Raw genomic sequence first — 57,671 nt, 5'->3', positions numbered from 1 at the left:
TTCGGGCGACCCCGGAAGCGATCGCCGTTGTCGCAGGTAGCGAGCGCGTGTCGTACCGCGAACTCGATCGACGATCGAATCAGTTGGCGCGCAAGCTCGTCGAGCATGGCGTGCAATCCGAGTCGTTGGTCGGAATCATGCTGCCGAAATCCGTGGACATGATCGTTGCCGCTGTCGCGGTAGTGAAGGCCGGCGGCGGATACCTCCCACTCGATCGTGCGCACCCCGCCGAGCGTTTGGCATACGTGGTCGAGGATGCGCAACCGGTGTGCGTCATCTCCGATTCCACTTTCCCGAACTCCGCCTTCCCGAATTCTGACGTGGTGGTCGTCGGGGTCGACTCCGACGAGTACTCCGGTGAGGGTCTGGAAACCGATGAGTGCCCGCGCGGGCACGGAGTCGACAATCTGGCATACGTGATCTACACCTCGGGGTCGACGGGCCGACCCAAGGGCGTCTCGGTTACTCACGCCACCGTGGTGCGATTGTTCGAGAACACGCAGGTCGAATTCGGATTCGACGGCAACGACGTGTGGACGATGTTCCACTCGTTCGCCTTCGACTTCTCGGTGTGGGAAATGTGGGGCGCGCTGCTCCACGGTGGAACGCTGGTTCTGGTCGATCACGAAGTCTCACGCGACCCCGATGCCTTCCGCGCGCTCGTCGCCGCAGAAGGCGTCACCGTGCTCAATCAGACGCCCTCGGCCTTCTACCAGTACATCGAAGCCGACCTTCGGGCCGATTCGGCGACCCGGCTCCGGTACGTGATCTTCGGTGGCGAAGCCTTGGATCTTCGTCGCCTCGGGCGCTGGTATGACAATCACGCGGGCTACGACGATCACACGGAATCCGGGCCCGCACTCGTCAACATGTACGGCATCACCGAGACGACGGTGCATGTCACCCATCTCGAAATCGACCGGGCGAGCGCGAGTGCGGTTACCGGCAGCCGGATCGGTGACGCGATCGACGGACTTCGTGTGTACCTGCTCGACGAGCATCTCTCCCCGGTCCCGGTGGGGATTGCGGGGGAGATCTATGTCGCCGGCGGTCAACTCGCCCGTGGCTATCTGGGCCGACCAGACCTCACCGCGGGCCGGTTCGTCGCCGATCCATTCAACGCGGGCGGCCGGCGGTTGTACCGGTCCGGTGACCGCGCACGATGGATTGCGCCTGGACAACTCGAGTACCTCGGACGCGGCGACGCGCAGGTCAAGATCCGCGGATTCCGGATCGAACTCGGCGAAATCGACTCCGTCATCCTCGGCGCGCCGGGAATCGACGACGCCGTGACCGTCGTGGCTCCGACGCCGGCCGGCGGCGCTCTCGTGACCTATGTGACCGCTTCGGACGCCGTGGACGCCGAAGCCCTTCGCGCGCACGCCGCCGAAGCCCTCCCCACCTACATGGTTCCCGATGCCTTCATGGTCATCGATTCGATTCCGTTGACCACCAACGGAAAACTCGACCGGCGTGCGCTGCCGTCGCCGATCCTCGCCTCCACCAAGGTCTTCCGGCCCCCGACGACTCCGACCGAGGGCAAGGTAGCCGCGGTTCTGGCTGACATCCTGGGTAGTGGACCGCTCGGGCTCGACGATAATTTCTTTCATTTGGGCGGAAACTCGCTGGTAGCGACGACGGCTGTGGCGCGCTTGACCGAAGCCACCGGAGTTCGTATGCCACTGCGTGCGCTCTTCGACCATCCCACGGTGTCCGGGATCGCGGCGACGATCGAGCGTGCCGCCCAGACCCCGGACGCCGACGGTATCCAGGTCGTGGCCCGGCCGGCGGTACTACCTCTCGCTCCCGCGCAGCAGCGACTGTGGTTCCTGAACCGCGTCGCACCGGAATCAGGTGCATACAACATTCCGTTGGCGGTGTCGTTGCGCGGCGCCGTCGATCCCGACGCACTGAGTGCCGCGATCGTGGACGTCGTGACACGTCACGAGTCACTACGCACCGTGTTTCCTCAAATCGGGGACAACGCAACGCAGAAGGTTCTGGGCCTGGGCGAGGGTATCGCGGGGCTCGAGTCGATCGAAGTGGAACGCGAGAATCTCGAAAGTGTGATCTTCGAATTCTCCTCGGCGGGTTTCGATCTGGTCCGCGAACGCCCGGTCCGCTACCTGCTGATCACTGTCGCCGACGATGAGGAAGGCGATGGCAAGGACGGCGATGACGAGCAAGCAGTCCTCGTCGTAGTTCTGCACCACATGGTGGCCGACGGCTGGTCGCTCGCGCCGTTGGCTGCTGATCTCACCGGCGCTTACGCCGCCCGCGTCGGCGGCAACAGCCCGCAGTGGGCGCCCCTTCCGGTGCAGTACGCCGATTACACGCTCTGGCACCGAGAACACCTCGGCGACGCGGCATCCACCGATTCGCTTGCCCACTCACAGATCGCGTTCTGGAAGCAGCAGCTGGCGGGAGCGCCCGAGCAACTCCACCTGCCGACGGACCGTCCGCGCCCACTCGACCCGACCATGCGCGGGGCCGGAGTCGACATCAGAATTGGCGCTTCCACTCATCAGAAGCTCGTTGTACTTGCCGGCGATCACGACGCCACGCCGTTCATCGCCCTGCATGCGTGCTTCGCCCTGCTTTTGGCCAGGTACAGCGGCACGGACGACATCGTCATCGGAACACCGGTGGCAGGACGAGGGGACAGATCTCTCGATCTGCTCGTCGGCATGTTCGTCAACACTCTGGCCTTGCGGACCGTCGTCGATCGGGACGCGACGTTCGCCGCACACCTGTCGCAGGTCAGGGCCGTCGACGTGGATGCCTTCGACAATGCGGACGTGCCTTTCGACGTCGTCGTGGACGCGCTCGAACTGGACCGCTCGCCTGCGCACCATCCGGTCTTTCAAGCTGCCATCACCTCTCGGATAACCACCGCTCACACAGCCGAACTGGCCGGGGTGTCGATGACGGCGCGGGCAGTCGAGACGGGGTTGACCAAGTTCGACCTCGAGCTCACCGTCACCGAACGTCACGAGTCCGGGGCCGCAGCAGGAATCGATGCCACGTTCACCTATTCCACCGACCTGTTCGACAACGCGACCGTCGAAGCCTTGGCGCGAAACTTCGTGACCCTCGTGGAATCGGCAGTGTCGGAACCGACTGCACCGGTTGGTGATCTTCGTGTACTCGGATCCCGGGAGAGTGCCGCGATATTGCCGCGGCGCGGCGTGGCTTCGGTGGGCGAATCGACGCTGGCGCAGATCCTCGGGGATACCGCGAGGACGTATCCCGACGCGATCGCCCTCGAAGACTCCGAGCGCTCACTCTCGTACGGGGAGCTGGAGCGTCGATCGAATCGGATCGCTCGATACCTCATGGACCTGGGCGTCGGCCCCGAGACACCGGTCGCACTGGCCGTCGCCCGATCGGTCGACTCCGTGCTCGCAGTCTGGTCGGTCACCAAAGCCGGTGGCGTTTTCGTCCCGGTCGATCCCCGTTATCCCGCAGATCGAGTTGCGCACATGCTCGAGGATTCGGGTGTGCGGATCGGAATTCGGTCCGCCGAGGTTGCGGCCGGTCCGGCAACCGGCGGGAACGTCGCAGTCTGGATCGACCTCGGCGACGCGGACACGGTTGCAGAATGTGCCGCCTACTCCGACGCTGCCATCGACGACGCTGACAGAACAGCGTCGATCACTGCGGCGTCGGCTGCGTACGTCATCTACACCTCCGGCTCGACCGGAGTGCCGAAGGGCACCGTCGTCACTCACGCAGGTTTGGCCAATCTTGCTCGCGAACAACAGGATCGGTACCGGATCACCGCCGGGTCGCGGACTCTGCATTTTGCGTCACCGAGTTTCGACGGCGCCGTACTCGAGCTACTGCTCGCCGGTTCGACCGGCGCGACGATGGTGATCGCCCCTCCCGACATCTACGGAGGGGAGGCGTTGAGCGAGTTCCTCCGAAGCCGCGAGGTCACTCATGCCTTCATCACTCCGGCTGCTCTGGCGACCGTCGATCCGGCGGGCGTGACGGCGCTGGAATGCGTAGTCGTCGGCGGCGACGTGTGCACCCCGGAATTGGTCTCGAGCTGGGGCAACGGGCGCAGACTGCACGACGGTTACGGTCCGACCGAAACCACTGTCATGGTTGCCATCAGTGACCCACTCTCACCGGGCGATCCGATCACCATCGGCGGTCCCATCCGCGGAATCGACGCCGTGGTGCTCGACGCTCGGCTGCAACCGGTCCCGATCGGCGGCGTCGGCGAGCTGTACATCGGTGGGCCGGGGCTTTCACGTGGTTACCACCTTCGTCCCGCGCTGACGTCGGATCGTTTTGTCGCGCATCCGTACTCGACGCCCGGTGCCCGGATGTACCGAACCGGTGACCTGGTCCGTTGGACCAAGGACCTGACCCTTCGCTACGTGGGCCGCAGCGATCATCAGCTCAAGATCCGCGGGTTCCGCATCGAACTCGGCGAGATCGACGCTGCTCTGATGGATTCCCCTCTCGTTCACTTCGCCACGACGATTCCCGTCGAATCCGCCGCAGGCACCAATCTGGCGTCGTACGTGTTGCTCAGCGGCGACGCTGATATCGAGTCGCTCTTTGCGGCACTCGCCGACACGCTGCCGCGGTACATGATTCCGTCGTCGATCACCCCGATCGACGCGATTCCGTTGACTCCGGTCGGCAAACTCGATCGGAGAGCATTGCCGACGCCGATACCGCGCGAAGTCCTCGGTACGGGTCGTGAACCCGAGACCGGGCTCGAACGCACCGTCGCCGACGTGTTCGCTTCACTGCTCGACGTACCCGAGGTCCGGGCCGGAGACAGTTTCTTCGATCTCGGGGGCAACTCACTCGTCGCGACGCAGGTGTCCGCGCGGTTGAGCGCAGCGACGGGACTCGCCGTGGACGTGCGCTCGATCTTCGAAGCACCGACCGTCGAAGCGCTCGCTGCACGTCTGGCGGCGAGCGCCGAAGAATCAGACGATCGACCTGCCCTGAGCGCCGGTGCTCGCCCGGACCGACTACCGCTCTCCGCTGCGCAACAGCGGCTGTGGTTCGTCAATCGCTTCGACCCGCAGTCCGCGGTCTACAACATTCCGTTCGCGATCCGGATCACCGGAGACATCCACGGCGATGCACTCGAGGAGGCGCTTGCGGACGTCATTGCACGCCATGAGGTGCTTCGAACGATCTACGTCGACAGCGCCGACGGCCCGAGTCAGGTCATCCGAGCAATTTCCGACGTGCAGTTCTCCGTCGAGCGCTACCGCGGATCCGAAGGTATCGAATCCGCGACGACGGAGTTCGCGGCGCGTGGGTTCGATCTCGGTTCGGATCTGCCGATTCGGGCCATGCTGGTGCGCGAGGACACTTTCGCTCACGTACTGGTCGTCGTCATCCATCACATCGCCTTCGACGGCTGGTCCCTGACTCCCTTCGCGACAGATTTCGTCGCGGCGTACTCCGCACGCGTCGTCGGAGACGCCCCGGTTTTCACACCGCTCGACGTGCAGTATGCCGACTACGCGGTGTGGCAGCAAGACTCGCTCGGGCAGATCGACGACCAAGAGTCTCTGGTTGCCCGCGAGCTGACCTTCTGGACCGCTGCCATGGCCGGTGCCCCGGACGAGGTACTGCTACCGGTGGATCGCCCACGCGGATCTGTCACCACGACCGCCGTCGGATCGGTGCCGATCGTCATCGACGCGGCGACCGGGGAGCGGCTCGCCGCCTTGGCAAGGCGCAGTGGCACGACGCAATTCATGGTCGTACACGCGATCTTGACGGTTGTTCTGGCGCGTCTCGGTGCTACCGACGACGTGGTGGTCGGCACTCCGGTGGCAGGCCGCGGCCGACCCGAACTGGATTCCCTGATCGGGATGTTCGTCAATTCGGTACCGCTTCGCACATCGGTCGATCACCGAGCGTCGTTCACCTCCCTGCTCGAGGTCGTCCGTGAACGCGACCTTGCCGCCTTCGCGCACCCCGAGTTGCCATTCGAGGTGCTGGTCGACGCCCTCGATCTCGACCGGTCCACTACGCGACACCCGCTGTTTCAGGTCATGCTGTCGTACCACCAGAATGTGGTCTCGCCGCAGGTAACCGTCCACGACGCGCATCTCGAGGCGCAAGCGCTCGAACCGTCCGTCGCGAAGTTCGACCTCGAGTTCACCCTGCTGGCAGGCGATTCCGAGAAGGCGGAGATCACCGGGTCGCTCAGGTTTGCCGAGGCGCTCTTCGACATTTCCACCGCGGAAACGATCGCCGCACGTGTGCAGTCGGTGGCCCGTGCCGTCGCCGCAGACCCGGACACCGCAATCGACGACATGGAATTTCTCAGCACCCTCGAGCGGGCGTCGCTGATGCCGGTACGAGGTCCGGCGTGGACCAGTTCGCGCACCTTGGCCGAAATATTGACGCGGACCGCCACCCGTTCAGGCGATTCGGTGGCCCTTCGATCTGGTGACACCACCGTGCTCTACCGAGATCTCTTCGCCCGTGCATCGGCGCTTGCCCACCGTTTGACCACGGAAGGTATCGGCGCCGAAGACATTGTGGCGATAGCGATTCCGCGTTCGATCGACTCGATCGTCGCGTTGTGGGGCGTTTCCTTGACCGGCGCCGCGTTCGTTCCGGTCGATCCGCGGTACCCAGCCGATCGCATTCTGCACATGCTCACCGACTCCGGAGCCACTCGCGGAGTGACAACGGAAGCGGTGATCGAATCACTGCCCCGTCCGGTTCCGTGGATGACGATGGACGACATCCACGGCGACGGTGTCTGGCAGCCGGTTCCTGCCGCGCCGATCCGAATCGACAACCTCGCCTACATCATCTACACCTCCGGATCGACGGGAAAGCCCAAGGGTGTCAGCGTCACTCACCGTGGCCTGAGCGCATTGGCCGCCGAGCAGACGGCGCGCTACGGCATCTCGGCGCAGTCGAGGACGCTGCACTTCTCCTCACCGAGCTTCGACGCATCCATCCTCGAACTGCTGCTCGCTGTCGGTGAGGGCGCGACGATGGTGATCGCATCTCCCGATGTGTACGGCGGCGAGGACCTCGCAAAACTGATCACCGATCAGCAGGTGAGCCACGCGTTCATCACGCCGGCAGCGCTGGCCTCGGTCGATCCCACCGGGCTGGACGTCTTGCAGTCGATCGTTGTCGGCGGCGAGGCCTGTTCACCCGAACTGGTCCGCAAGTGGGCACCGGGTCGCCGGTTGTTCAACGGTTACGGGCCGACGGAAACCACGGTCATGGTGTGCATCAGCGATGCCCTGACGGTGGGGGAGACCGTGACCATCGGTGGACCCGTCCGGGGCGTGTCCGCGGTAATTCTCGACGGCTCGGCTCAGCCGGTACCCGTCGGGGTCACCGGTGAGCTCTACATCGCCGGCCTCGGACTTGCCCGCGGCTACCTCGACCAACCCGCGTTGACGGCGACGCGATTCGTGGCAGCGCCGTTCGGCCCGGCCGGCGCCCGCATGTACCGGACCGGTGACCTGGTTCGGTGGACGCCGCTCGAGACGATCGAATACGTCGGACGCTCTGATCACCAGGTGAAAGTACGCGGATTCCGCATCGAACTGGGCGAGATCGACTCCGTGCTCAGCGATTACCCCGGCGTCGAGTTCGCGGTCACCGTGGGCATCGACGCAGCTTCCGGTGAGACGATGTTGGCGTCGTACGTAGTGCTCGGCGCCGATGCGGTCGAGATGGACGAACTGCTGAACCATGCGCGCCGCTCACTGCCCGGCTTCATGGTGCCGTCGGCGATCACCCCGATCGAGCACGTTCCGCTGACCCCCGTCGGGAAACTCGACCGAGCGGCGCTGCCGGCGCCGACACTGCGTTCGTCCGAGCGGAGTGTCGAGCCGCTGACCACCGCGACCGAACTCCAGGTTGCCGGCGTCGTGGCGGAACTGCTGGGTATCGAACAGATCAGTGCGTCGGACAGTTTCTTCGAACTCGGCGGCAACTCACTGCTCGCCACCAGACTGGCCCAGCGACTCGGCGAATCGTTGGGCAGGCAGGTACCTGTCCGAATGCTGTTCGAGCACCCCGAAATTCGGGAACTTGCCACCGTGCTCGACACATCCGCCGGGGCGAAGGCGCTACCACCGATCACCGCCGTCGACCGCCCCGAGCAAGTTCCGCTGTCCTACGCGCAGGCCCGCATCTGGTTCCTCAACCAGATGGATCCTGGCTCACCCGCGTACAACGTCCCTGCTGCGATCTCCCTCGACGGTGCACTCGACGTCCCAGCCCTCGAAGCTGCGGTCCTCGACGTGATCGAAAGGCACGAAATTCTGCGCACGGTGTTCCCCGACTCCGACACCGGCCCACACCAGGTGATCCAGGATGCATTCACCTCGCTGGAGTACGCAAATGCGGACACCCGTGAACCGGCAGAGCTCGCCCGAGAATTAGCGTCGCGCGGATTCGACATCACGACCCAATCTCCCGTTCGCGCGCTCCTGCTCGAGTCGACGCCGCAGCACCACACACTTGTCATCGTGATCCACCACATCGCGGCGGACGGATGGTCGATCGCGCCGTTGATGAAGGACGTGCTCACCGCCTACGTCGCGAGAAGTTCGGGACGCGCTCCCGAGTTCACCCCGCTCGAGGTGCATTTCGCGGACTTCGCCATCTGGCAGCGGGAAGCGCTGGGCTCTGTGAACGAATCCGAGAGCGTGCTCGGGGCACAGGCGTCGTACTGGCGGGAGACGTTGCGGGGAGCACCTGAGCTGATCGACCTTCCGAGCGATCGAGCGCGCCCGCTCACCCAGTCGTTGAGCGGCGGCCACACCGCGGTCTCGCTTCCGGCGCACACCCGGATCGCGGTCGAGGCGGTCGCCGGCTCGAATGCGGCGACGCCGTTCATGGTGTTGCACGCTGCCTATGCCGTGCTGCTGTCCAGGCTGAGTCGAAGCACGGACATCGTGATCGGATCTCCGGTCGCCGGGCGAGGACACCGAGTTCTCGACGACCTCGTGGGAATGTTCGTGGGCACGGTCGGACTGCGCACGACGGTCGATCCCGGGTCGACGTTCGTCGACGTTCTGCGTACTGTCCGCTCCGTCGATCTCGACGCCTTCGCCCACGCGGACATTCCGTTCGAGCAGGTCGTGGACGTTGTGGCGCCGACCCGGACCACCGACCGTCATCCGGTGTTCCAGACGATGATCTCGTTCCACGGCGCCCACCCGACGACGTGGGACCTGCCTGGACTTGCCGTTCGTGCCCACGAGATCACACCGGACATCGCCAAGTACGACCTGCAGTTCACCGTTGTCGAACAGACCGCGGAGGAAGGCGGCGGCTACGAGGCCTCCCTCACCTACGCGAAGGACCTCTTCGACACCGATACGGCGGAGTCGTTTGCGGTGATGCTGGAAACGGTCATCGAGACACTGACTGCCCAGCCCTCCGCCGTCGTCGGTGACGTGGATCTTGCGGGACGTGGCCTGCGTGCGTTGCCCGGACGTCCGGCCGGCGATGCTTTGACCTTGCCGGAGTTGCTGCTTCGCAGCGCGGCCGATCCGCATGCTCCGGCAATCGTCGACGTCGCGGCTTCCGCCACGCTCACGTACGGCGAACTCGACCGACGCTCCGACGCAATGGCGTTTGCGTTGATCGCTCGCGGGATTGCGCCGGAAATGATTGTGGCACTCGCGCTTCCGAGGTCGGCCGACTATGTGATCGCGCTCTGGGCGGTAGCGAAAGCCGGCGGAGTGTTTCTTCCCGTGGACCCGGCGTACCCCGCCGAGCGGATCGAGCACATGCTCACCGACAGTGGGGCGGTACTCGGTATCACCAGGGGTGAGTATGTGGCCGGCCTTCCGGGCGCCACGTCGTGGATCGAGCTCGACGCGGTCGAATTCACCACCGAAATCGAGGCAGTCCATTCCGAGACACTGCCGGACGCGCCACTCGAGTTCGACAACCCGGCCTACCTGATCTACACCTCGGGCTCGACCGGAAAACCCAAGGGCGTATTGGTCACTCACGCGGGATTGGCCGCGTTTGCCGACGAACAGCGGGAACGTTTCGGCGTCACCGCGCACTCTCGCGCTCTGAGCTTCGCCTCGACGAGCTTCGACGCGTCGGTTCTCGAGCTCCTTCTGGCATTCGGCGCCGGCGCAACGATGGTGATTGCGCCTCCGACGGTTCTCGGCGGTGTCGAATTGCACGAACTGCTCGACGAGCAGACGATCACCCATGCATTCGTGACTCCGGCTGCCCTGACGACTGTCGATCCCGCCGGTCTCGACCATCTCGAGGCCGTCGTTGTCGGTGGCGACGCCTGCACCGCCGACCTCGTATCTCGGTGGGCGCCGAGGCGCCGAATGTTCAACGCGTACGGCCCGACCGAGGCCACCGTCGCAGTCACCATCAGCGATTCACTCGTCGCGGGGCAGACCGTGACGATCGGCGGTCCGATCCGAGGCGTGGATGCGATGGTTCTCGATTCCCGACTGCACTCGGTCCCCGGGCAGGTCGTCGGCGAGCTCTACGTCAGCGGCGACGGTCTCGCCCGCGGGTACCTCGGCAACCCCGCGCTCACGGCAGCGCGGTTCGTCGCCGACCCGCACGGACCCGAAGGCTCTCGGATGTACCGCACCGGAGATCTTGTGCGTGAAGATCGCGCACGGTCGCTTGTCTATCTCGGACGCGCGGACCACCAGGTCAAGGTCCGAGGGTTCCGGATCGAACTCGGTGAAATCGACGCGGTGCTGGCGTCGGAGGCGTCCGTGCATTCGGCTGTGAGCGTGGTCGTCGGCAACGGCGTCGACGCTCGGATAGTCGCGTACGTCGTCCCGGCACACGGGGACGTCGACGTCACCGCACTACGGCGCCACGCAGGCACATCCCTACCTGCGCACATGATCCCGTCCGCTTTTGTCACGATCGATGCAGTCCCGACCACACCGGCGGGCAAGCTGGATCGCGCAGCTCTGCCTGCGCCCCTCTGGGAGGCGCCGAGTGGACGCAGTCCGGAAGGCAGCGACGAGATTGCGATCTGCGCTGCTTTCGCGGAGGTCCTCGATCTCGCCGACGCAGACACGTACGCCGATTCGAGCTTCTTCGAACTCGGCGGAAACTCGCTCATGGCAACGCGTTTGGTCGCTGCCATCAAGGAACGAACCAGCATGACCGTCCCCGTCGCGTGGATATTCTCCGACCCGACGCCGGAGGCATTGGCGCGCAGACTCTTCGAACTCGAGGCAACAGTTGTGACAAGTGACGCGGATACCTCCGCACTTGCAGTAGTCCTGCCACTACGCCCGGAAGGCCGCGCCGAGCCACTGTTCTGCATCCATCCGGCCATCGGTTTGGCCTGGTGCTACGGGGCGCTCGATCGGTACGTCGATTCCAGCCGGCCGCTCTACGGCCTGCAGTCGCCGATTCTGACGGACCCCGAATTCCGGGCGGAGCTGATCGAGGATTTCGCGGCGCGGTACGTCGAGGAAATTCGCGGAGTTCAGCCGCACGGTCCGTATCACCTGCTGGGGTGGTCGATCGGGGGATTGATCGCTCACGCGGCGGCGGTGCAGTTGCAAGCAGCGGGTGAGAGCGTCGCGGACCTGATTCTGCTCGACAGCTTCGTTCTCGAAGACCCGACGATGGCGGGCGCGCAGCCTTCTCTCGCCGAACTGATCGGCGGGTTGGGGATCTCGGTCCCGGACGCCGACGAGCGTGATCTGACACCCGAGGACGCCGAAGCGCTCTTGCATGAAGCCATCGGCGATCACCCTTTGGTCTCGAGCGATCGGATCGAGCGACTGTTCGAGGAATACTCCGCAGGCGCGGAGCTTGCCCACCGGTACCGCCCGGGCAAGTTCGTGGGCGATCTGCTGTTCTTCTCGGCACAGAGCGACACCTTCGACCCGCTGCGAACGGCGTCGGCGTGGCGACCGTTCGTGTCCGGGGTGATCATCGACCGTCCGGTGCCCACGTCACACGCCGAAATGTTCACCGAGGCAGGTCTGGAGGCGATCGGGCCCGTGATCAACCTGGCGGTCGGAACGGGTCGTCACGCGGCCCCGGACGTCGACGCCGAGTTGGACGCTCTGATCGAGATCCAAGACGTGCGCGGCTGACCTCAGGCTCGTTTCTTCCTCGGCGTCGTCGACTTCGACGAGCCGGCCTTGGAGGCGTTCGACTTCGCTTCGTCCACACTGCGCTGCAGTGCGGCAACGAGGTCGACCACCTCTGCATCGGTGCCCTCCTGGTCGACCTCGGCGGCGGGGATGACCTTCTTGCCGCCGTTCTCGATCATCTCGTCGAGCAACTGCCGCAGTTGGAGCTGGTAGTCGTCGGTGAACTCGGTCGGATCGAAATCGCCCGCCATGCTCTCGACGAGCGTCTGCGCCATCTTCAGTTCCTTGGCCTTCGGCTTCTCCACGTCGTCGAGTGAAGGGAACTCTGCTGCGCGAACTTCGTCGGGCCACAGCAACGTCTGGATCACGAGGACGCCGTCGCGAGCGCGCATCGCGGCCAGGCGCGTCTTCTGTCGCAGAGTGAAATGCACCAGTGCCGTTCGATCACTCTCGGTGAGCACAGTCGAAAGCAGGACGTACGCCTTCGGCGACGCCGAATCGGGTTCGAGGAAGTAACTCTTCTCGAACAAGATCGGATCGATCTGATCGTTCGGCACGAATTCCAGCACCGGAATCTCGTGCTTCTCCGCGGCCGGGAGTTTGTTGAAGTCCTCGTCGCTCAAGATGACGCGCGATCCGTCTTCCGAGTCGTACGCCTTGTCGATGTCCGCGAACTGAACCGTGTTTCCGCACTCGGAACACACACGGTTGTACTTGATGCGGCCACCGTCTTTTGCATGGACCTGGTGAAATCGGATGTCGTGGTCCTCGGTCGCCGAGTACACCTTGACCGGAACGTTGACCAGACCGAAGGCTATCGAGCCTTTCCAAATCGAGCGCATGCCTCCCATGATGGTCGCCCCCAGCCGATTGCGCGAGGCAAACGCTCACGGTTGATCCCGAACCGTTGCGTCCGGGTGGGCCGGTTCGAGGCGCGGCGAGCGGGTATCCGCTCCGAGAATCCGACTCGCACACCTGGGGGCATACTCCGATGAGTATCCGAACCTACCGTCGACGCGTAGCAGCAGCGCTGGCAATTTCACTGGTTCCACTGCTGTTTGCGCCTTGGCCCGCGAACGCAGATCCGGCACGCACCGTAACCATCAGCGTCCACTCCGATGCGATGGGCCGCGACATTCCACTCGAGGTGATCCTCCCCGCCGACACGAGCGCCCCACGGCCCACGTTGTATCTGCTCAACGGCGCCGGTGGTGGCGAGGACAGTGCAACGTGGGAAGGACGGACCGATGTCCTGGACTTCTTTGCCGACAAGAACGTCAACGTCGTGACGCCGCTGGAAGGAGCGTTCAGCTACTACACCGACTGGCAGAAGGACGATCCCGTACTCGGACGCAACAAGTGGCAGACGTTCCTCACGCGTGAACTGCCGCCAGTCATCGATGCGCAGTTCGGTACCAACGGGGTCAACTCCATCGCGGCGATCTCGATGACCGCGACCTCGGTACTCAATCTCGCGATCTCAGCCCCAGGGCTGTATCGGAGTGTCGGGGCCTACAGCGGGTGCGCGGAGACTTCCACCCAGCCGGGTCAGGACTACGTGCGACTGGTGGTCGGTGCGCGGGGTGGCGCTGATCCGACAAACATGTGGGGACCGTTCGACGGTCCGGGATGGCGCGAGAACGATCCCGTCGTGAACGCGGAGAAGTTGCGGGGGACCGAACTGTACGTCTCCACCGGATCCGGGCTGCCAGGTCCGCACGACAACCTTCAGGCGCCCGATGTGAACGGAAACCCCGGAGCACTCCTGAATCAGATCATCGTCGGCGGCATCATCGAATCCGCGGTCAACGGGTGCACACACGGATTGGCGGACCGACTGAACGCACTGGGCATCCCCGCGACCTTCGACTTCAAGCCGAGCGGAACCCACTCGTGGGGTTACTGGCAGGACGACCTCCACAACTCCTGGCCGATGATCGCCGGCTCGATGGCAGCGCAGTAGTCGGTGCGGATCTAGTCACCGGAAAAACGGCGCGCGCATCAACGTCTTTCTCACGTGCCACGGTGACGATCGGAACAGTGTTGCCATCACCTTCGCCGTCGCGGCCGCGTCCCGCCGATCGGAAAGGTATGACCGCTGAGCCTCGACCGGTAGATCGAAGAACTTGTCGAAGAATGTGGTGACTTCGCCCGAGTCGAGGGTGAGAAGTGCGTTCAGACCAACGCGGCGGAGAGCGGATACCGCCTTGGCCGAGCGAGGCCAGAGTGCCGCGTTCGGATCCTCACCGTCGGCGATTGCTTTCGCGACAGTGTCGGCCTCGGCGAGTGAGGAGGCAACGCTGTATCCGGTTCCCGGATGCATCAGACCGCCTCGCCCGCCGAACCGGAGGACAGCGTCCGGGGACGAGTCCTTCGGGCCTTCGACTGCAAAACGGACTCGCTCGATCGGCGCGTCGTCGGGGACTTCGCAGCCCCGATTGTGAAGTCGGGTGCGCAGACGTGTTTCGAGTTCGCGCAACCCCAACGCCGGCCGGCCGACGAGGCAGGTCTCCTCGAGGAGGACTCGCTCGTTGTCGAGCGGGACCGCGTAGAGAAACGACGGAGTGTCGGCGTCGGAGGTGCCGTTGTCTGTTCGCCAGTCCATGAACCAGGCCTCGCTGCCGCCCAGAATCGGGTCGGCCAGAGCTCGGTCCACGATCATTCCGAAGGCCGTCTGCTGCGCGGTTGTCACTGCCAGATCGGTGCCTCGGGCGTCGACGACGACGGATCCCGTCAGCTGCGATCCGTCCACGCACACGACGGTGGTGGTGGACAGTGTTTGAGCGCGTAAGCCTCTGAACTCTATGGATGTGTCGGAGAGAAATGATTGCAGTAAAGATGTATTCAATACGTAATAATTGCGATCAAGCGTTTTCTGCCCGCTGATCCACACGCTCGGGCGTTCGATTCGGCTCGCGATCACCTCGTCCGGCAGCCACGACGGCAGCTCGTCTGCCCACGCCGAGTACGTCGGCGTCCACACCCGATGAGGATGCGGATCGACAACGACAACGGTGAGTTGCCGGGCGATACAGCGCGTCGCGAGTGCCCGCCCCGCCGGCCCTCCGCCCACGATCACCACGTCGGCGGAGGAGTCGAGTGTGCTCATGATCGGCGCACTACATCGATCCCGTTGCGAGCAGACCGCCGTCGACCCGGACCGTTTCGCCGGTGATCCATGCCGCCGCGTCGGAGACGAGGAAGCCGACCAAGCCGGCAACGTCCTCGGGGGTGCCGAGCCGCTTCATCGGGTAGCCCGCCGACGCCTTGTCCTCGCCGGCAGCGACCAGTGCTGCCGCGAACTGCGTCTTGACGATCCCGGGTGCTACGGCATTCACACGAATCTTCGGTCCCAGTTGCCAGGCCAGTTCTTCCGTCAACCGGATGAGCGCAGCCTTCGACGCGCCGTACGCCGCGATGACGCCCGTCGACCGGATCCCGGCCACACTTGCCAGGTTCACGACGGCTCCACCGTGTTCGCCCATCCACGCCCGATGTGCTTGTTGGACGTAACCGAGGGCGGCAACCACGTTCACGTCGAAGATCTTGCGCACGGCGTCGAGGTCCGCCTCCATGAGCGATCCGAAGACGGGATTGATTCCGGTGTTGTTGACCAGAATGTCGAGCGAACCGAACTCGGCGACGGCGCGGTCGACGGCACCGGAGCGGGCCTCGGCATCGGATGCGTTGCCCGCGAATGCGACGACCTTGCCGCCGTGCCCCAAATCGGACAGTTCGGATGCAGCGGCCTCGAGGGGCTCCGGCTTGCGGGCTGTGATCAAGACGTCGGCGCCGCGAGCGAGGAGCTCGGCGGCGACAGCTTTGCCGATTCCGCGACTTGCGCCGGTGACGATGGCGGCGCGGCCTTCGAGGTCGCGAGGACGAGTGCTGTTTTCGCTAGTCATGTCCCGAACGTTAGCGGACTCACACGCTCCTGGTCGGAACGACCGTCAGGTCACGGTAAAATCGATAGTTCTTGTGTCTGTAGTCAGGCATTGTTTACCCGTATTCGTCGTTTTTCCTGAGGAGTTTGCTTGATTACCGCCACTGACCTCGAAGTTCGTGCCGGTGTCCGCACCCTTCTCACAGCTCCCGGGCCTTCGCTGCGCATCCAGCCGGGCGACCGGATCGGACTCGTCGGACGTAACGGCGCCGGAAAGACGACCACTCTGCGCATCCTCGCCGGTGAAGGTGAGGCATATGCGGGAAGCGTCGTACGCACCGGTGAACTCGGATACCTCCCGCAGGACCCCAAAGAGGGCGACCTGAGCATCCTCGCCAAGGACCGGGTTCTCTCTGCCCGCGGCCTCGACACGATGCTCCGCGAGATGGAGAAGCAGCAGATCCTGATGGGCGAGGTGCTCGATCAGGAATCTCAGGACCGCGCGGTCAAGAAGTACGGCCAGCTCGAGGATCGATTCTCGGCCCTCGGCGGATACGAAGCCGAGAGCGAAGCCGCACGTATCACCAGCAGCCTCGGCCTCGAAGACCGTATTCTCGGGCAGCCGCTCAGCACGCTGTCCGGCGGTCAGCGTCGTCGTGTCGAATTGGCGCGAATCCTCTTTGCCGCCTCCGACGGCAGCGGTGCCCGCTCGGACACCACTCTGCTGCTCGACGAGCCCACCAACCACCTCGACGCCGACTCCATCACCTGGCTGCGTGGATTCCTCCAGAACCACGAGGGCGGACTGGTGGTCATCAGTCACGACGTCGACCTGCTCAACGACGTCGTCAACCGTGTGTGGTTCCTCGATGCCGTCCGCGGTGAGGCCGACGTTTACAACATGAACTGGAAGAAGTACCTCGACGCTCGTGCCACTGACGAGCAGCGTCGTCGCCGCGAGCGCGCGAACGCCGAGAAGAAGGCCGGTGCGCTGCGGATTCAGGCAGCGAAGATGGGTGCAAAGGCAACCAAGGCCGTCGCGGCTCAGAACATGGCCAAGCGAGCCGACAAGTTGATGGCGAACCTCGATGCCGAACGTGTCTCGGACAAGGTTGCGCGGATTCGTTTCCCCGAACCCGCCGCTTGTGGCAAGACTCCGCTGATGGGCAAGAACCTCACCAAGGTGTACGGCTCGCTCGAGATCTTCACCGGTGTCGATCTCGCGATCGATCGTGGGTCTCGTGTGGTTATCCTCGGACTCAACGGTGCAGGTAAGACCACACTGCTCCGCATCCTCGCGGGCGCGGAGAAGGCGGACGCGGGTGAGCTGATCGCCGGTCACGGACTCAAGGTCGGCTACTTCGCTCAGGAGCACGACACCCTCGACGACGACGCGTCCGTGTGGGAGAACATCCGCCACGCTGCGCCGGATACAGGGGAGCAGGAGCTGCGTTCTCTGCTCGGTGCCTTCATGTTCACCGGCCCACAGCTCGAACAGCCGGCCGGAACGCTCTCGGGTGGTGAAAAGACGCGTCTGGCTCTGGCCGGTCTGGTGTCGTCCGCTGCCAACGTTCTGCTTCTCGACGAGCCCACCAACAACCTGGACCCGATCTCACGCGAGCAGGTGCTCGACGCGCTCCGCAGCTACACCGGTGCCGTCGTCCTGGTCACCCACGATCCGGGCGCTGCCGAGGCACTCAACCCCGAGCGGGTCATCCTCCTGCCCGACGGCAACGAGGACCACTGGTCGCAGGAATACCTCGAGCTGATCCAGCTCGCCTAACCCCCTGTGAGTGGTTAGGGAGTCCCCGCACTCCTCAACCACTCACAGGGGCGAAGCCCCTCAATCTCGCCGCCGCACCGATTCCTCGACCAGATCGAGAACAGCTGACAGGTTGTCGACGCCGTGGCCGGAGGCGATTCTCGCGACCAGGCCGTCCATCACCAGATCCAGGTATCCGATCAGAATTTCGGTGGGAACGTCGTCACGGAGCCGACCGGCCGATTTCTGTCTGGCGAGGCGCGCACTGGTCGCTTCCGTCAGTTCTACGGAGCGCTGTGACCACTTCTCGCGGAAGTCGGCGTCGTTGCGCAGTCGACGCGCTATCTCCAGTCGCGTTCCCAGCCAATCGAATTGATCGGGCTGCGCGAGCATGTCCCGCATGACCTGGACGAGTCCCTCTTCGGCGACGACATCTGCCATCCGGCTCGCATCCTCGCTTGCGAGAGCGAGGAACAGGCCGTCCTTGTCCTTGAAGTGATGAAAGATCGCTCCTCGGGACAAACCGGTGACTTCTTCGAGACGGCGAACTGTGGCGCCGTCGTAGCCGTATTCCGCAAAGCAGCGGCGGGCGCCGTCAAGGATCTGACTGCGCCGTGCCGCGAGATGGTCTTCACTGACCTTGGGCACGTTGTTGTCCTCGTCTCGCGCTTTCTTTGTGCTCTGAACGCACGTGGCGGACTCAGCACCTCGCTGAGTCCGCCACGTGGGTTAGAGCAGGGCTCGGTTGACTAGCCCCGGATCATGTTGCGAAGCACGTACTGCAGGATGCCACCGTTGCGGTAGTAATCCGCTTCGCCGGGGGTATCGATGCGTACGACTGCGTCGAATACGACCTTCTCGCCGTTCTCGCGCGTCGCCGTGACCTTCATGGTCTTCGGGGTGACGCCCTCGTTGAGCTTCTCGACGCCTTCGATGTCGAAGGTCTCGGTGCCGTCGAGCTTGAGCGAACCTGCGGACTCGCCGACCGGGAACTGCAGCGGGACAACGCCCATGCCGATGAGGTTGGAGCGGTGGATGCGCTCGAACGACTCGGTGATGACGGCCTTGACGCCGAGCAGGCTGGTGCCCTTGGCTGCCCAGTCACGCGAGGATCCGGAGCCGTACTCCTTGCCGCCCAGGACGACCAGCGGGATGCCGGCTGCCTGGTAGTTCTGCGACGCGTCGTAGATGAATGCCTGCGGTGCGCCTTCCTGCGTGAAGTCGCGGGTGTAACCACCGGAGACGTCGTCGAGGAGCTGGTTGCGCAGACGGATGTTCGCGAACGTTCCGCGAATCATGACCTCGTGGTTACCGCGACGCGAGCCGAGCGAGTTGTAATCCGCACGCTCGACGCCGTGGGAGTCGAGGTACTGCGCAGCGGGGGTACCGACCTTGATCGGACCTGCCGGGCTGATGTGGTCGGTGGTGACCGAGTCGCCGAGCAGTGCGAGGACGCGAGCGCCCTTGATGTCCTTGACCGGAGCCGGATCCATCGTCATGCCGTCGAAGTAAGGTGGCTTCCGCACGTAGGTGGAGTTCACGTCCCACTCGAAGGTGTCACCCTTCGGGGTTTCGAGGTTCTGCCAGCGGCTGTCGCCCGCAAAGATGGTTGCGTACGACTTGCGGAACATGTCCTGGTCGATCGAGGACTTGATCGTCTCTTCGATTTCCTGCGTGGACGGCCAGATGTCCTTGAGGTAGACGGGGTTTCCGTCGGTGTCGTTACCGAGCGAATCGGTCTCGAAGTCGAAGTCCATGGTTCCGGCGAGGCCGTATGCAATCACGAGCGGCGGGGAAGCCAGGTAGTTCATCTTGACGTCGGGGGAGATACGTCCCTCGAAGTTACGGTTACCCGAGAGCACCGCGGTGACCGAGAGGTCGTTGTCGTTGATGGCCTTCGAGACTGCCTCGGGCAGGGGTCCGGTGTTACCGATGCACGTGGTGCAGCCGTAACCGCCGAGGTAGTAACCGAGCTTCTCGAGGTACGGCCACAGGCCGGCCTTCTCGTAGTAATCGGTGACGACCTGCGAACCGGGAGCCATGTTGGTCTTGACCCACGGCTTGGTGGCGAGGCCCTTTTCGACGGCGTTGCGTGCGAGCAGTGCAGCACCGAGCATGACCGACGGGTTGGACGTGTTGGTGCAGGAGGTGATACCTGCAACAACAACGGCGCCGTGGTCGAGAACGAACTCACCGGCGTCGGACTTGACGACGACCGGCTTGCTCGGACGGCCTTCTGCGCCGTTGGCAGCAGAGAGAACGTCGACCGCTCCGTCGTCGGCAAACGACAGAACCGCGGGATCGGAAGCCGGGAAGGACTCTTCGACGGCCTCGTCGAGCTGGGTGTGCTCGGTCGGGTAGTTCTCTTCCACGTAGTTGTGGATGTCCTTGCGGAACGCAGTCTTGGACTCCGACAACAGGATTCGGTCCTGCGGGCGCTTCGGGCCGGCGATCGAGGGAACAACGGTTCCCAGATCCAGCTCGATGTACTCCGAGAAGACGGGTTCCTTGTCAGGGTTGTGCCACAGGCCCTGTTCCTTGGCGTACGCCTCGACGAGAGCGAGCTGCTCGTCGCTGCGGCCGGTGAGGCGCAGGTACTCGATGGTCTCGGCGTCGATCGGGAAGATCGCTGCGGTGGAACCGAATTCGGGGCTCATGTTGCCCAGCGTTGCGCGGTTCGCGAGCGGAACCTCGGCAACACCGTTGCCGTAGAACTCGACGAACTTGCCGACGACGCCGTGCTTACGGAGCATCTCGGTGGCGGTGAGCACGACGTCGGTTGCGGTGACGCCGGGCTTGATCTCACCGGAGAGCTTGAAGCCGACAACGCGGGGGATCAGCATGGAGACGGGCTGGCCGAGCATTGCTGCCTCGGCCTCGATGCCGCCGACGCCCCAGCCGAGCACGCCGAGGCCGTTGACCATCGTGGTGTGCGAGTCGGTGCCGACACAGGTGTCGGGGTATGCCTGTCCGTTACGGGACATGACGGTGGGCGCCAGGTATTCGATGTTGACCTGGTGAACGATGCCCATTCCCGGGGGGACGACCTTGAAGTCGTCGAATGCGCCCTGGCCCCAACGGAGGAACTGGTAACGCTCGCCGTTGCGCTCGTATTCGAGGTCGACGTTGCGCTCGAGTGCGTCGGCCTGGCCGAAGACGTCGAGGATGACCGAGTGGTCGATGACCATGTCGGCGGGGGAGAGCGGGTTGACCTTGTTCGGGTCACCGCCGAGGGTGGTGACGGCCTCACGCATGGTGGCGAGGTCGACGATGCAAGGAACGCCGGTGAAGTCCTGCATGATCACGCGGGCAGGCGTGAACTGGATTTCGATGCTCGGCTCGGCTGAGGGATCCCAGCTCGCGATTGCGCGGATGTGATCCGCGGTGATGTTGGCACCGTCTTCGGTGCGGAGAAGGTTCTCGGCGAGAACCTTCAAGGAATAGGGCAATTTCTCGGTGCCGGGGACGGCCGAGAGGCGGAAGATCTCGTAAGAGTTCTCACCGACCTCGAGGGTTCCCTTGGCTCCGAATGAATCGATACTGGTGCTCACGTCTGCTCCACTCGTCTATGAGGGTCGCTACCGACGGGGCTGTGTCGGCAGCTGAAGCGAGGTACTTCGGCCGGGAAGATCCTCCGTAGCTCACGCCAATCGCACAGTTCGCGTGAGAACTGTCCGAACATCGGAGCTGCAGTAGAACCTGTCCTGACCGGTGGTACCTCTTGGTCCAAGTCTAACAGTACGCTTGTCCTGTGAGAATTCAGGGCAAGTTGACCGAAACAATCTTCATGCAGACTGCGGGCCTGCGCAACGCAGGCTTGGCTGGGTGACCACACCCACAGTTACCGCTCGGGCGGCACGCGCGGCGGTTGCGTGTGACGCCTGGTGGCAGTCGACCTGAAGTAGGCTGCATGCAGGCCCGTCGCGGGTCGGCCGCCGAAAAACGACCTCGGAAGAACTCCCCGCATCTCAGCGGTGGACGGAATCCGAACAGCACCCGGATGAGAGATGTCTGCTCCTACCAATCACGCTTTTGCGCCTGTGCACGTGAAGTCCCCGTTGCACGTCGCTGTTCCGTCGGATGTCGATCTCGACGACGTGCTCGCGGACCTTTCGACGGACGGCGTCTCCGCCCCGGAGTCCGATGTTGTGGGGCTGACTGCGGTGGTGACCGACGCCCGTGAACGTGGTGTCGACTTGAGCGTCGTGGTGGTCGACGCAAATCCGGGCCGGCCGTCCGATCTTCGCGACCTGGCCACGACGGTCGGCAAAACCGAAGGCGGCACGGTTCTCGTTCTGAGCCCAGACTGGATGGGTAGCTACAGCGACTCGATCAGTCGTGTGCAGCTCGAAACCGCGCAGGACCGATCTTTCGGAGAAAGCGCGAGCGTGACCGCGGACCGCTTCTCGCACGAGATCGTGGCGCCGGGTCCGCCGTGGACGCTTTACACGGTCCTTGTGATCGCACTGGTTGCGGTTATTGCCGGAATTACCTTTGCCGTCAAGTGGCGGCGAGAGCCGGAAAACGCGCAAACCAGACATGTCGCCTCGACTTCAGAAACGGCGACATCTTCCGACCACCGGGCCGATTCCGTCTGACCTTGGTCCTTTTGCGAGATTTTCAGTAACTCGTCGAAAACAGGTACTCACCGCTGTTTGCGGTGAGTACCTGCCCTTTTTGGTACCTGCATGCCATTCGACCAGCTCAAATACCGTTTGTGTTATTTGTGGCTAAAGTTTCCAAAGAACGCTTGAGTGTCGTACGGTACAACTGGCACTTTTTGGGGAAGAAGTGTCGCAGACAGGCTGATGTTGTTCGACGCGTACTTGTCGGTTGCCTTGTTCTCGAGGTGTCGACGGTGGCGTTCGTACGGCACGTCCAGGTCGACGAGCAGCTCTCGGGCTGTGGGCGACCGGTGCTTGGTCTGCGCATTCCCTCCCCGCACGGATCGGCGACCCAGCGGGCCGTGGCGTTACACGCGAGGGAGAGTTATTTGTGAGGCAAGTAACACGTGACGGCGAGTCCCGTCGTGGTCCTTCCCGTAAGTCGATGCGCCTGGCGCAACTGGTCATCGGATTCGGCGTTGTCGGGTCCCTGATCGTCGGTACGCCCGCCATGTCCTCGGCCGTACCACCGCCGCCGCCGAATCCGAGTGACTCGGACATCGCTGCGGCCGATTCGCAGGTCTCGTCGAGCGTCGGCACCGTCAGCGCGCTCATCAATCAAGTCGCATCGGCCAACGAACAGTTGTCGGCACTCGACAACGAAGTTGCGATCAAGCGTGAAGACGTCAACAAGACGCTCGTGGATCTGCAGAACGCTCGCGGCGCCGCAGACACCGCAGCGCAGGCCGTCGGAGTCACCAAACAAGCTCTTAAGGACGCGTCGGCGCAGATCGAGGTCGCTCAGACGGACTTCGACAAGTACGCACGCTCGAGCTACGTCAAGGGCACCAACACCGCGTCCATCTCGTCGTTCCTCGACGCCAAGGGCCCGGGCGATGTCCTCGACCGCGCGCAGGTCCTCAAACTGCTCGCCAATACGCAGAGCGCAGTGCTTGACGGTCTCCAACGAGCACGTACCGAGCAGGCGAACAAGGACTCCGCGACCCGCCAGGCAAAGCAGCAGGCCGACGCCGCCGCCGAGGTCGCGGCACAACTGAAGGATCTGGCCGAGCAGGCGATTCAGATCGCGCGCAACGCTCTCGATCAGCAGGTTGCCAAGAAGGCCGCGATCGAAGCCGAGCGGAACTCCGCTCAGGCTCAGCTCGACGCCGCCCGCAATGCAGTCGCAGGTTTGCAGGGCCAACGCCAGGCGTATGCGACGTGGGACGAGCAGCGTCGCGCCGAGGAAGCTCATCAGAAGGCTCTCGAAGCTGCCGCCAAGGAAGCTGCCGCACAGGCTGCTGCCCGCGCAGCTGCCGACCAGGCCGCCAAGGATCGAGCTGCAGCACTGGCAGCGGCTCAGCGTCCGCACACCGCTGTGGAAGACCCGACTCCGACCGTCATCCCGGACGACGACGACACCTGGACTGACGAGGAAACCGGGACCGACGAGGAAACAGGCACGGACGAAGAGACCGGTACCGAAGAGGAAACGGTCACGACGCCCAAGCCCACCACCCCCAAGCCGACGACGCCGAAGCCCAGCACGCCGAAGCCTTCCGTTACCGGAAGCGCTGCAATCGAATCCGTCATCGACCGCGGAATGTCTCAGCTCGGCGTGCAGTACGCCTGGGGCGGCGGCGACGAAAACGGTCCGACGCGAGGCATCCGTGACGGCGGCGTCGCCGACAGTTACGGCGACTTCAACAAAGTCGGGTTCGACTGCTCGGGCTTGATGATCTACGCCTTCGCCGGCATCGGAATCTCGCTGCCGCACTACACCGGCTATCAGTACACCGCGGGCACGCAGGTCCCGTCTTCGGAGATGAAACGCGGCGACATGATCTTCTACGGCCCCAACGCCAGCCAGCACGTGGCGCTCTACCTCGGTAACGGGCAGATGCTCGAGGCACCACAATCCGGTTCGAGTGTCATGGTCTCCCCGGTTCGCTGGGGCGGAATGACGCCGTACGCCGTCCGACTGGTGTCCTGACCGTCAGAGGAAATGCCGCTGACACCCGCATTGTCAGGGAACTATCAAGTTCCCGACGTGGTGTTACGGCATCGAGCGCAACTACCTGGAATAGTTGACGGGGAACACGTTACTGTCGGTACTTTTCTAGGTGAAAGCGATGGATTCTTGGTGACCTCACGTGAAGATTCGGTCGGAACGGTCGACGTAAGCAAGGCGAGCGGAAGTGCGGACGGAGCAGCACCTTCCCTGGCAGCCGACGTTCAGACCTTGGAACGAGCGATCTACGAGGTCAAGCGAGTCATCGTCGGGCAGGACCGGCTTGTCGAGCGCATTCTCGTCGGACTTCTCGCCAAGGGGCACGTCCTCCTCGAAGGCGTACCCGGTGTCGCCAAGACGCTGGCCGTCGAGACTTTCGCGAAGGTCGTCGGCGGTTCGTTCTCCCGCGTCCAGTTCACCCCCGACCTGGTGCCAACCGACCTCATCGGCACGCGCATCTACCGTCAGGGCCGCGAGGAGTTCGACACCGAACTCGGACCCGTCGTCGCCAACTTCGTGTTGGCCGACGAGATCAACCGTGCCCCGGCCAAGGTGCAGTCCGCGCTCCTCGAGGTGATGGCAGAACGCCACGTCTCGATCGGTGGCAAGCGGTACCACATGCCCGATCCGTTCCTGGTGATGGCGACGCAGAACCCCATCGAGAACGAGGGTGTCTATCCGCTCCCCGAGGCGCAGCGCGACCGCTTCCTGTTCAAGATCCTCGTCGACTACCCGACTGTCGAGGAAGAACGCGAAATCGTCTACCGGATGGGTGTGGCAGCCCCGGAGCCGCACCAGATCCTCGGTCCGGAGGAGTTGGTCAGGCTCCAACGCGTCGCCAGCAACGTCTTCGTCCACCACGCGCTCGTCGACTACGTGGTCAGGGTCATCGCCGCTACGCGTACGCCGCGTGAGGTCGGACTCGAGGACGTCGCGGGCTGGATCGCGTACGGCGCCTCACCCCGCGCGACGCTCGGCATCATCGCCGCGTCGCGGGCTCTCGCTCTCGTCCGCGGCCGCGACTACGTCGTGCCGCAAGACGTCATCGAGGTGATCCCGGACGTGTTGCGCCACCGCCTCGTTCTCTCCTACGACGCCATGGCCGACGAGGTGACTCCCGACGCGGTCATCGCCCGGGTGCTGCAGACCGTCGGACTGCCGCAGATCGCCGCGCGGCCGGTTCCCACCGTTCCCGGTCCGCCTCAGCAGGGCGCACCGCAGGCACCTCAGTTCAACGCACAGGGCACCGCGAATCCACAGGGCACAGTCAATCCACAGGGAAACGGCGCGCCGATCGCGACCGCTGAGACGATGAGTCGCCCGCAGTGACCGAAGGCCGCGACGGTGGCCAGGCGACACCCGCCGGATCCACCGGTTCTCCGCCGTCGTTCCGATCCGGCGAGCTCAGCGATCCCAAACTCACCGCTGCGCTGCGCACCCTCGAGCTGACGGTTCGTCGTCGCCTCGACGGTGTGCTGCACGGCGATCACCTCGGCCTGATTCCCGGCCCGGGTTCCGAACCGGGTGACGCCCGCGAGTATCAGCCGGGCGACGACGTGCGGCAGATGGATTGGTCCGTGACCGCGCGGACGACGCACCCACACGTGCGCCAGTCGGTCGCGGATCGTGAGCTCGAGACGTGGCTTGTCATCGACCTGTCTGCAAGTCTCGACTTCGGGACCGCCGGATGCGAGAAGCGTGACCTGGTTGTCGCCGCAGCCGCGGCGATCACTCACCTGACCAGTTCGGGCGGTAACCGCGTCGGCGCCATCATCTCGACGGGCGCCCAGACAACCCGAATTCCGGCCCGCGGTGGGCGCATTCACGCACAGGCGATGCTCCGCAAGATCGCGACGACTCCGCACGCTCCGGACGGGGTACGCGGTGATCTGGTCGGCGCGATCGAAGCGCTCAGACGCCCACAGCGTCGGCGCGGACTCGCGGTCGTCATCAGCGACTTCCTCGGGCCGATCGACTGGGAACGCTCGCTGCGCGCCATTTCGGGACGTCACGACGTGCTCGGCGTCGAGGTGGTAGATCCGCGCGACCTCGAACTTCCGGACGTCGGCGACGTTGTGCTCCACGATCCCGAGTCCGGCCGGACCAGAGAATTCACCACGACGCCGCAACTGCGCGCCGACTTCGCCAGAGTCGCCGCCGAGCACCGCGTCGAGGTCAGGCAAGCTCTACGTCGTTGCGGCGCACCGCTCATGTCCCTGCACACCGATCGGGACTGGATCGCCGACGTCGTGAGATTCATCTCGGCACGCCGACACAGTTATGGTGCCGGCGCCGGAACTGGGGGCGTTCGTTCGTGAGTCTTTCTCAATTCACCGCACCGTGGTGGCTGCTGTTCCTCGCTGTCATCGCCGCGTTGGTGGTCGGTTACGTACTCGTGCAGAAGCAGCGAGCCAAGCACACACTTCGGTTCACGAACTTCGCACTGTTGGAGAAGGTCGCGCCTTCGCGGCCCGGGCGGTGGCGTCATATTCCGGCGATTCTGATGGTCATCGCATTGGTGTTCTTCACCGTCGCCCTTGCCGGTCCGACGGCAGACAAGAAGGTCCCGCGAAACCGTGCCACGGTGATCCTCGTGATCGACGTGTCGCTGTCGATGCAGGCCACCGACGTCGAGCCGACGCGATTGGCAGCAGCGCAGGAAGCTGCCAAGTCGTTCGCCGACGGTCTGACTCCCGGCATCAACCTCGGGTTGGTCGCATTTGCCGGAACCGCTTCGGTTCTGGTGTCGCCCACCACGAATCGTGACGCGACGAAGGTCGCCATCGACAACCTCAAGCTCAGTGAGCGAACGGCGACAGGCGAGGCGATCTTCACCTCGTTGCAGTCGATCGACACGCTGTCGGCTGTTCTCGGCGGCAGCGATCAGGCGCCACCGGCGCGCATCGTGTTGCTGTCCGACGGTAAGCAGACCGTTCCCGAGAACTCGGACGATCCGCGGGGCGGATTCACCGCTGCCCGTCAGGCCAAGGACAAGGGCGTTCCGATCTCGACCATTTCCTTCGGAACGACATACGGGCGAGTCGAGATCGAAGGAGACCGAATCCCCGTCCCGGTCGACGATGCGTCACTGAAGGAGATCGCCAACCTGTCCGGCGGAAGTTTCTTCACGGCATCGAGCCTCGAAGAACTGCGCCAGGTGTACGACACGCTCGAAGAGCAGATCGGTTTCGAGACGACACGAGGCGATGCAAGTCGACCGTGGTTGGTCCTCGGCGTCGTGTTCGCGACCGCTGGTCTGACGATTGCCCTGGTACGCAGGCAGCGTCTGCCCTGATCGAGAGCAGTTCCGAATTGTCCAAATACCGCTGGTACGCGGCCCGCAGAGAATTGATAGGTTGATCGCCATGTCTACCCCTCCCACGACAGTGGTTTCCGAACGGACCGTCACCACACCGCGCTCGGTGCTCGTCACCGGCGGTAACCGCGGAATCGGCTTGGCCGTCGCTCAGCGGCTCGCCGCAGACGGCCACAAGGTAGCCGTCACGCACCGCGGTTCCGGTGTCCCCGAAGGGTTGTTCGGCGTCGTTTGCGACGTCACCGACACCGAGTCGATCGACCGTGCATTCAAAGAGGTCGAAGCACACCAGGGGCCGGTCGAGGTCATCGTCGCCAATGCCGGCGTCACCGACGACACACTGATCATGCGAATGAGCGAAGAGCAGTTCACGAGCGTCGTCGACGCGAACCTCACCGGTACGTTCCGCCTCTCGAAGCGTGCGACCCGGTCGATGCTGCGCGCGCGTTTCGGACGCTTCATCTTCCTCGGTTCGGTGGTGGGTCTGGCGGGACAAGCCGGCCAGGTCAACTACGCCGCGTCCAAGGCAGGCATCGTCGGTATCGCTCGTTCCCTGACAAGGGAACTCGGCTCGCGTTCGATCACCGCCAACGTCGTCGCACCGGGTTTCATCGAGACCGACATGACGGCAGCACTGGGCGACGACGTGAAGGACAAGGCCACCGAGTTCATCCCGTTGCAGCGGACCGGAAAGCCGGAAGATGTTGCAGCAGTTGTCAGTTTCCTCGCCTCCGACGATTCGGCATACGTCTCGGGTGCAGTCATCCCCGTCGACGGCGGACTCGGCATGGGGCACTGACCCGCTTTTCGCACACACACCTTTCTCGTACGTCTGAAATCAGGAGGACATCTCATGGGCGGTTTGCTCGAGGGTAAGACCATTCTTGTCACCGGCATCATCACCGATTCGTCGATCGCGTTCCACGTGGCCAAGGTCGCGCAGGAGCAGGGTGCGAAGGTGCTGATCACCGGATTCGATCGTCTGCGCCTCATCGATCGCATCGCCCAGCGACTGCCGCAGCCCGTGCCGCCGGCAATCTCGCTCAACGTCCAGAGCTCGGAGGATCTCGCATCTCTCGCCGAGCGTGTGCGCGAGCTGGCTCCCGAGGGTATCGACGGCGTGGTCCACTCGATCGGCTTCGCTCCCCGCTCCTGCCTGGGAAGCCCGTTCATGGACGCGCCGTGGGAAGACGTGGCGGTCGCACTCGAGGTGTCCGCATACTCGTACAGCGCACTGGCCAAGGCCTTGCTGCCGGTGCTCAACGACAACGCGTCCATCGTCGGAATGGACTTCGATCCGGCACGCGCAATGCCCTTCTACAACTGGATGGGTGTCTCCAAGGCAACCCTCGAGGCCGTCAACCGTTACGTGGCCAAAGAGGTGGGCGTCCGCGGCATCCGCTCGAACCTGGTGTCCTCCGGCCCGATCAAGACCCTGGCCGCCAAGGCCATTGCCGGCGACAGCACCGGTCCGGGCGCGGAGTTGGACAAGCTGAACACCGCATGGGACGGTGCTGCGCCCATCGGCTGGGACGTCGACGATCGCGAGCCGGTCGCCAAAACGGTCTGCACCGTTCTCTCGGATTGGTTGCCCGGCACGACCGCGTCGATCATCTACGTCGACGGCGGCTTCCACGCGATGGTCGGCTAGTAGCACCCCTTCTACTACACAGGTGAGTACCCGGGTGACCCCCGCCGAACGGCATCACGCAAGATTGAACTCATGACCGCAAGTATGGACATGCAGTTCGATGCTCTTCTCGTTTTGTCGTTCGGCGGTCCCGAAAAACCCGAAGACGTACGGCCGTTCCTCGAAAACGTCACGCGCGGTAGGGGAGTGCCACCGGAGCGGCTCGACGCCGTTGTCGAGCACTACATGCATTTCGGTGGAGTTTCGCCCATCAACGCGCTCAACCGAGACCTGATCGAACGGGTCGAAGGTGAGTTGGCAGCAGCCGGCGTGGACCTGCCCGTGTACTTCGGCAACCGCAACTGGCACCCGATGGTCGAAGACACCGTCGCCAAGATGCGCGAGGACGGTGTCCGCAATGCCGCCGTGTTCGCCACGTCGGCGTGGGGCGGTTACTCGGGGTGTCGGCAGTACCACGAGGACATCGTCCGTGCCCGTGAAGCCGTCGGTGACGGCGCACCGACGCTGACAAAACTTCGCCAGTACTACGACCATCCGCTCGTCGTCGGCGCGTTCGCCGACGGTGTGCGCGCGGCCCGCGCAGAGTTGCCCGAAGCGACTCGCGATACCGCGCGCCTGGTGTTCACGGCGCATTCGGTCCCGAGTGCCGCAGACCGCAATGCAGGGCCGCCGGCAGAGGGCGGAAACCTCTACAGCCGACAGGTTGCCGAGGCTGCGAAGTTGGTTGCCGAGGCCGTCGGCGTCGAAGATTTTGATCTGGTGTGGCAGTCGCGATCAGGCCCGCCGCAGGTTCCGTGGCTCGACCCCGACATCTGTGATCACCTGGATACGCTGTCCGCCAAGGACGTTCGCGCCGTGATCGTGTGTCCTGTCGGTTTCGTCTCCGATCACCTCGAAGTGGTGTGGGACCTGGACACCGAGGCCAAGGACAAGGCGGCCGAACTCGGTATGGATTTCGTGCGCGCAGCGACACCCGGCCGCGATCAGCGTTTTGCGCAGCTGGTGCCCACGCTCGTTCGGGAGCTGGCCGACGCCGAGCAGCCACTGCGATTGGGGGTCGAGCCGCTGCTCGGCTCGACCACCAACGGTCTCTCGTGTGCGGTGAACTGCTGCGCGGCCGTTCAGCGCCCCCGCTGACGAAAGCTTTCCGACGCTCAGGAGTTCGGCTGCTTCAGCTTTCCGCAGGGTCCCGGAACGGTGGACGTGCTGCGTGAGGTGAGGAGCGTCTCGACGATCTGTCGATCCTCGGGGCTCAGTGACGGGTCGATGTAGTTGAGCTTGGGCGCCCCCAGTTCGCGGACTCGCCCGGCGAGCGTCGCTACAAATGACACTCGTTCTTCGTCATCGTCGTTGACGTCGTGGATCTGCAGCACCGACACCGGAAACTTGCGCAGCGTCACAGGCAGGAAGCGGGCGCCGAGCACATGGTCGACGTTGAATCCCGCCCACTGCCCCTGGTTGGCTTCCACGCATTCGGCGTCGGAGTGAATTGCGCTCTCGCCGATGTACTTACGGGCGGGGAGCATCTTCTTCGGTGCTAGTTCGGATGCACCTTGCTGCAGCACGGGAAAGTCGCCGTCCGAGTACAACCAGGGTTGGTTGGCCATCGAGATCAACCGGCCGGCGTCCAGATCCGGGAGATAGCGAGACTTGAGGAGAAACGCGACGCTGTCGACCGAGATGCCCAGCAGTTCGGCGGCCTTCTGTCGGCTCATCGCAAACGTCGGGGCATTCTTCGGGGCGATCTGGATCAAATTGACCATGCGAACTCCTGTAAGTGTTCAATTGTTGCGGGTTTGGTACAGCTGACATGACAATTCGCCGATTATCAACCTCTAGCTGATTTCCGACTTGTAGATGAGTCGGTTGTCACCATCCGAGTTCACGCAACCGGGGATCTCCGATCCCGAAGTGGTGGCCGATTTCGTGGATCACGGTTCGGCGAACTTGCTCGATCACCTCGTCTTCGGTGCTGCAGATCGCACAGATGGCCCCGCGGTAGATCGTGATGCGGTCGGGGAGGACGCCGGCGTACGTGGTGGTTCTCTTGGTCAGTGGGATGCCCTGATACAACCCGAGCAACCCCGGTCGTCCCCCTTCGAGTTGTACGGTCACCGCGACGTTGGCCATCTCCGCTCCCAACTTCGGGGGCAGACTGTCGAGCGCCCGCTTGACCATGTCCTCGAACTGACTGTCGTCCACGTCGATCATCTGCCCATTGTGCGTGCGAGGGCGGGATCCGGGTGTGTCCATGTGGAAACAGTGCAGCTTACGGCTATGTTCATTGCGTGGCCGAAGACCTCTATCACCGTTACGAATTCACATTCATCGTTCAGATGCTGACAGTCTCGCAAGAGCAGGCGATCGAAGAGAGCTTGGGCGGAAAGGTCGAGGACCGGCGTGGACTGCAGTTGCTGACGCTCACCTCGGAAGGTATGCGAGCGGCGACGACGGCTATCACCGTGGTCGACCAGTTGGTGGCTGCAGGCGTGCGTCCCCAGCGGACGCATCCCGATTTGGTGTCACGTCAGGACATTGCCGACCGTGCGGGAGTGACGAGGCAGGCTGTCGGACAGTGGGTGCGAGGGGTCCGGCAGGCGGCCACTCCCTTCCCGATTCCGTACAACTCGGTCGCCGGGGGGATCTGGTTCTGGGGCGATGTCCTGGATTGGTTGCGCCGTCAGGGGTACAGCCAGGACACCGGTTTGCGCTACCCGACGTTGGACGAACATATTCGCATCGACCGCCATATTGCGATCAATCACAAGACTGCGGGTTGACCGATCAAGCGGTTTGCTTGAAAATAGCTATTGAAACAAACCGACGGTAGGTATAAAGTCCCTAAATACCTCAATCAATCTATCGGTGCGTCGGCCCTGCTCTGGGGGGAGTTTGGTCTGCGCTGCAGATACCCGAGCATGCGAGCAGGAATCCATGGTTTCGACCCCCGAAGTTAGACCGATGCCCAAATCGGCCGCACTCACGACTTCTGTGGCTATTTCCAGCGCTGGAGCAACGACGAAGCTACGCGAAGCTGCACCGGGCAGGGGCCGTCTGCGAGCGGCGACGGCGGCGCTGTTCCGGCGCTCACGCCCACGCGCGGCTTCCGCGCCACCGTTGAGCGTGCTTCTTCTCGTCACCTCCGACAATGGTCTCTCGCAGCGGGCTGGTCTTGTTCTTCGCGAGGCGGGGCACCAAGTCCGCACCGCCGTCGTCGCCGACGCGGACGCAGCGCTGGCCGCGACGTCTGCGGGAGATTTTGATCTCATCATCTGCCCGTTTCTGAAAGCCTATGTACCGGAATCTATTTGGCAGCGGTGGACAACGATCATCATCCATCCCGGCCCGCCCGGTGATCGCGGACCGTCGTCGCTGGACTGGGCGATAACGGATGGCGAACCGATCTGGGGAGTGACCGCGTTGCAGGCCGCCGAGGAACTCGATGCCGGAGCGTTGTGGGCGTGGCGGACATTCGAACTCCAGAGCGGTGCAACCAAATCTTCGGTATACAACGAGGCAGTCACCGACGCGGCGATGGAGTGCATTACGGAGGTCGTCGAACATTTCCGTACTCCTGACTTCCAGGCGATCCCATCGGACCGAGTTGCGCGGCCCGTGGCATCGGCCCGATCGAGGCCCAGCATGAAACAGGCCGATCGCGTTTTCAGCTGGGAGGAAGACGCGTCGAGCATCGTCCGCGCCGTCAACGCCGCCGACGGGTTTCCCGGCGTCGCCGTTCAGTTGGGGCTCGACCGGGTCTACGTCTACGACGCTCACCCCGATACCCACGTCGATGCAGCGCCCGGCACCATCGTCGAGTACTTCCACCAGGCGATACGTGTCGCCACCGGTGCGGGCTCCGTATGGATCGGACATGCGCGGCTCGTCGGCGCCGGCAATGTCAAACTTCCGTCGACCGCGGTCGTACGTCCGGACGTGTTCGTTCCACAGGTCTGGGAGAGTCGTTACCCCGAGACCGACTATCACCGCGACGGCGAAATCGGATATCTCTCGTTCCGCTTCTACAACGGTGCGATGAGTACGAAGCAATGCGCCCGACTGGCCGCCAGGCTCCGCTGGGCGATCGCGCAGGACACCAAGATCCTTGTCCTGACGGGTGACTACGACAGATTCAGCAACGGTATCCACCTCAACGTCATCGAGGCCGCGTCGGATCAAGCCGGAGAAGCGTGGGCCAACATCAAAGCCATCAACGAGATCGCGAAAGCGATCGTCACCTGTACGGAACAGGTTGTGGTGGCGGCATTCACAGGCAACGCCGGTGCCGGCGGGGTCATGCTCCCGCTTGGAGCCGACGTAGTCGTGGCCAGGGACGGTGTGGTTCTCAATCCTCATTACGCCACGATGGGCCTGTTCGGCTCGGAACTGCACACGTACACATTTCCGGCTCGGGTCGGCGAGGAGCAGGCCCGCAGCCTGCTGGCCGAGTGCAGTGCGATCGGTATCCGTCGAGCCTTGGACATCGGACTTGTCGACGCAATCGGCCCCAGGCGGCCGGATCTGTTCGAGGCGTGGTTGCACGAGGTCGCCACCGACTTGCTCGAAGGAGATCGGATGGAATCGATGCTGGAGCGCAAACGTCTTCGACTGGAACGTGATCCGGTGGAGCCCTACGAGGAGCGTGAGCTCGAAGAGATGAAGATCGACATGTTCGGTGACCGCAACGGGTTTGCCGAGAAACGCCGGAACTTCGTGCTCAAGCTCTGATCGACACGCTGTTCGCCGACGCGACACGGGCAGTGCGAACGACGTCCCACAGTCGTCGCAGCAGGTCGTCACGCCTCTGCGCAGTGGACACGCTCGGGGCCTGATTGGTCGAGACCGACGCAGCGACGGTAAGAATGGCTGCCACGTTGTCGGCGGTGTCGATCACCTGTAGATGCCGAGGTGACAGTGTCGACGGCCAGCGGTACCCGGCCTGGGCCTGCAGCGCTTCGGCGACCAGCGTACGAGCGTCGCCCCCAGGCATTCCGGTGGCTACGGTCGGAAGCCCGCCGAGCACCTCCGCTGCGTCCCGAACAGCCTGGCGCAGTTCGTATTCGGCTTCACGGAGTCCGATCGATTCGGCGCTGCCCGCCACAGTGGGAATGGAGAAAACCGTCCACCGCAAGACGTCCGGACCTTCCTTCGACGGCACGAGGCCGACTCCCGGCTTGCCGACGGCGCCGATCTGTATGCCTTCACCCGTTGCGATCGCAGCGCGTGCGAACTCGGTGCCAGTGGGCAGGCCACGTACATCGCCGGCCGTAGGAAGGACCAGGCGGACTTCAGCAGCCTCCGAGCGGGCGATTCTCAACAGGGTGGACACACCCGAAGCCGTGACTCCCGGCCACTCGAGATCGTGGCGGACCGCGGTTTCCGCATCGGCGGCGCCGATCAGGTGCATCGGCGCCCACGCGGCAAGGGCGTCGATGACATCGTCCGGCGCTGCGTCGCCCGCGAGCCATGACGCTGCCCACACGGTGAGGGTTGCGCTGGGAGAACTCATGACCGTGAAGTTTAGTTCGGCGTGGCGACATGCGCGGCCCCGGCGTTGTGACCTAGCGTGATCCGGCGTGAGCGGTGGCAACGGATACGGTGACATTTTTGCGGGTCATACCCGCAAACAGAAGCGCGTGACGCCTGAAGTGGCGGCCGAACGTGATCTTGTCGTCGAGGATGCGGCGACAGGATTCTGCGGTGCGGTTGTCGGTTTCGAGCGCACGTACGACGGCGATTTCGTGCGACTCGAGGACGGGCGTTCCCGGACGCGGTTGTTCGCGATGCGCGAGGCGGCCTTCCTCATCGACGGCTCACCGGTCACCCTCGTTCGCCCGGCCCCCAAGCCCGCGTCCACCAAACCCGCACGATCGGCTTCGGGTTCGACCCGAGTCGAAGGCTTACGTGCACGCACGGCACTGCCCAGCCGGATCTGGGTGGAGGGAGTACACGATGCTGCCCTCGTCGAGCGGGTGTGGGGCCATGACCTTCGCGTCGAAGGTGTTGTCGTCGAACATCTCGAAGGGCTCGACAATCTGGGGGAGCGGCTTGCCGAATTCGGGCCGGGCCCCGGCCGCCGTGTCGGTGTCCTCGTCGACCACCTGGTCACCGGTTCCAAGGAAACCCAACTGACTCAGGGCCTCGGCCCGAACGTGTTGGTGACCGGACATCCGTACATCGACGTGTGGGAGGCCGTTCGTCCCAAATCTGTCGGAATCGCCTCCTGGCCGAAGATTCCACGCGGCGAGGATTGGAAGACGGGAATCTGCCGCGAACTGGGCTGGGGGACACCTCAGGAGGGCTGGCGGCGGGTCTACAACTCGGTCGAGAGCTTCCGCGATCTGGAAGCTCCCTTGATCGGTGCCGTCGAACAACTTGTCGATTTCGTTACCGAGCCGAACTGACGTAGCGGCGGCCTGGGTCACACATTCTGGTTAGATGGTGTTGTGGCTGCACTTATTTGGCTGATCGGAGCACTGGTGCTCGCCGGGGCCGAAGCGCTGGTGGGGGATTTCTTCCTGCTGATGCTCGCCGGTGGGGCGCTCGCTACTGCCGGTGTCAGTGCTGTCACCGACTTCCCGGTGTGGGTCGACGCCGTCATGTTCGGAGTGTTCTCCGCCGCCCTCGTCCTGGGCGTGCGACCGATCATGTTGCGTCGCTTCGGTAGTCCGCCACCGACCCCGACCGGAATTCAGGCACTCGAAGGCAAACACGCTCTGGTTCTGGAAGAAGTGGGCGAGCATTCCGGGCAGGTCAAGTTGGACGGCGAGGTGTGGACTGCCAGGCCGTACGACACCACCGAGGTGTACCCGCCGGGCACCAAGGTGACGGTGATGGAAATCAACGGCGCAACAGCAGTCGTCTGGAGGGGACCTTAATGGCAGCACTCATAGTGCTCGGTGTGTTGGTGCTATTCGTGATCTTGGTGGTCGCGAAGTCGGTAGCACTGGTACCGCAGGCAGAAGCCGCGGTGATCGAGCGGCTCGGTAGGTATTCGAAGACGGTGTCCGGCCAGCTCACATTCTTGATCCCGTTCGCCGATCGTGTGCGCGCCAAGGTGGATCTTCGTGAGCGGGTGGTCTCCTTCCCACCGCAACCGGTGATCACCCAGGACAACCTGACACTGTCCATCGACACGGTGGTGTACTTCCAGGTCACCAATCCGCAAGCTGCGGTGTACGAGATCAGCAACTACATCGCTGCCGTCGAGCAGTTGACAACCACGACGCTGCGAAACGTCGTCGGCGGAATGACCCTCGAAGAGACGCTGACCTCGCGTGATTCCATCAATGGTCAGCTTCGTGGTGTCCTCGACGAGGCGACCGGTCGCTGGGGCCTGCGAGTGGCCCGCGTCGAACTCAAGAGCATCGATCCTCCACCCTCCATCCAGGAGTCGATGGAAAAGCAGATGAAGGCGGACCGCGAGAAGCGCGCGATGATTCTGACGGCTGAAGGCCACCGCGAATCCGCTATCAAGACAGCCGAGGGTGCCAAGCAGAGCCAGATTCTTTCCGCCGAGGGCAACAAGCAGGCCTCGATCCTCAACGCCGAGGGTGAGCGTCAGTCCCAGATTCTTCGGGCTCAAGGTGACCGCGCGGCCAAGTACTTGCAGGCCCAAGGCGAGGCCAAGGCCATCGAGAAGGTTTTTGCTGCTATCAAGTCCGGTAAGCCGACTCCGGAATTGCTTGCATACCAGTATCTTCAGACGTTGCCGCAGATGGCGCAAGGCGATGCGAACAAGGTGTGGCTCGTGCCCAGCGACTTCGGTGACGCACTGAAGGGATTTGCGAAAACGCTTGGCGCGCAGGGGCAGGACGGTGTCTTCCGTTACGAGCCGCCGGCCGCCGAAGAGAATCTTCCCAACCCTGAGGACGATTCAGCTGAGGTCGCGGAGTGGTTTGAAACGAAATCCGATCCGGCTATCGCAGAAGCAGTCCGTGCTGCTGAAGTTGCTGCACGTACTCCCGTCGAAGATCCGGCGGCTGCGGTCAGGCACCTCCGTGAAAGTGCGCCCGAGCAGCCCGGATTCGTAGATCCCGCGCTGCCGCAGCAGAGTGAAAATCCTTGGCCCGGTCAGCTGCCGCTGCCGTCCGAACGCGAAGAGTTCCAGCAGAAGTACCCCTACCAGGATCAGCCGCCGGAGGGCGGCCAGCGCCGGTAGGCTCCTCTCGTAGTAATCGGGACGGGCGCTCGTCACCTACGTGATGAGTGCCCGTCCCGTTCCGCATACAGCGATCGCCCAGAGGACACTGACGAAAGTTCCCATGATGAACTGCTCGGACGCGTGAGGTTCGCGAAGTTCCGGGTACCGTGCGAGCCCCTTGACTGCCAAGACGATCGCGATCCCCTCCGGCCAGGTTGCGAGAATCGACGCCGCCACCGCGAGCCGTTCGAGGATGCCGATCACACGTCCGCCGCGAAGAGGTCCGGCGTCCGGTGCCGGGCTCCCGTCCGGTTGGCGACGAGCGATCTTGAAGGTGGCAAGTACCAACGGTGCACCGGCCGTGGCGGCGGCAAGTACGCACAGGACAAGCGTCGCCCCGAGAGCGAAACCGGTGACCGGGGTCGTTCGGGTCGATGCCAGTGCGGCAACACCCAGCGCCGGAAGAGCCACCACGGACGACGCCCATTCGGGGACTTCCAGTCGACCACGACTGAGCGGTCCCAGTGCCGCTGCAACTGCTGGTGCCGCGGCGGCGACGGCGAGCGCGATCAACGCCAGAACGACCATGTATTCGAGCCCCCTGCTGTGTCGACGAGTTTGTACCGGTGCGAGCGTGAGCAGTCTAGGGCTGGAGTCTGACCAAAAGTCGTTCTGCGAGTCTGCGCCCCGCGAGTTCTGCGTGCCACCCGGCTGTCAGGAGTCGCTTGGACATGGCCTGTTTGGTGATTCCGAGGTGGGCCGCCGCGCTGACCTGAGTAAGTCCGCTGTCCATCAGAGCGATGGCTTCGCGTCCGTCCTTCGTCTGTCTCGTGACAATCGTTCCGAGCAAGGTGAACGCGGCATCGACATCGGCGGCGAGTTCGTCGCGTGAGCTGTCGGCCGGCGCCTGTTCGACAGCAATTCTGGCCGGAGCTCGCTTGGCTCGCTCGACGGCGATCCGAGCAGCTTCGAATGCCGGTCCGCGTCCGGCCCTGGTCTGCCGTGGGAGAGGCTGCTCGACGGGACCGATCCCGATCCCGACACTCCAGTGCTCGCGCCGAATCAGCTCGAGTGCGACGAGGACGAGTAGCGCCGGATCGTCGGTCACCGCTTGAATCTCGTCGCCCGCCGTGCGCTCGAACGGCCGCAGGAGCCTGCGATCGGCCATGTCGTCGATGATGTCCCCGACGCGGTCGACATCGCGTCGGCTACCTCGCTGATCCACTGTCAGTACGAACATTAGTCAATGCTAGATAGTTGACTGTCAATAGTCAATCGTTTTGGGTTGACTCAATCAAATCAACCTCTTGAGGTTGACCTTTGTCGACGATGGTTTCGCCCGGTGAAGGCTGACGGCGAGCGTCGAACACCAGACCGGCGATGCCGATCGCAATGCAGATCCCGGACAGAATCAGGAGACGAGGATCGGCTTCGCCGGAGAGCGCATCGCCCAGAACGACAATCCCAACAGTGCCGGGCAAGATGCCGACGACGGTGGCAAGGATGTAGGGCACGATCCGGATCGACGAAATGCCGCAGCAGTAGTTCACCACCGAGAAGGGGACAAACGCGATCAAGCGCAGAGAGCCGACGGCCAGCCACCCCCGCTTTTCGATCCGCTCGTCCACCCGCCGGATCGTCGGACTCGAAATCCGTTGCCACACGACGTCACGGCCGATGGCGCGGACCAGGTAGAGGGCCAGAACGGCGCTCACAGTCGTTGCCGCCACGGTAAGAGCGATGCCGGTCACCGAGCCGAAAAGAACCCCCGCACTGAGGGTGAAGACGGTGCGCGGGAACGGCGCGACGGTGACTATCGAATGAACCAGGAAGAACACGAGGGGAAACGCCGGGCCAACCGAGTCCGCCCACTCTCGCACCTGGGACACCGTGGGATGTGGGGCGAGGAGGGCTGCGAGGAACAAAGCGAGCACTACCAGGACTATTGCGATCAATCTTCGGTCCAGCAGGCGTCCCATCACAGGTCACAAGGCTACCTGCGAACGGTGAACCGGGCCGACTGCCGACCCGCAATCGTGAGTCGAACATTGCCACGGGGGCGGGAAAGCGACGTGCTCCAGGCGACAATGAAACGGCGCTGTGACGAAAACCACTAGGCTTTCGGAGTGGCCTTCACCTGTAGTCCCGGCCAGTGAAACGAACTCGCGGGTAACCCGTAAACATGCTGAACAATCGCTAGGTAAGGGCCGGTCATACGTGCACGAACGACCGAATCTGCACGTCGTCTGACCGGTCGGAAAGTGGCCGCGAACAGCCCTGTGAAGAACATGACGTGATCCTCACGATATCTGGGCTCAACCGCGGGTTAGCATCACAGAACTAACGAACAAATCCGATTATCGGTAAAGCGCTCACGCAAAAAATGAGAGGGAGCGGACACAGTGTCATTAGCTTCAGAAGCCGAGGCTGTCGAGCAGGCGTACGCGGAGTGGCAGCGCTCCGTAGCCGGTGTGCTCGCCAAGTCCCGCAGAGTCGATGCGGCAGAACTGGGCCCCGAGCCACAGAAACTGCTCGAAACCGTCACCTACGACGGTGTCACTGTCGCACCGCTCTACAGCCCACGCGACGAGCGTCCCGAGCAGAGCTTGCCGGGCACGTTTCCGTACGTGCGTGGCGTCGACGCTCACCGTGATGTCAATGCCGGTTGGTTGGTTTCCGCTGCATTCGGAACCGCTTCGGCGGCCGAGACTAATCGCGCCATCCTGGACGCCCTCGAAAACGGAGTCAGCGCACTCTGGTTGAAGGTGGGCGCCGACGGCGTTCCGGTCACCGACCTCGCCGCTGCGCTCGAGGGCGTTCTTCTCGACCTCGCACCGCTCACGCTCGACGCAGGCGCCGAGGTGAACGATGCAGCCCGCGCACTCTTCTCTCTCCTCGATGCTCGCGGCGAAGCCGGCGACGGCGTCAGTGATCGCAGCAGTATCCGAGTTCACCTCGGTGCAGCGCCGCTGACCAGTTCGTTCTCAGGCGCAGCCGACGTCGAATTTGCAGGCGCCGTCGAGTTGGCCGCCCTCGCTGCAGCTCGCGCGGAAACCGTGCACGCGATCACCGTCGACGGCACGGCCTTCCACAACGCGGGTGCCGGCGACGCCGAGGAACTCGGAGCCGCGATTGCCGCCGGACTCGAATACCTCCGCGCACTCACCGCAGAGAGCGGTCTGACCATCGGTGCTGCGTTGTCGCAGTTGGCTTTCCGCTACTCGGCAACCGACGATCAGTTCCAGACCATCGCGAAGTTCCGCGCCGCACGTCTCGTGTGGGCCCGCATCGCTCAGGTCTGTGGAGCTTCCGACTTCGGTGGAGCGCCGCAGCACGCAGTCACCTCCGCCGCGATGATGGCTCAGCGTGATCCCTGGGTGAACATGCTGCGCACGACCCTCGCTGCATTCGGCGCCGGCGTCGGCGGAGCAGATGCAGTGACTGTTCTTCCGTTCGACGTCGCCCTGGCCGACGGCACCCTTGGTGTCAGCAAGTCCTTCTCCTCGCGCATCGCGCGCAACACGCAGTTGCTTCTCCTCGAGGAGTCGCACCTGGGCCGCGTGCTCGATCCGTCGGCGGGCTCCTGGTACGTCGAGGACCTGACGCAGCAGATCGCCGCCACCGCGTGGGAGTTCTTCCAGGAAATCGAAGCAGCCGGCGGATATCTGGCGGCACTCGAAGCGGGAATCGTCTCCGGCCGCATCGCTGCCACGAAGGCCAAGCGTGACTCCGACATCGCACACCGCAAGACCACGGTCACCGGTGTCAACGAGTTCCCGAACCTCGGCGAAACGCCGCTGTCCGTCGAAGCCGTCGAGCCCGGCCAGTCCGTCGCCCGCTACGCAGCTGCATTCGAAGCGCTTCGTGACCGTTCGGACGCGTTCCTCGCCGCCGGCGGCGCCCGCCCCACTGCGCTTCTCGCGCCGCTGGGCTCGGTTGCAGAACACAACGTGCGCACCACGTTTGCGTCCAACCTGCTCGCTTCGGGTGGTATCGACGCAGTCAACCCCGGCCCCCTCGAGGTAGGCGCAGAAGCCATCTCCGCAGCCGTCAAGGCTTCCGGTGCCACCGTCGCGGTGCTGTGCGGCACGGACAAGCGCTACGGCGAGAGCGCCGCAGCGGCCGTCGCCGAACTTCGCGCTGCCGGCATCACCAAGGTGCTGCTCGCAGGACCGGAAAAGGCAGTCGCCGACGCGACCGGCGATTCTCGCCCGGACGGATTCCTCACAGCCCGCATCGACGCAGTGTCGGCTCTGACCGAACTGCTCGACTTCATCGAGACGGGAAGCTCCAAGTGACGACACGAGAGGTCAAGCACGTGATCGGCAGTTTCGCCGAGGTCCCACTCGAGGACCCGCAGTCTCCGGCACCCACACCGCCGTCGGTCGAGCAGGCACAGGCGCTCATCGAAGAGGGCGCAAATGCCAACAACTACGCCGCCGAGCAGGTTGTCTGGTCCACCCCGGAAGGCATCGACGTCAAGCCGGTGTACACCGGTGCGGACCGCACGGCCGCCGCCGAGTCCGGTTACCCGCTCGACAGCTTCCCGGGCGCAGCGCCGTTCCTGCGTGGTCCGTACCCGACCATGTACGTGAACCAGCCGTGGACCATTCGCCAGTACGCCGGATTCTCCACTGCCGCGGAGTCGAATGCGTTCTACCGTCGTAACCTCGCGGCCGGTCAGAAGGGCCTCTCGGTCGCCTTCGACCTCGCCACACACCGCGGCTACGACTCCGATCACCCTCGCGTTGCGGGTGACGTCGGAATGGCCGGTGTCGCAATCGATTCCATCCTCGACATGCGTCAGCTCTTCGACGGAATCGACCTCTCGCAGGTGTCGGTCTCGATGACGATGAACGGCGCCGTGCTGCCGATTCTCGCGCTGTACGTCGCTGCGGCAGGCGAGCAAGGCGTCACCCCGGACAAGCTGGCCGGAACGATCCAGAACGACATCCTCAAAGAGTTCATGGTTCGTAACACCTACATCTATCCGCCCAAGCCCTCGATGCGGATCATCTCGGACATCTTCGCGTACTCCAGCGCGGAAATGCCGAAGTACAACTCCATCTCCATCTCGGGCTACCACATCCAGGAAGCCGGAGCGACGGCCGATCTGGAACTGGCGTACACCCTTGCGGACGGCGTCGAGTACATCCGCGCCGGCCTCGACGCCGGTATGGACATCGACAAGTTCGCACCGCGCCTGTCCTTCTTCTGGGCCATCGGCATGAACTTCTTCATGGAGGTCGCCAAGCTCCGCGCCGGACGCCTCCTGTGGGCCGAGCTTGTTGCCAAGTTCGATCCCAAGAGCGCGAAGTCGCTCTCGCTGCGTACCCACTCGCAGACCTCGGGCTGGTCTCTGACCGCGCAGGACGTCTTCAACAACGTTCCGCGTACCTGCGTCGAAGCCATGGCTGCCACCCAGGGCCACACTCAGTCGCTGCACACCAACGCACTCGACGAGGCCATCGCACTGCCGACGGACTTCTCCGCCCGCATCGCCCGTAACACCCAGTTGCTGCTGCAGCAGGAATCCGGCACAGTGCGTCCCATCGACCCGTGGGGCGGCTCGTACTACGTCGAGTGGCTCACCAACGAACTCGCCAACCGGGCTCGTAAGCACATCGAAGAGGTCGAGGAAGCCGGCGGAATGGCTCAGGCCATCAACGAAGGCATCCCGAAGCTGCGCATCGAGGAAGCTGCCGCCCGCACCCAGGCACGCATCGACTCCGGTCGGCAGCCGCTCGTCGGCGTAAACAAGTACGTTCCCGACGAGGTCGACACCATCGAAGTTCTCAAGGTCGAGAACTCCAAGGTCCGCAAGGAACAGCTCGAGAAGCTGGTTCGCCTTCGCGCAGAACGTGATCCGGAAGCCGTCGAGGCCGCACTCGCGAGCCTCACCCGCGCTGCCGCATCCGCCGAAGGCGGCATGGAGAACAACCTCCTCGCCCTCGCTGTTGTCGCCGCCCGTGCGATGGCTACGGTCGGCGAGATTTCCGACGCCCTCGAAAAGGTGTACGGACGCCACCAGGCCGAGATCCGCACCATCAGTGGTGTGTACCGCGACGAGGCAGGAACGGTGAGCAACATCAGCAAGGCGATGGAACTGGTCGAGAAGTTCGCCGAGGACGAGGGACGTCGTCCCCGTATTCTCGTCGCGAAGATGGGCCAGGACGGTCACGACCGTGGCCAGAAGGTCATCTCCACGGCCTTCGCGGACATCGGATTCGACGTCGACGTCGGACCGCTGTTCCAGACTCCCGAAGAGGTCGCCAATCAGGCGGCCGACAACGACGTCCACGTAGTCGGTGTGTCGTCGTTGGCAGCCGGTCACCTCACCTTGGTGCCGGCGCTGCGGGAGGCTCTGGCTGCGGCCGGTCGTCCCGACATCATGATCGTCGTCGGCGGCGTCATTCCGCCCGGTGACTTCGACGAACTCTACGAGGCCGGCGCTGCTGCCATCTTCCCGCCCGGAACCGTCATCGCCGACGCTGCCAGCGGATTGTTGGAGAAGCTCTCCGCCCAACTGGGTCACGACCACAGCTGAGAAGGGGGTCACTGAAGATGGCACGTCAGCCCATCGACATTGATTCCCTCGCCGAGGCGGTACGCGGAAATCAGCGTGCCGGCCTCGCTCGGGCGATCACCCTCGTCGAGTCCACTCGCGACGACCACCGGGCCCTTGCGCAGCAGCTTCTACTGAAGTTGCTGCCCGAGGCCGGGGGAGCGCACCGGATCGGCATCACCGGCGTTCCCGGCGTCGGCAAGTCGACGTTCATCGACGCGCTCGGAATGTACTTGCTGGGCAAGGGACATCGGGTTGCGGTGTTGGCGGTCGATCCGTCGTCCACCCGCACCGGCGGCTCGATTCTCGGCGACAAGACACGCATGGCTCGGCTCACCGTCGAACCGAATGCGTACATCCGGCCGTCACCGACGTCCGGCACGCTCGGTGGTGTTGCCAAGGCAACCCGAGAGACCATCGTGCTTCTCGAAGCTGCCGGTTTCGACGTCATCCTGGTGGAGACAGTGGGTGTCGGCCAGTCCGAAGTCACTGTTGCCAACATGGTGGACTGCTTTACGTTCCTGACCCTCGCTCGTACCGGTGATCAGCTCCAGGGCATCAAGAAGGGTGTCCTCGAGCTCGCAGATCTGGTGGCGGTCAACAAGGCCGATGGAAAGCATGAGCGCGAGGCAAAGGGTGCTGCCCGCGAATTGGCCGGAGCGCTTCGCCTGATCTACCCGCACGACGCCATTTGGAAGCCGCCCGTCATCACGATGAGCGGCCTCGAGGGTGTCGGGCTGGACGAGTTCTGGGGAACTGTCACCAAACACCGTGAGGTGCTCACCGAAGCGGGACAGTTCGAGGAGAAGCGTCGCAAGCAACAGGTCGATTGGACCTGGACGATGGTCAACGATCAGCTGCTACGCAGGCTCTCGAGCAACGATCGGGTGCGTGCGATCCGGGCCGACGTCGAGCAGAGCGTGCGTGACGGTTCGCTGACGGCAGCGTTGGCGGCGGGGCGAATTCTCGACGCGTTCGACGGAAGCAACTAGGGCGAAAAAACAAAATCCCGGGTATCCGACAGCGGATACCCGGGATTTCTTCTGTGACGAGCTATCGTTCGCGTTTGACCGCAGGCTCGGTGAGTTCGTTCTCGACAGCGAGTTCGACTCCCGTGAAATCGCCTTCTGCCTCGGCTGGGGTGAGCGTGGACCGCTTCCACGCGTAAAACAGCAACGCTGCCCATGCGCCGAGAATGGCCAGGTAGCCGGCCACTGTGACCGCCCCGGTGATGTCGAAGGATTTGAACAGCTTCTGTGCGTTGGTCAACACGATGACGCCGCCCACCGCCGTTCCGAGCAAGGTTGCAGGCACGCGGCTGACCAGCCACGCCGCGAACGGGGCAGCGATGACACCGCCGAGCGCGAGACCGGCGACAACGAGGAGGTTTCCAGCAGACTCACGACCCAATCCGACAAGAAATCCCAGCGACGCGGCTGACGCGACCAGAAACTCCGAGGCGCTGACCGAGCCGATCACGGTGCGCGGCGCGGTCTTGCCCCGCGAGAGCAGCGTGCTGGTGGTGATCGGACCCCAACCACCACCGCCGGATGCATCGATGAAACCACCGAACAGGCCGAGTGGGGACAGGAAACGTGCAGTGTGCGGAGTGGTACGAGCATCCGCGACGGCCGGTGGGCGGACCGAAAAGCGAAGTGCCACATAGATACCGATGGCCAGCAGGATCGTCGCCGTGATGGGGACTGCCGCTTCGGTGGACAGACCCGAGAGCACGGTTGCGCCGATGAATGCACCGACTGCGCCGGGCACACCGAGCTTGGCGACGAGCTTCCAGTCGATGTTCTTGAACTTCCAATGCGACACACCCGAAGCGAGGGTGGTGCCGACCTCGGCCAGGTGAACAGCGGCGCTGGCCTGAGCCGGACCGAGGCCACCGATCATCAACAGTGTGGTTGCGGTGACACCGAAGGCCATACCGAGGGCGCCGTCGACGAGCTGGGCGCCGACGCCGACAAGGGTGAACAAAAGAAGGTTGAACATGAGAAGACAGACTCCGAGCGAAGAAGCGACAAAGTCAGGGGTGCAGGCAGCGAGAATCGCCGCTCAGCAACACGCCTGATCGAAGCATGCGCTACGACGAGTGGGCCAGAACGCCATCAATCCGAGCGCAAATGCCGGGGAGGCATCGTGGCTGGAAATCTGCACGTCAGGTCCTTTGTTCTCGTTCGTTGGTGTTCTGTCCATGCGAGCATAGCCGGTGCCCGGCTCGGTCAACCCACGACGCGGGCGTAATTTCCCACTCGGTGGACAAGTCGATCGAAGAATTCCGCCGGATCGGTGCTGACCGCGATATCCGCGTTGGGCTCACGCTTCCAGTGCCCGACCCAGTCCGCGACCGTCGTTCCGATCAGCAGTGGACTCTCGGTTTCGACATCTACCGTTGCCGGCTTCAGCGTCGCCAAGCTCGGATCGAGCGCGACGGCAGCAGCAAAGGGATCATGCATGTGAGCAAGAAATCCCTGGTCGTATTCTTGATGGAATTCCATGTAGAACCGGATCGCGTCGGACATATGCCTGATCACGCTGTTGGACGCGGAACTGCGGACGTCGGGACCGTCGTCAGGCGAGATGATCTCTTCCGGAGTGCTCCCGGCAGCTTCGGCGAGCCGACGCACATGTTCGGGGAACATCTCGATGGATTCGGTGACGTTGAGGCCGCAGATGATCGGGCGCCGGTGCGCGGGTACGACGGAGAACGCGTCGAACACCTCCTTGGCGGCGTGCGGATCCACCGAGACGTTCCACTCCGCGGTCGGCGTCGTGTTGCCCGGATAGTTGAACGACCCACCCATCACGACCAGTCGCTTCAGCAGAGACGGCAGATCGGGTTCACGTCTGATCGCCAGCGCAAGGTTGGTGAGCGGCCCCGTCACCAATCCGGTGAGTTGTCCGGGGTACTCCCGGACGAGATCCACCCAGAGGTCGGTGGCGGTTCGGACCGAGCGCTTGCGACCCGAATCGGGGAGGACGGCATGCCCGATCCCTTGCGGACCGTGAGTCTCCTCGGTGGTGCGCAACGGGATGACCAGTGGCTCGCGGGCGCCGAGTGCAACCTCGATGTCCGGGGCGCCGCAGAGCGCAAGCCAGTTCAAGTTGTTGGCCGCGACCTGTTCCACCGGAACGTTGCCGGCGGTGCTCGCTATCCCCAGAATCTCGGCTTCGGGGCTGGCAAGGAGATAGAGAAGTGCCAACGAGTCGTCGATGCCGGTGTCGACGTCGACGATGAGCTTGTGCGTATCACTCATCGGTGGCCACCAGGATCGTCGGTGAGTGCAGGACAGGGAAGTTGACCGACCGAGCGATGAAGCACTTCGTGTGTGCGGGGCCGTGAAGCTCCTCGGCCTTCTCGACCATCGACGCCTCCGCGACCAATACCGTCGGATTCAACGTCACTTCGATGAACTGGCCGCCGCCATCGGATTCCTCGATCATGCTGCCGACCGGCTGATCGCTGTAGTCGAGAACGACGACCCCAGCGGCAGCTGCCAGACCGAGGTACCAGAGCATGTGGCATTGGGCGAGGGAGGCAACGAGCAGTTCCTCGGGGTTCCATCGCTGCGCGTCACCGCGGAACGAGGGATCGGAGCTGCCGAGAAGTTCCGGCTTTCCGACCGCGGATATTGCATGATTGCGCGAATATCCCTGCGTGCTGGACGTTCCGGTTCCCAGATCGCCCGTCCACTGAAGGTCGAGTGTGTAGGTATGTGACTTCACAGGTCCATCTTGCCCTGAATGTGCCGGTCCCTCAGTGTGCCCACTCCGCCCGATCCGATCCCCACGGATGGGATGGTTCGGGGTAGTCCTCGAACTCTGCCAGCGCGGGTCGTGCGGTGGTCACGTCGGCATGGTTGACAACAACATTCAGGCCGGGAGCGGTCGGTAGACCGGGATGGACGGTTCGGCCGGGTGCGTCGAGAAGACGGGCGCCGGTGCTGGCCAATGACACGTCGACATCGCGGCCACGGCCGTCGTGCGAGCGCAGCGTCAACGCGTCGAGGATCCCAGCTGCCAAGAAGTATCCGGTCGAGTGGTCGAGGGCCTGCGCTGGAAGTGCGCCCGGTTTCTCGCCGCCCTCGAGGAACGAGATACCGGATGCGGCCTGCACGATGCTGTCGAAGCCGCGGCGATTCGCCCACGGACCTTCCCATCCCCATGCGCTGACGCGCCCGTGAATCAGGTGGGCGGGAAGATCCTGCCCGATGAGTGCTTCGAGTGCGCCCGGACGGTAGCCGGTGACCAGTACGTCTGCGGTGTCGAGGAGTTCGCGGAATGCTGCCGCTTCCGCCGAGGACTTCAGGTCGAGAAGCGCCGACCGCTTGCCCTGGCCACTGTCGAGGTGCTGCCATCCGATCTCGGGGATCGCCGGAGGGTCCATCCGCAGAACGTCAGCGCCGACCAGCGCGAGGGCACGGGTCGCGACCGGGCCGGCGATGACGCGGGTCAGGTCGAGAACACGTGGGCGCGTCGGATGCGTGCGGGGTTTTCCCTCGTCGCGTACTCGGATGGATACCAGAGGCTCAGACCTCGCAGCTGCGCACTGCTCACTCAGGCGCCACTCGGTCTCGGTACGAACACGGACCGCGATGGCGCCGATCCCGGCGGCCTGCTGCTCGATCTCGATGGCGCTGAGTTCGGATATCCGTTGCGCCACTGCATCTTTAGGTGATCCATGGTCGAGTTCGAGGATGGCGAGCAGGCGGTCGCGATGGTGTGGATAGTTGCCGTGCGTGCGGACCCAACCGTCGCGGGTGGCAAAGAACCCCGAGTATTCGGAGAATCCGTTGATCGGTTCGCCGCCGATCCGGAACAGTCGATCGCTCGAGAAGGACGCGGCGATGCGCTCGGGATCGAGGGTCCAGTGTCCGTCGCCCGGGCCGGTTGACCGATGAATTGCCGAGGCGAAGGCCGCGACTGAGCCTGCAGCGAGGTCGAACACCGGCAAGTGCGCCGCAAGGAAGCCCGCCGAGTCCGGGCATTCGATGTGGCCGCGTCGGTCGTCGGTGTGCACCCCGACGTCACGTTGGTATTCGTCGAGATAGAACCCGTACCCGTGATCCATGTGGCGCCTTTCGGCAGTTCAGTGGCCGAGAAGCTCCCGGCACTTCTCTGCCAGCGTATCGCGGAGCGGCGCAGCACGATCCGCCAACTGTTGTTGCTGACGCACGTATTCGGCGCGGCCCGCGGGAGTTTCGATACGAATGGGGGAGTACCCGTACTCGGCGAGGTCGTATGGGCTCGCGCGCATGTCGAGTTCACGGGCCAGGAGCGCGTGTTCGAAGCACCGCATCACCAGATCGGAATCCACGAGTGGCAACAACTTGAAGCTCCACTTGTACAGATCCATACCGGCGTGCAGGCAGCCCGGCTGTTCGTGATCGATCTGAGTTTCGCGTGCAAGCGGGAGCGAGTTCTTGGGAGCGGCGTCCGGTGTGAAGAACCGGAACGCGTCGTAGTGCGTGCATTTGAGTGGCAGGGATTCGACGACCGCGTCGGTACCGGCGAACCCGAGCCGCAGCGGCACTGACTGGTGACGGATCGCGTCCTCGCCGCCGCGATAGACCATCGCCCATTCGTGGAGGCCGAAACAGCCCAGCACAGCGGGCCGCGCAGACGTCTGATTCAACAGATTCCACACGAATTCGACTGTGTGACGCCGACGCTCCAGCACGGAGGCCTCGACCGTCGCGGTACCCGAATCGTCGACGCGGTAGCCGGAGAAGGCTGCGTATTCGCCGGCGTTCTCGAGTGCGACTCCGTACCCGGGGTGCCAGCGGCGCAGTTGCGCGGGCTTGAAGTTGTAGTACGTGAAGAGGAAGTCGTGCACCGGGTGAGAGATACCGGCGCTACGACGCGCTCGGTGCGGCTCGACGAGCTTCTCCACCTCCTCGAGGTGAAGTGCCCGCCGAACCGTCCACTCGCTCTGCGCGAGTGCGAGTGAATGCACCGTACGTGTCATCGATCAGCTGTTTCTTTGTCCGGGAACAGCATCCGTGCCGCGGTGCGTGCCGTCGCGAACCGTTCCGACGTACTCCTCGAGCAGATCCTCGAGCGCGACGATACCGATCACGACTCCGTCGGCGTCCGTGACTGCGCCGAGGTGCGAGCTGGCCCGACGAAGGCCGGCCAACGCTTCGGCCAGCGGCGTGCTGAGCGGAACGATGGGCAACGGGCGGATATCCGACGTCGGAACGACGGTGTCCGGCCCGGCAGCTTCGTCGAGCACCTCGTCGAGCACATCCTTGAGGTGCACGTACCCGGCCAGCGATCCGTCGCTCGCTCGGACCGGGTAACGCGAGTATCCGGTCTCGATGACCGCACGCTCGATCTCACCCAGTGTTGTTCCCGACGGCGTGAGGGGAATGGTCCGCACCTTGTCGAGGGTGATCAGGACCTCGGAGACGGTGCGATCTGTCGATTCGAGTGCCTGCTTCAAGCGCCGGTGTTCTTCGGCGTCGATCAGACCCTCGGACCGCGATTCACCGATCATCGCGGACAACTCCACCGCCGAGACAGTGACATCGAGTTCGTCCTTGGGCTCGACGCGCAGGAGCTTGAGCACTCCGTTGGCGCAGAGGTTGTAGAACGCGATGATCGGGCGAGCGATCTTGATGAACGCCAGATGCACGGGAACGAGCAGCATGGCCGTCTTCTCGGGGCCCGCCAACGCGATGTTCTTGGGCACCATTTCGCCGAGGAGGATATGCAGCACGACGACCAGCGAGAGCGCGATCGCAAACGAAATCGGGTGTAGCAATCCGTCGGGAAGGCCGACGGCTTCCATCGGCACCTCGAGGAGGTGCGCGATGGCGGGCTCGGCGACCTTACCGAGCAGGATCGAGCAGATCGTGATGCCCAGCTGAGCTGCCGCAAGCATCAGCGAGAGGTTCTCACCGGCCTTGATGACCGTGAGTGCCCGCTTCTTACCCTGCGCGACAAGTGCCTCGAGGCGGTCGCGTCGTGCGGAGATCAGCGCGAACTCCGCACCGACGAAGAATGCGTTACCGGCGAGCAGCACGACGGTGAGGAGTACACCGAAGAGGTTATTCATCGTCGGACTCCTTCGTGTCGTCGTCTGCGGATTCGGGTTCGACATGTGCCGGGACCGGCGTGATGGTCACTCGGTCGATACGACGGCCGTCCATACTGGTCACTCGGGCGATCCACTTGCCGCGGGAATCACCGGACGAGTCGACGTCGGGCAATTCCACTTCGTCACCCTCGTCGGGGATTCGGCCCAGTTCGGTGAGCACCAGACCGCCGAGCGTGTCGTAGTCGCCTTCGGGTGCGGTGTATCCGGTTGCCGACGTGACCTCGTCGATGCGCAGGAGACCGGAGCACGACCAGCCGTCGCCGACGCGCTGTACGTCGAGTTCGGGTTCGTCGTGTTCGTCGCGCACATCACCGACGATTTCCTCGATGAGGTCTTCCATCGTGACGATGCCGGCTGTTCCGCCGTATTCGTCGACGACAAGCGCGACCTGCATGCCGTCGGAGCGGATCCGCTCCATGACGGTGTCTCCGTCCAAGCTCGACGGCACGACGGGAACACGTTGAGCCAGACTGTCGACGCGCGTCGTGCGCCTGCGCTCGGCCGGAACGGTGAACGCGTGTTTGATGTGTACGACGCCGACTGTGTCGTCGAGATCGCCGCGAACGACGGGGAAGCGCGAGTAGCCAGTTCGCGACGCCGTCACGATCAGGTCTGCGACGGTGTCCGAGAGTTCCAGCGATTCGATCTTCACTCGCGGAGTCATCAGCTCTTCTGCGGTGCGGTCACCGAACTGCAGCGAACGGTCGACGAGCATCGCCGTGCCCTTGTCGATGGACCCGCGCTGCGCGGACGTCCGCACGAGGGACCCGAGTTCCTGCGGTGATCGCGCCGAGCGCAATTCTTCCGCGGGTTCGATGCCCAGGCGTCGCACGATCCAGTTGGCGGTTCCGTTGAGGCCGTTGATGGCCCACCGGAAGATCAGCGAGAAGCCCGCTTGCAGGCCCGCAGTCGCGCGGGCGGTGGGCATCGGCTTGGAGATTGCGAGGTTCTTCGGTACGAGCTCACCGAAGATCATGGAGAACGAGGTCGCAATCACGAGCGCCAGGATCAAAGACGTTGTCGAGGCAGCGGATTCGCTGAGCCCGACGGCCTTCGTGACCGGTGTGATGAACCGTGCCAGAACGGGCTCGGCCAGATAACCGGTGATCAGGGTTGTGATCGTGATACCCAGCTGAGCGCCGGAGAGCTGGAACGAGAGAGTCTTGTGCGCGTGTTGAACCTGCCGCGAGCGTCGGTCGCCGCCACGAGCAGCTTCGTCGACGGTGCTGCGTTCGAGCGCGGTCAGTGAGAATTCGGCCGCCACGAAGAGGGCGGTGCCTGCAGTCAGCGCGATGAAGCCGACCAGGCTGAGAATGGTGAAAACGATGTCCATGTGTCATCGCCACCTGAGGTGTGCACGGGGGCCGCCGGGTTTGTCTCCCGGCTCGCTAGAGGAGCCCTCCGAACCAGCGGAATCAGACGATTCCTCGGATAAAACGACGGGTGTAGCGCCGGGTAAGTGTGTGGGTGCCTCGGGCACCGGGTTCCTCTCGTCGGAGCCGAGTATTTCTCGGCTGTAGCGGGCTCGGTCGGGTCGCCGATGGGCACCCGACCGAGTTTTGTTTCCTGTTTACGGATCCAATGATACCGGCGGGTGCCCGGGAGTAGGGACCCGAGCACCCGCCGACTGTCATAAAACGTGGTTCACCAACCAGACGGAAGCGGCCGTCCTTCGGCGAATCCGGCGGCGGACTGCACTCCCAGAACTGCCTTCTCGTGCAGCTCCTCGAGTGAGCGCGCACCCGCGTACGTGCAGGTACTGCGTACGCCGGAACAGATCTGATCGATCAGGTCCTCGACTCCGGGGCGCTCGGGATCGAGACGCATCCGCGAACTGGAGATGCCTTCCTCGAACAATCCCTTACGGGCGCGATCGAAAGCCGTTTCGGTGGCTGTGCGAGCGGCAACAGCGCGCTTGGAGGCCATACCGAAGCTCTCCTTGTACGCGTTGCCCGCCTGATCGACTTTGAGATCGCCGGGGGACTCGTACGTGCCGGCGAACCACGAGCCGATCATGACGTTCGACGCGCCCGCCGCGAGGGCGAGTGCAACGTCGCGAGGGTGGCGAACGCCGCCGTCGGCCCAGACGTGCTTGCCGAGCTCACGTGCTGCTGCAGCACATTCCGCGACGGCCGAGAACTGCGGGCGTCCGACGCCGGTCATCATGCGAGTCGTGCACATGGCTCCGGGCCCGACGCCGACCTTGACGATGTCCGCGCCTGCGGCGATCAGATCACGGGTTCCCTGTGCGGACACCACGTTGCCTGCAACCAACGGGACGCCGAGGTCGAGCGCCTTGAGCGTGGTGAGCGCATCGATCATTCTCTGCTGGTGACCGTGAGCCGTGTCCACGACGATCACGTCGGCACCGGCGTCGACGAGTGCCTTGGCCTTGGCGCCCACGTCACCGTTCACACCGACCGCAGCAGCGACCCGGAGTGCGCCGCGATCGTCGACTGCGGGGTCGTAGATGCCGGCACGAATCGCGCCGGTGCGAGTGAGGACGCCGGCGAGGGTTCCGTCCTCGTTGACGATGACGGCCAACGGATCGTGCTTGGTTTCGAGCAGTTCGAAGACCTCACGCGGTGTGGCGGTGACCGGGGCGGTGACGAAGTCGGTGATCGCGACGGTACGTAGGCGAGTGAACCGATCGACATCCGCGCAGGCAGCCTCGGTGACGACACCGAGAGGCTTGCCGTCCTCGACCACTACGACTGCGCCGTGTGCACGCTTGGGTAGCAGCGCCAGCGCATCGGAGACGGCGTCGTCCGGACTCAGCGTGACCGGCGTATCAGCGACGAGGTGGCGGCTCTTGACGAACGCCACGGTCTCGGCGACAGCGTCAGTGGGGACGTCCTGCGGAATGATGACCAGTCCGCCGCGGCGGGCGACAGTCTCGGCCATGCGGCGGCCGGCGACTGCGGTCATATTGGCGACGACGACGGGAATGGTCGTTCCGGATCCGTCGGAAGAATTGAGATCGACGTCGAACCGAGAGGTGACCTCGGTCCGGTTAGGGACGAGGAAGACGTCGTCGTAGGTCAGGTCGTATGGGGGGCGTTGCCCTTCGAGGAACTGCACGTTTCACGAGCCTACCGTCGATTCCGCCGTAGCGCCCTCGGTATCGCGTGCTTGTGAGCGGGAGAGGGCGATCGTGGTCATGATCATGACGGCGACGGCGCACCCGATGAGAGCAATTCCGGGACCGTCGACGCGGAGGCGTTCGTCGAGAACCGTCATCCCCAGGAAGATGGCCGCGATCGGCTCGCCGATCGTCAGGGCAGGTAGCGACGCCGACAGAGGCCCGACCTGGAACGCGCGCTGTTGGAGGTAGACCCCGATTGCGCCCGAGGCGATCAGCGCCCACGTCTGCCATGCCGAAATCACCCCGACGACACCGTGCCCGAGTAGGTCGGTGACGTACTTGGTGAAAGCGACGGCCACGCCGTAGAAGATTCCGGCCGCGGAGCCGAGAAGCAGTGCGCGCCAGCCACCGTCGAGCTTGGACAAGCCGCCGATAGTTGCGACCACGGCCACTGCGACCGTGATAGTCAGGGGCACAGCCCAATCCGACCAGGGAGCGTTGCTGTCTCCCTCGGTGGGATCGCCGACTACGAGGAAGATCGCCAAGGAAATCGCGAGCATGATCGCCAACGACCACGCAGAACGGGTGATGCGAATTCCCGAGAACCTGGCCGAAAGTGGCAGCGCGAACAGCAGCGAGGTCACGATCAGCGGCTGCACCACCAACACCGAACCCAACGACAGTGCAACGGCCTGCATGACGTAACCGCCGCCGTCACCGATCAGCCCGGCCCACCACCGAGGACTGCGAATCAACGACGCCACCAACGCCTCGCCCTCCGGAACCGCAGACGCGGCGCGCTGCTGAGCGACGGAGGCACACGCGAAGAGAAGCGCGGCGACGAGTGCGCAGAGAACAGAGATCAGTGGAAGATCACCCATTCCCTCAGTGTGCGCGCTTGCCCGCCCGATTTCCGGCAGACGGCTTTCCTGCGCCGGGTGCGCCGCGACGCGGGGTCAAGCCCTTGGACGCCAGACGCTCCGAACGGGTCGGGACCGGAGTGCCGTCCGCACGGATCTTCTTCACACTCTTCGGATCGGTGACGCGCCGCGAGGAAGCGGCGCGCTTGTCGCCGTCCTTCTTCATCCGGCCTCCGGCAGCGGTCCGGCCTGCAGTGTCGTGTTCCTGACGGCCACGCTTGGCGGTGTGCTTGACGGCGACCGTCGTATCGGGAGCTTCGACCGGTATGCCCGTCGGCTCCATCGCACCGGTGATGCGCGTGAGCTCCAGATCGTCAGGACGAACCCGCACGCCGTGAACCTTGATGCCTGCCTGCTTGGTCAACTTCTCGACCGAATCACGTTCTTCGTCGGTGACGATGGTGACGACGACGCCCGATTCCCCGGCGCGTGCCGTCCGGCCGGCCCGGTGCAGGTAGTCCTTCGCCTCCGCCGGGGGATCGACGTGAACGACGAGCGTCACGTCGTCGACATGGATTCCGCGCGCGGCGACATCGGTGGCGACCAGGACCGGTGTCGTCCCGTCGGAGAACGACGCGAGGGTCTTGGTCCGGTTGTTCTGCGTCTTGCCGCCGTGCAGGGCGCCGGCCGAGACACCGATCAAATGCAGTTGCTGCGCAAGACGATCCACTCCGTGCTTGGTCTTGACGAACATGATGGTCCGTCCCGCCCGTGAAGCGATATGTGCGACAACGGATCTCTTGTCGTCGCGGTCGACGAAGAGCAGGTGATGCTCCATGGTCGAGACGGTGGCAACCGGGGGAGCAGTCGAGTGCGACGCCGGATTGCGCAGGTAACCCGCGACCAGATCGTCGACCTTGCCGTCGAGTGTTGCCGAGAAGAGAAGGCGCTGACCGTCTTTCGGTGTCGTGTCGAGAATCTTCGCAACCTCGTCGATGAAACCCATGTCTGCCATGTGGTCGGCTTCGTCGATGGTCGTGATCACGACGTCGTCGAGAATCACCGACTTCTGCTCGAGTAGGTCGAGTAGGCGCCCTGGGGTCGCGATCAGGAGATCGACGCCGCGGGCAAGGATGTCGGCCTGACGCTTGATCGGAACGCCACCGACCGCATTTGCCACACGCAAACCGATCTCGGTAGCAGCGTCGTCGAGTGCCTTGTGGATCTGGATCGCCAGCTCACGGGTGGGAGCGAGCACCAAACCGCGCGGACGATTCCGCTTGCTCGCCCCACCCTTGAGGCGCACCAGCATCGGAAGCCCGAAGGCCAGAGTCTTTCCGGAACCCGTCGCGCCGCGCCCGAGGACATCCCGGCCGGCAAGAACATCGGGGATGGTTGCCGACTGAATGGGGAAGGGGGCATCGATGCCGCTACGGCGCAACGCGTGCACCATCACGGCGGGGATTCCGAGGTCGACGAACGAACGCCCTTCGGTCGAGGTGGGCGAGTCGATCGTCGATTCCTGCATTTGTCCAGGCTACCGGGTATCGGTAGACGCAGATGACCGCATCTACCGATACCCGCTGTGAATCAGGCCTCGATTTCGCTGCGGTCACCGCTCCACAGTGTGTGGAACTTGCCCGGCTTGTCGATGCGCTCGTAGGTGTGCGCGCCGAAGAAGTCGCGCTGACCCTGAGTCAGGGCGGCCGGCAGACGCTCCGCGCGGAGACCGTCGTAGTACGAGAGCGAAGACGCGAACGCCGGTACCGGAATGCCGAGCATCGTCGCGGTGGCGACCACACGGCGCCAGCTGTCGATGCCTGCCTCGATGGCCTCACGGAAGTACGGCGCCAGAATCAAGCTCGGCAGGCTCGGATCCGCGTCGAACGCGTCCTTGATGCGGTTGAGGAACTGCGCACGGATGATGCAGCCACCGCGCCAGATCGTCGCCAGGTCGGCAGGCTTGAGGTTCCAGTCGTACTCGGCGCTGCCGGCAGCGATCTGATCGAAGCCCTGCGCGTACGCCACGATCTTCGACGCGTACAGCGCGGCCTGGATGTCGGCGGCGAACTGCTCGGCGTCAGCAGGCTTGTCGCCGAGAGAGCCGGCAGCCAGACCCTGCGCCTGAGCTGCGGCGCGCTGATTGCGGCTACCGGACAGTGCGCGAGCGAAAACGGCCTCGGCGATACCGGTGACCGGCACGCCCAGATCCAGAGCGGACTTGACCGTCCAGCGGCCCGTGCCCTTCTGCTCGGCAGCGTCGACGATGACGTCGACCAACGGCTTGCCCGTCTCGGCGTCGACCTGGCGGAGCACCTCGGCGGTGATCTCGATCAAGTAGGACTCGAGCGTGCCCTTGTTCCACTCGGTGAAGACGTCTGCGACCTGACCGGCGTCGTAACCGAGTGCGTCGCGGAAGAGGTTGTACGCCTCGCCGATGAGCTGCATGTCGGCGTACTCGATGCCGTTGTGCACCATCTTGACGAAGTGACCGCTGCCGTCGGGGCCGATGTGCGTGCAGCACGGGGTGCCGTCGACGTGAGCGGAGATGGACTCGAGAAGCGGGCCGAGAGCCTCGTAGGACTCCTTCGGGC

At 64.0% G+C, this 57,671-nt stretch carries 41 protein-coding genes (2 of these 41 cut by a window edge); 19 read left to right on the top strand and 22 right to left on the bottom strand.

The window, feature by feature from the left end; genetic code table 11:
- Positions 1–12,086 carry the 3' portion of a non-ribosomal peptide synthetase gene (locus B0E55_RS21140; RefSeq protein ID WP_080910403.1) on the top strand. Its footprint begins 2,215 nt before the window's first position, so only the last 12,086 of its 14,301 coding nucleotides appear in the window; its start codon lies beyond the left edge, outside the window; its stop codon occupies positions 12,084–12,086.
- A gap of 2 nt (positions 12,087–12,088) precedes the next feature.
- Here B0E55_RS21140 and ku read toward each other — a convergent pair whose 3' ends face one another.
- Complete coding sequence (ku, locus tag B0E55_RS21135; RefSeq protein WP_172932851.1) at positions 12,089–12,928, bottom strand: non-homologous end joining protein Ku; 840 nt, start codon at positions 12,926–12,928, stop codon at positions 12,089–12,091.
- A 149-nt stretch (positions 12,929–13,077) separates the two neighbouring features.
- On the opposite strand from ku, the gene B0E55_RS21130 reads away from it, so the two are divergent.
- The gene (locus tag B0E55_RS21130) at positions 13,078–14,049 is read left to right on the top strand and encodes an alpha/beta hydrolase (RefSeq protein ID WP_029255347.1); all 972 of its coding nucleotides are present in this window, start codon (positions 13,078–13,080) and stop codon (positions 14,047–14,049) included.
- A gap of 15 nt (positions 14,050–14,064) precedes the next feature.
- Here B0E55_RS21130 and B0E55_RS21125 read toward each other — a convergent pair whose 3' ends face one another.
- Together B0E55_RS21125 and B0E55_RS21120 are read right to left on the bottom strand one after the other, a co-directional pair.
- Positions 14,065–15,195, bottom strand: coding sequence for a lycopene cyclase family protein (locus B0E55_RS21125; protein WP_080910402.1), 1,131 nt, complete (start codon positions 15,193–15,195; stop codon positions 14,065–14,067).
- A 10-nt stretch (positions 15,196–15,205) separates the two neighbouring features.
- On the bottom strand, positions 15,206–15,991 hold the full coding sequence (locus tag B0E55_RS21120) for an SDR family oxidoreductase (protein ID WP_080910401.1): 786 nt from the start codon (positions 15,989–15,991) through the stop codon (positions 15,206–15,208).
- A 129-nt stretch (positions 15,992–16,120) separates the two neighbouring features.
- On the opposite strand from B0E55_RS21120, the gene B0E55_RS21115 reads away from it, so the two are divergent.
- On the top strand, positions 16,121–17,752 hold the full coding sequence (locus tag B0E55_RS21115; protein WP_020907739.1) for an ABC-F family ATP-binding cassette domain-containing protein: 1,632 nt from the start codon (positions 16,121–16,123) through the stop codon (positions 17,750–17,752).
- A 60-nt stretch (positions 17,753–17,812) separates the two neighbouring features.
- Here B0E55_RS21115 and B0E55_RS21110 read toward each other — a convergent pair whose 3' ends face one another.
- Entirely contained in the window at positions 17,813–18,379 is a 567-nt protein-coding gene (locus B0E55_RS21110) for a TetR/AcrR family transcriptional regulator (protein WP_003944970.1), read from the bottom strand.
- 101 nt (positions 18,380–18,480) lie between these two features.
- Positions 18,481–21,282, bottom strand: coding sequence for an aconitate hydratase AcnA (gene acnA / locus B0E55_RS21105; RefSeq protein WP_019748421.1), 2,802 nt, complete (start codon positions 21,280–21,282; stop codon positions 18,481–18,483).
- 456 nt (positions 21,283–21,738) lie between these two features.
- On the opposite strand from acnA, the gene B0E55_RS21100 reads away from it, so the two are divergent.
- The 8 genes from B0E55_RS21100 (at position 21,739) to B0E55_RS21065 (ending at position 30,450) form a co-directional block, all read left to right on the top strand.
- Positions 21,739–22,329 carry an Rv1476 family membrane protein gene (locus tag B0E55_RS21100; RefSeq protein ID WP_019748422.1) on the top strand — a complete coding sequence of 197 codons (591 nt, stop codon included), beginning with the start codon at positions 21,739–21,741 and terminating at the stop codon, positions 22,327–22,329.
- A gap of 451 nt (positions 22,330–22,780) precedes the next feature.
- On the top strand, positions 22,781–24,328 hold the full coding sequence (locus B0E55_RS21095; RefSeq protein ID WP_029255350.1) for an NlpC/P60 family protein: 1,548 nt from the start codon (positions 22,781–22,783) through the stop codon (positions 24,326–24,328).
- 150 nt (positions 24,329–24,478) lie between these two features.
- Positions 24,479–25,675 (top strand): AAA family ATPase, encoded by a 1,197-nt coding sequence (locus B0E55_RS21090; protein WP_019748425.1) that lies wholly within the window; start codon positions 24,479–24,481, stop codon positions 25,673–25,675.
- Complete coding sequence (locus B0E55_RS21085) at positions 25,672–26,664, top strand: DUF58 domain-containing protein (RefSeq protein WP_003944991.1); 993 nt, start codon at positions 25,672–25,674, stop codon at positions 26,662–26,664. The genes B0E55_RS21090 and B0E55_RS21085 overlap by 4 nt, the downstream gene beginning before the upstream one ends.
- Entirely contained in the window at positions 26,661–27,641 is a 981-nt protein-coding gene (locus tag B0E55_RS21080; RefSeq protein ID WP_003944878.1) for a VWA domain-containing protein, read from the top strand. Before B0E55_RS21085 ends, B0E55_RS21080 begins: the two co-directional genes overlap by 4 nt.
- A 70-nt stretch (positions 27,642–27,711) precedes the next feature.
- A complete protein-coding gene (gene fabG1 / locus B0E55_RS21075) occupies positions 27,712–28,461 on the top strand; it encodes a 3-oxoacyl-ACP reductase FabG1 (protein WP_007727875.1) in 750 nt (249 codons plus the stop codon).
- A 54-nt stretch (positions 28,462–28,515) separates the two neighbouring features.
- On the top strand, positions 28,516–29,313 hold the full coding sequence (gene inhA, locus B0E55_RS21070; RefSeq protein WP_003944803.1) for an NADH-dependent enoyl-ACP reductase InhA: 798 nt from the start codon (positions 28,516–28,518) through the stop codon (positions 29,311–29,313).
- Positions 29,314–29,397: 84 nt separating this feature from the next.
- Positions 29,398–30,450, top strand: coding sequence for a ferrochelatase (locus B0E55_RS21065; RefSeq protein ID WP_021344248.1), 1,053 nt, complete (start codon positions 29,398–29,400; stop codon positions 30,448–30,450).
- Positions 30,451–30,467: 17 nt separating this feature from the next.
- Here the strand turns inward: B0E55_RS21065 and B0E55_RS21060 are convergent, their stop codons facing one another.
- Both B0E55_RS21060 and B0E55_RS21055 read right to left on the bottom strand, forming a co-directional pair.
- Positions 30,468–31,076: a hypothetical protein gene (locus tag B0E55_RS21060; protein ID WP_020907744.1), complete on the bottom strand. Its 609-nt coding sequence runs from the start codon at positions 31,074–31,076 to the stop codon at positions 30,468–30,470.
- Positions 31,077–31,182: 106 nt separating this feature from the next.
- Positions 31,183–31,524, bottom strand: a complete 342-nt coding sequence (locus B0E55_RS21055; protein WP_080910400.1) for a metallopeptidase family protein — start codon at positions 31,522–31,524, stop codon at positions 31,183–31,185.
- Between the two features lie 77 nt (positions 31,525–31,601).
- Here B0E55_RS21055 and B0E55_RS21050 point away from each other — a divergent pair, with 77 nt between their 5' ends.
- Together B0E55_RS21050 and B0E55_RS21045 are read left to right on the top strand one after the other, a co-directional pair.
- Positions 31,602–32,093, top strand: coding sequence for a hypothetical protein (locus tag B0E55_RS21050; protein WP_019748429.1), 492 nt, complete (start codon positions 31,602–31,604; stop codon positions 32,091–32,093).
- A gap of 181 nt (positions 32,094–32,274) precedes the next feature.
- A complete protein-coding gene (locus tag B0E55_RS21045) occupies positions 32,275–34,041 on the top strand; it encodes an enoyl-CoA hydratase-related protein (RefSeq protein ID WP_241896110.1) in 1,767 nt (588 codons plus the stop codon).
- Here B0E55_RS21045 and B0E55_RS21040 read toward each other — a convergent pair.
- On the bottom strand, positions 34,031–34,822 hold the full coding sequence (locus tag B0E55_RS21040; protein WP_019748431.1) for a hypothetical protein: 792 nt from the start codon (positions 34,820–34,822) through the stop codon (positions 34,031–34,033). The genes B0E55_RS21045 and B0E55_RS21040 overlap by 11 nt on opposite strands.
- A gap of 67 nt (positions 34,823–34,889) precedes the next feature.
- On the opposite strand from B0E55_RS21040, the gene B0E55_RS21035 reads away from it, so the two are divergent.
- Genes B0E55_RS21035 through B0E55_RS21025 form a run of 3 tightly spaced genes read left to right on the top strand, consistent with a single transcriptional unit; the run spans position 34,890 to position 37,474 of the window.
- Positions 34,890–35,717, top strand: coding sequence for a DUF3097 domain-containing protein (locus tag B0E55_RS21035; RefSeq protein ID WP_003944813.1), 828 nt, complete (start codon positions 34,890–34,892; stop codon positions 35,715–35,717).
- 42 nt (positions 35,718–35,759) lie between these two features.
- Positions 35,760–36,191 (top strand): NfeD family protein, encoded by a 432-nt coding sequence (locus B0E55_RS21030; RefSeq protein WP_003944877.1) that lies wholly within the window; start codon positions 35,760–35,762, stop codon positions 36,189–36,191.
- On the top strand, positions 36,191–37,474 hold the full coding sequence (locus tag B0E55_RS21025; RefSeq protein ID WP_003944935.1) for an SPFH domain-containing protein: 1,284 nt from the start codon (positions 36,191–36,193) through the stop codon (positions 37,472–37,474). Before B0E55_RS21030 ends, B0E55_RS21025 begins: the two co-directional genes overlap by 1 nt.
- A 36-nt stretch (positions 37,475–37,510) precedes the next feature.
- Here B0E55_RS21025 and B0E55_RS21020 read toward each other — a convergent pair whose 3' ends face one another.
- The 3 genes from B0E55_RS21020 to B0E55_RS21010 are packed head-to-tail and all read right to left on the bottom strand — an operon-like array spanning position 37,511 to position 39,435.
- Complete coding sequence (locus B0E55_RS21020; RefSeq protein ID WP_003944797.1) at positions 37,511–38,044, bottom strand: hypothetical protein; 534 nt, start codon at positions 38,042–38,044, stop codon at positions 37,511–37,513.
- 55 nt (positions 38,045–38,099) lie between these two features.
- On the bottom strand, positions 38,100–38,696 hold the full coding sequence (locus tag B0E55_RS21015) for a hypothetical protein (protein ID WP_003944858.1): 597 nt from the start codon (positions 38,694–38,696) through the stop codon (positions 38,100–38,102).
- Between the two features lie 31 nt (positions 38,697–38,727).
- Positions 38,728–39,435, bottom strand: a complete 708-nt coding sequence (locus tag B0E55_RS21010; protein WP_198538438.1) for a TVP38/TMEM64 family protein — start codon at positions 39,433–39,435, stop codon at positions 38,728–38,730.
- Positions 39,436–39,858: 423 nt separating this feature from the next.
- Between B0E55_RS21010 and mutA the strand changes: the two genes are divergently transcribed.
- The 3 genes from mutA to meaB are packed head-to-tail and all read left to right on the top strand — an operon-like array spanning position 39,859 to position 45,013.
- Complete coding sequence (mutA, locus tag B0E55_RS21005) at positions 39,859–41,754, top strand: methylmalonyl-CoA mutase small subunit (protein WP_080910397.1); 1,896 nt, start codon at positions 39,859–39,861, stop codon at positions 41,752–41,754.
- On the top strand, positions 41,751–44,003 hold the full coding sequence (scpA, locus tag B0E55_RS21000; protein WP_080910396.1) for a methylmalonyl-CoA mutase: 2,253 nt from the start codon (positions 41,751–41,753) through the stop codon (positions 44,001–44,003). The genes mutA and scpA overlap by 4 nt, the downstream gene beginning before the upstream one ends.
- A gap of 17 nt (positions 44,004–44,020) precedes the next feature.
- Positions 44,021–45,013, top strand: a complete 993-nt coding sequence (gene meaB / locus B0E55_RS20995) for a methylmalonyl Co-A mutase-associated GTPase MeaB (protein ID WP_003945003.1) — start codon at positions 44,021–44,023, stop codon at positions 45,011–45,013.
- 61 nt (positions 45,014–45,074) lie between these two features.
- Here the strand turns inward: meaB and B0E55_RS20990 are convergent, their stop codons facing one another.
- The 11 genes from B0E55_RS20990 to gndA all read right to left on the bottom strand — a co-directional run.
- Positions 45,075–46,022: a sulfite exporter TauE/SafE family protein gene (locus tag B0E55_RS20990; protein WP_019748438.1), complete on the bottom strand. Its 948-nt coding sequence runs from the start codon at positions 46,020–46,022 to the stop codon at positions 45,075–45,077.
- A 230-nt stretch (positions 46,023–46,252) separates the two neighbouring features.
- Positions 46,253–47,287, bottom strand: a complete 1,035-nt coding sequence (locus B0E55_RS20985) for a nucleoside hydrolase (RefSeq protein ID WP_080910395.1) — start codon at positions 47,285–47,287, stop codon at positions 46,253–46,255.
- Positions 47,280–47,756 carry an OsmC family protein gene (locus tag B0E55_RS20980; RefSeq protein WP_019748441.1) on the bottom strand — a complete coding sequence of 159 codons (477 nt, stop codon included), beginning with the start codon at positions 47,754–47,756 and terminating at the stop codon, positions 47,280–47,282. Before B0E55_RS20980 ends, B0E55_RS20985 begins: the two co-directional genes overlap by 8 nt.
- A gap of 31 nt (positions 47,757–47,787) precedes the next feature.
- Positions 47,788–49,101 (bottom strand): CoA transferase, encoded by a 1,314-nt coding sequence (locus B0E55_RS20975; RefSeq protein WP_080910394.1) that lies wholly within the window; start codon positions 49,099–49,101, stop codon positions 47,788–47,790.
- A gap of 18 nt (positions 49,102–49,119) precedes the next feature.
- Entirely contained in the window at positions 49,120–49,998 is an 879-nt protein-coding gene (locus B0E55_RS20970) for a 3-methyladenine DNA glycosylase (protein ID WP_080910393.1), read from the bottom strand.
- A gap of 3 nt (positions 49,999–50,001) precedes the next feature.
- Positions 50,002–51,090, bottom strand: coding sequence for a hemolysin family protein (locus B0E55_RS20965; RefSeq protein WP_003944826.1), 1,089 nt, complete (start codon positions 51,088–51,090; stop codon positions 50,002–50,004).
- A complete protein-coding gene (locus tag B0E55_RS20960) occupies positions 51,083–52,465 on the bottom strand; it encodes a hemolysin family protein (protein ID WP_019748444.1) in 1,383 nt (460 codons plus the stop codon). Before B0E55_RS20960 ends, B0E55_RS20965 begins: the two co-directional genes overlap by 8 nt.
- 311 nt (positions 52,466–52,776) lie before the next feature.
- Complete coding sequence (locus B0E55_RS20950) at positions 52,777–54,213, bottom strand: GuaB1 family IMP dehydrogenase-related protein (protein WP_020907756.1); 1,437 nt, start codon at positions 54,211–54,213, stop codon at positions 52,777–52,779.
- 3 nt (positions 54,214–54,216) lie between these two features.
- Positions 54,217–55,098 (bottom strand): DMT family transporter, encoded by an 882-nt coding sequence (locus tag B0E55_RS20945; protein ID WP_020907757.1) that lies wholly within the window; start codon positions 55,096–55,098, stop codon positions 54,217–54,219.
- Positions 55,099–55,102: 4 nt separating this feature from the next.
- Complete coding sequence (locus tag B0E55_RS20940) at positions 55,103–56,605, bottom strand: DEAD/DEAH box helicase (protein ID WP_003944962.1); 1,503 nt, start codon at positions 56,603–56,605, stop codon at positions 55,103–55,105.
- 62 nt (positions 56,606–56,667) lie between these two features.
- Positions 56,668–57,671 carry the 3' portion of an NADP-dependent phosphogluconate dehydrogenase gene (gene gndA / locus B0E55_RS20935; RefSeq protein ID WP_007730904.1) on the bottom strand. 454 nt of this gene lie beyond the right edge of the window, so only the last 1,004 of its 1,458 coding nucleotides appear in the window; its start codon lies beyond the right edge, outside the window; it ends in the stop codon at positions 56,668–56,670.

This window comes from Rhodococcus sp. 66b, assembly GCF_002076325.1.
Taxonomy (GTDB): Bacteria; Actinomycetota; Actinomycetes; order Mycobacteriales; family Mycobacteriaceae; genus Rhodococcus_F; species Rhodococcus_F erythropolis.
This window is presented reverse-complemented; position numbering and strand designations above follow the sequence as displayed.

Coding starts and splice junctions, on each gene's coding strand:
- ku (WP_172932851.1), bottom strand. CDS start 12,928: ATGCGCTCGATTTGGAAAGGCTCGATAGCCTTCGGTCTGGTCAACGTT.
- B0E55_RS21130 (WP_029255347.1), top strand. CDS start 13,078: ATGAGTATCCGAACCTACCGTCGACGCGTAGCAGCAGCGCTGGCAATT.
- B0E55_RS21125 (WP_080910402.1), bottom strand. CDS start 15,195: ATGAGCACACTCGACTCCTCCGCCGACGTGGTGATCGTGGGCGGAGGG.
- B0E55_RS21120 (WP_080910401.1), bottom strand. CDS start 15,991: ATGACTAGCGAAAACAGCACTCGTCCTCGCGACCTCGAAGGCCGCGCC.
- B0E55_RS21100 (WP_019748422.1), top strand. CDS start 21,739: ATGTCTGCTCCTACCAATCACGCTTTTGCGCCTGTGCACGTGAAGTCC.
- B0E55_RS21095 (WP_029255350.1), top strand. CDS start 22,781: ATGCGCCTGGCGCAACTGGTCATCGGATTCGGCGTTGTCGGGTCCCTG.
- fabG1 (WP_007727875.1), top strand. CDS start 27,712: ATGTCTACCCCTCCCACGACAGTGGTTTCCGAACGGACCGTCACCACA.
- inhA (WP_003944803.1), top strand. CDS start 28,516: ATGGGCGGTTTGCTCGAGGGTAAGACCATTCTTGTCACCGGCATCATC.
- B0E55_RS21065 (WP_021344248.1), top strand. CDS start 29,398: ATGGACATGCAGTTCGATGCTCTTCTCGTTTTGTCGTTCGGCGGTCCC.
- B0E55_RS21060 (WP_020907744.1), bottom strand. CDS start 31,076: ATGGTCAATTTGATCCAGATCGCCCCGAAGAATGCCCCGACGTTTGCG.
- B0E55_RS21055 (WP_080910400.1), bottom strand. CDS start 31,524: ATGATCGACGTGGACGACAGTCAGTTCGAGGACATGGTCAAGCGGGCG.
- B0E55_RS21045 (WP_241896110.1), top strand. CDS start 32,275: ATGCCCAAATCGGCCGCACTCACGACTTCTGTGGCTATTTCCAGCGCT.
- B0E55_RS21040 (WP_019748431.1), bottom strand. CDS start 34,822: ATGAGTTCTCCCAGCGCAACCCTCACCGTGTGGGCAGCGTCATGGCTC.
- B0E55_RS21025 (WP_003944935.1), top strand. CDS start 36,191: ATGGCAGCACTCATAGTGCTCGGTGTGTTGGTGCTATTCGTGATCTTG.
- B0E55_RS21020 (WP_003944797.1), bottom strand. CDS start 38,044: ATGGTCGTTCTGGCGTTGATCGCGCTCGCCGTCGCCGCCGCGGCACCA.
- B0E55_RS21015 (WP_003944858.1), bottom strand. CDS start 38,696: ATGTTCGTACTGACAGTGGATCAGCGAGGTAGCCGACGCGATGTCGAC.
- B0E55_RS21010 (WP_198538438.1), bottom strand. CDS start 39,435: ATGGGACGCCTGCTGGACCGAAGATTGATCGCAATAGTCCTGGTAGTG.
- meaB (WP_003945003.1), top strand. CDS start 44,021: ATGGCACGTCAGCCCATCGACATTGATTCCCTCGCCGAGGCGGTACGC.
- B0E55_RS20990 (WP_019748438.1), bottom strand. CDS start 46,022: ATGTTCAACCTTCTTTTGTTCACCCTTGTCGGCGTCGGCGCCCAGCTC.
- B0E55_RS20985 (WP_080910395.1), bottom strand. CDS start 47,287: ATGAGTGATACGCACAAGCTCATCGTCGACGTCGACACCGGCATCGAC.
- B0E55_RS20975 (WP_080910394.1), bottom strand. CDS start 49,101: ATGGATCACGGGTACGGGTTCTATCTCGACGAATACCAACGTGACGTC.
- B0E55_RS20970 (WP_080910393.1), bottom strand. CDS start 49,998: ATGACACGTACGGTGCATTCACTCGCACTCGCGCAGAGCGAGTGGACG.
- B0E55_RS20965 (WP_003944826.1), bottom strand. CDS start 51,090: ATGAATAACCTCTTCGGTGTACTCCTCACCGTCGTGCTGCTCGCCGGT.
- B0E55_RS20960 (WP_019748444.1), bottom strand. CDS start 52,465: ATGGACATCGTTTTCACCATTCTCAGCCTGGTCGGCTTCATCGCGCTG.
- B0E55_RS20945 (WP_020907757.1), bottom strand. CDS start 55,098: ATGGGTGATCTTCCACTGATCTCTGTTCTCTGCGCACTCGTCGCCGCG.
- B0E55_RS20940 (WP_003944962.1), bottom strand. CDS start 56,605: ATGCAGGAATCGACGATCGACTCGCCCACCTCGACCGAAGGGCGTTCG.